Annotated in this window: 59 protein-coding genes, 1 tRNA gene, 1 pseudogene and 1 riboswitch (2 of these 62 cut by a window edge); of the genes and pseudogenes, 15 read left to right on the forward strand and 46 right to left on the reverse strand. The window is 42.0% G+C overall.

The features are described from left to right. The 8 genes from PGRAN_RS08875 to PGRAN_RS08910 form a co-directional block, all read right to left on the reverse strand. Positions 1-43: the beginning of a glycoside hydrolase family 65 protein gene (locus PGRAN_RS08875; RefSeq protein ID WP_036066652.1), read on the reverse strand. The gene continues 2141 nt to the left of window position 1, outside the view; 43 of the gene's 2184 nt are visible here — the first part of the coding sequence; its start codon is at positions 41-43; its stop codon lies off the left edge, out of view. Positions 44-48: 5 nt separating this feature from the next. Then, positions 49-1083: a Gfo/Idh/MocA family protein gene (locus tag PGRAN_RS08880; protein WP_036066557.1), complete on the reverse strand. Its 1035-nt coding sequence runs from the start codon at positions 1081-1083 to the stop codon at positions 49-51. A 107-nt stretch (positions 1084-1190) separates the two neighbouring features. After that, on the reverse strand, positions 1191-1982 hold the full coding sequence (locus PGRAN_RS08885; RefSeq protein WP_036066558.1) for a sugar phosphate isomerase/epimerase family protein: 792 nt from the start codon (positions 1980-1982) through the stop codon (positions 1191-1193). 18 nt (positions 1983-2000) lie between these two features. Then, positions 2001-3053 (reverse strand): zinc-dependent alcohol dehydrogenase, encoded by a 1053-nt coding sequence (locus PGRAN_RS08890; RefSeq protein WP_036066559.1) that lies wholly within the window; start codon positions 3051-3053, stop codon positions 2001-2003. 244 nt (positions 3054-3297) lie between these two features. After that, the gene (locus PGRAN_RS08895) at positions 3298-4149 is read right to left on the reverse strand and encodes a carbohydrate ABC transporter permease (protein WP_036066560.1); all 852 of its coding nucleotides are present in this window, start codon (positions 4147-4149) and stop codon (positions 3298-3300) included. After that, positions 4136-5017, reverse strand: a complete 882-nt coding sequence (locus tag PGRAN_RS08900; protein ID WP_036066561.1) for a carbohydrate ABC transporter permease — start codon at positions 5015-5017, stop codon at positions 4136-4138. The genes PGRAN_RS08895 and PGRAN_RS08900 overlap by 14 nt, the downstream gene beginning before the upstream one ends. A 15-nt stretch (positions 5018-5032) precedes the next feature. After that, positions 5033-6289, reverse strand: coding sequence for an ABC transporter substrate-binding protein (locus PGRAN_RS08905; RefSeq protein WP_051998542.1), 1257 nt, complete (start codon positions 6287-6289; stop codon positions 5033-5035). Positions 6290-6344: 55 nt separating this feature from the next. Then, entirely contained in the window at positions 6345-8024 is a 1680-nt protein-coding gene (locus tag PGRAN_RS08910) for an alpha-amylase family glycosyl hydrolase (RefSeq protein WP_036066563.1), read from the reverse strand. 205 nt (positions 8025-8229) lie between these two features. Between PGRAN_RS08910 and PGRAN_RS08915 the strand changes: the two genes are divergently transcribed. After that, complete coding sequence (locus tag PGRAN_RS08915) at positions 8230-9255, forward strand: LacI family DNA-binding transcriptional regulator (protein WP_036066564.1); 1026 nt, start codon at positions 8230-8232, stop codon at positions 9253-9255. 81 nt (positions 9256-9336) lie between these two features. Here PGRAN_RS08915 and PGRAN_RS17785 read toward each other — a convergent pair whose 3' ends face one another. The 5 genes from PGRAN_RS17785 to PGRAN_RS08935 form a co-directional block, all read right to left on the reverse strand. Continuing rightward, the gene (locus tag PGRAN_RS17785; RefSeq protein WP_077914647.1) at positions 9337-9654 is read right to left on the reverse strand and encodes a type II toxin-antitoxin system RelE/ParE family toxin; all 318 of its coding nucleotides are present in this window, start codon (positions 9652-9654) and stop codon (positions 9337-9339) included. A 6-nt stretch (positions 9655-9660) separates the two neighbouring features. Beyond that, a complete protein-coding gene (locus tag PGRAN_RS08920) occupies positions 9661-9858 on the reverse strand; it encodes a hypothetical protein (protein ID WP_036066565.1) in 198 nt (65 codons plus the stop codon). Positions 9859-10025: 167 nt separating this feature from the next. Further along, a complete protein-coding gene (locus tag PGRAN_RS08925) occupies positions 10026-10532 on the reverse strand; it encodes a GNAT family N-acetyltransferase (RefSeq protein WP_376701057.1) in 507 nt (168 codons plus the stop codon). Positions 10533-10552: 20 nt separating this feature from the next. After that, positions 10553-10732 carry a type II toxin-antitoxin system Phd/YefM family antitoxin gene (locus PGRAN_RS08930; RefSeq protein ID WP_077913905.1) on the reverse strand — a complete coding sequence of 60 codons (180 nt, stop codon included), beginning with the start codon at positions 10730-10732 and terminating at the stop codon, positions 10553-10555. Positions 10733-10854: 122 nt separating this feature from the next. Next, positions 10855-11220, reverse strand: coding sequence for a VOC family protein (locus PGRAN_RS08935; RefSeq protein WP_036066568.1), 366 nt, complete (start codon positions 11218-11220; stop codon positions 10855-10857). Positions 11221-11376: 156 nt separating this feature from the next. On the opposite strand from PGRAN_RS08935, the pseudogene PGRAN_RS08940 reads away from it, so the two are divergent. After that, positions 11377-11935 (forward strand): annotated as a pseudogene (locus tag PGRAN_RS08940) (DUF1269 domain-containing protein). A 38-nt stretch (positions 11936-11973) separates the two neighbouring features. Here PGRAN_RS08940 and PGRAN_RS08945 read toward each other — a convergent pair. Further along, entirely contained in the window at positions 11974-12948 is a 975-nt protein-coding gene (locus PGRAN_RS08945; protein ID WP_206537361.1) for a DNA polymerase beta superfamily protein, read from the reverse strand. Positions 12949-13127: 179 nt separating this feature from the next. Between PGRAN_RS08945 and PGRAN_RS08950 the strand changes: the two genes are divergently transcribed. The 3 genes from PGRAN_RS08950 (at position 13128) to PGRAN_RS08960 (ending at position 16684) form a co-directional block, all read left to right on the forward strand. Beyond that, the gene (locus PGRAN_RS08950) at positions 13128-14690 is read left to right on the forward strand and encodes an ABC transporter substrate-binding protein (RefSeq protein ID WP_036066569.1); all 1563 of its coding nucleotides are present in this window, start codon (positions 13128-13130) and stop codon (positions 14688-14690) included. 135 nt (positions 14691-14825) lie between these two features. Continuing rightward, entirely contained in the window at positions 14826-15776 is a 951-nt protein-coding gene (locus PGRAN_RS08955; RefSeq protein WP_036066570.1) for an ABC transporter permease, read from the forward strand. Between the two features lie 5 nt (positions 15777-15781). Then, positions 15782-16684, forward strand: coding sequence for an ABC transporter permease (locus PGRAN_RS08960; RefSeq protein WP_036066655.1), 903 nt, complete (start codon positions 15782-15784; stop codon positions 16682-16684). Positions 16685-16737: 53 nt separating this feature from the next. Here PGRAN_RS08960 and PGRAN_RS08965 read toward each other — a convergent pair whose 3' ends face one another. Then, positions 16738-16992 carry a BhlA/UviB family holin-like peptide gene (locus PGRAN_RS08965; RefSeq protein WP_051998544.1) on the reverse strand — a complete coding sequence of 85 codons (255 nt, stop codon included), beginning with the start codon at positions 16990-16992 and terminating at the stop codon, positions 16738-16740. A gap of 42 nt (positions 16993-17034) precedes the next feature. After that, positions 17035-17403: an ArpU family phage packaging/lysis transcriptional regulator gene (locus PGRAN_RS08970; RefSeq protein WP_036066572.1), complete on the reverse strand. Its 369-nt coding sequence runs from the start codon at positions 17401-17403 to the stop codon at positions 17035-17037. 544 nt (positions 17404-17947) lie between these two features. On the opposite strand from PGRAN_RS08970, the gene PGRAN_RS08980 reads away from it, so the two are divergent. Beyond that, positions 17948-18649, forward strand: a complete 702-nt coding sequence (locus tag PGRAN_RS08980) for an ABC transporter ATP-binding protein (protein ID WP_036066576.1) — start codon at positions 17948-17950, stop codon at positions 18647-18649. A gap of 10 nt (positions 18650-18659) precedes the next feature. Continuing rightward, positions 18660-22043, forward strand: coding sequence for an ABC transporter permease (locus tag PGRAN_RS08985; protein WP_036066578.1), 3384 nt, complete (start codon positions 18660-18662; stop codon positions 22041-22043). 47 nt (positions 22044-22090) lie between these two features. Here PGRAN_RS08985 and PGRAN_RS08990 read toward each other — a convergent pair whose 3' ends face one another. From PGRAN_RS08990 to tenA, 8 genes are all read right to left on the reverse strand, one after another. Next, positions 22091-22771: a Crp/Fnr family transcriptional regulator gene (locus PGRAN_RS08990; protein ID WP_036066579.1), complete on the reverse strand. Its 681-nt coding sequence runs from the start codon at positions 22769-22771 to the stop codon at positions 22091-22093. Positions 22772-22889: 118 nt separating this feature from the next. Next, positions 22890-23456 (reverse strand): cyclic nucleotide-binding domain-containing protein, encoded by a 567-nt coding sequence (locus PGRAN_RS08995; protein ID WP_036066580.1) that lies wholly within the window; start codon positions 23454-23456, stop codon positions 22890-22892. 169 nt (positions 23457-23625) lie between these two features. Further along, on the reverse strand, positions 23626-25071 hold the full coding sequence (locus PGRAN_RS09000; protein ID WP_036066582.1) for an AcpB/EbpR/MafR family transcriptional regulator: 1446 nt from the start codon (positions 25069-25071) through the stop codon (positions 23626-23628). 189 nt (positions 25072-25260) lie between these two features. Continuing rightward, a complete protein-coding gene (locus tag PGRAN_RS09005; RefSeq protein WP_036066583.1) occupies positions 25261-28206 on the reverse strand; it encodes an immunoglobulin-like domain-containing protein in 2946 nt (981 codons plus the stop codon). 167 nt (positions 28207-28373) lie between these two features. Next, the gene (gene thiE / locus PGRAN_RS09010; RefSeq protein ID WP_036066584.1) at positions 28374-29003 is read right to left on the reverse strand and encodes a thiamine phosphate synthase; all 630 of its coding nucleotides are present in this window, start codon (positions 29001-29003) and stop codon (positions 28374-28376) included. After that, on the reverse strand, positions 29000-29803 hold the full coding sequence (gene thiD, locus PGRAN_RS09015; protein WP_036066585.1) for a bifunctional hydroxymethylpyrimidine kinase/phosphomethylpyrimidine kinase: 804 nt from the start codon (positions 29801-29803) through the stop codon (positions 29000-29002). The genes thiE and thiD overlap by 4 nt, the downstream gene beginning before the upstream one ends. Beyond that, on the reverse strand, positions 29804-30607 hold the full coding sequence (gene thiM, locus PGRAN_RS09020; protein ID WP_036066587.1) for a hydroxyethylthiazole kinase: 804 nt from the start codon (positions 30605-30607) through the stop codon (positions 29804-29806). Beyond that, positions 30585-31283, reverse strand: coding sequence for a thiaminase II (gene tenA / locus PGRAN_RS09025; protein ID WP_036066588.1), 699 nt, complete (start codon positions 31281-31283; stop codon positions 30585-30587). Before tenA ends, thiM begins: the two co-directional genes overlap by 23 nt. An 85-nt stretch (positions 31284-31368) precedes the next feature. Then, positions 31369-31475, reverse strand: a riboswitch (TPP riboswitch). Positions 31476-31635: 160 nt separating this feature from the next. Here tenA and PGRAN_RS09030 point away from each other — a divergent pair. Both PGRAN_RS09030 and PGRAN_RS09035 read left to right on the forward strand, forming a co-directional pair. Further along, positions 31636-32100, forward strand: coding sequence for a universal stress protein (locus PGRAN_RS09030; protein ID WP_036066589.1), 465 nt, complete (start codon positions 31636-31638; stop codon positions 32098-32100). Positions 32101-32197: 97 nt separating this feature from the next. Then, positions 32198-33142, forward strand: a complete 945-nt coding sequence (locus PGRAN_RS09035) for a DMT family transporter (RefSeq protein WP_036066590.1) — start codon at positions 32198-32200, stop codon at positions 33140-33142. Between the two features lie 25 nt (positions 33143-33167). Here the strand turns inward: PGRAN_RS09035 and PGRAN_RS09040 are convergent, their stop codons facing one another. The 6 genes from PGRAN_RS09040 to PGRAN_RS17790 form a co-directional block, all read right to left on the reverse strand. Then, positions 33168-34136, reverse strand: a complete 969-nt coding sequence (locus PGRAN_RS09040; protein ID WP_036066591.1) for a glycosyltransferase family 2 protein — start codon at positions 34134-34136, stop codon at positions 33168-33170. Positions 34137-34147: 11 nt separating this feature from the next. Beyond that, complete coding sequence (locus PGRAN_RS09045; RefSeq protein ID WP_241433327.1) at positions 34148-35830, reverse strand: DUF6044 family protein; 1683 nt, start codon at positions 35828-35830, stop codon at positions 34148-34150. 123 nt (positions 35831-35953) lie between these two features. Next, a complete protein-coding gene (locus PGRAN_RS09050) occupies positions 35954-36535 on the reverse strand; it encodes a PBECR4 domain-containing protein (RefSeq protein WP_051998545.1) in 582 nt (193 codons plus the stop codon). Positions 36536-36829: 294 nt separating this feature from the next. After that, complete coding sequence (locus PGRAN_RS09055; RefSeq protein ID WP_036066593.1) at positions 36830-37600, reverse strand: hypothetical protein; 771 nt, start codon at positions 37598-37600, stop codon at positions 36830-36832. Continuing rightward, the gene (locus PGRAN_RS09060) at positions 37563-38681 is read right to left on the reverse strand and encodes a hypothetical protein (protein ID WP_036066594.1); all 1119 of its coding nucleotides are present in this window, start codon (positions 38679-38681) and stop codon (positions 37563-37565) included. The genes PGRAN_RS09055 and PGRAN_RS09060 overlap by 38 nt, the downstream gene beginning before the upstream one ends. A gap of 495 nt (positions 38682-39176) precedes the next feature. Then, positions 39177-39383: a transposase gene (locus PGRAN_RS17790; protein WP_376699098.1), complete on the reverse strand. Its 207-nt coding sequence runs from the start codon at positions 39381-39383 to the stop codon at positions 39177-39179. A 193-nt stretch (positions 39384-39576) separates the two neighbouring features. On the opposite strand from PGRAN_RS17790, the gene PGRAN_RS09070 reads away from it, so the two are divergent. From PGRAN_RS09070 to PGRAN_RS09080, 3 genes are all read left to right on the forward strand, one after another. Further along, a complete protein-coding gene (locus PGRAN_RS09070) occupies positions 39577-40245 on the forward strand; it encodes a transmembrane-type terpene cyclase (protein WP_036066595.1) in 669 nt (222 codons plus the stop codon). A gap of 290 nt (positions 40246-40535) precedes the next feature. Next, on the forward strand, positions 40536-41267 hold the full coding sequence (locus tag PGRAN_RS09075) for a glucosamine-6-phosphate deaminase (RefSeq protein ID WP_036066596.1): 732 nt from the start codon (positions 40536-40538) through the stop codon (positions 41265-41267). 24 nt (positions 41268-41291) lie between these two features. Next, positions 41292-41792, forward strand: coding sequence for a GNAT family N-acetyltransferase (locus PGRAN_RS09080; RefSeq protein ID WP_036066598.1), 501 nt, complete (start codon positions 41292-41294; stop codon positions 41790-41792). Positions 41793-41906: 114 nt separating this feature from the next. Here PGRAN_RS09080 and PGRAN_RS09085 read toward each other — a convergent pair whose 3' ends face one another. The 5 genes from PGRAN_RS09085 to PGRAN_RS09100 form a co-directional block, all read right to left on the reverse strand. Then, complete coding sequence (locus PGRAN_RS09085; RefSeq protein ID WP_036066600.1) at positions 41907-42911, reverse strand: inorganic phosphate transporter; 1005 nt, start codon at positions 42909-42911, stop codon at positions 41907-41909. A 134-nt stretch (positions 42912-43045) separates the two neighbouring features. Then, positions 43046-44017: an amidase family protein gene (locus PGRAN_RS16035; protein WP_277619715.1), complete on the reverse strand. Its 972-nt coding sequence runs from the start codon at positions 44015-44017 to the stop codon at positions 43046-43048. A 13-nt stretch (positions 44018-44030) separates the two neighbouring features. Next, a complete protein-coding gene (locus tag PGRAN_RS17495) occupies positions 44031-44600 on the reverse strand; it encodes an amidase family protein (RefSeq protein ID WP_051998548.1) in 570 nt (189 codons plus the stop codon). A gap of 150 nt (positions 44601-44750) precedes the next feature. Then, positions 44751-46133: an amino acid permease gene (locus PGRAN_RS09095; protein ID WP_036066602.1), complete on the reverse strand. Its 1383-nt coding sequence runs from the start codon at positions 46131-46133 to the stop codon at positions 44751-44753. 477 nt (positions 46134-46610) lie between these two features. Further along, positions 46611-47096: a GNAT family N-acetyltransferase gene (locus PGRAN_RS09100; RefSeq protein ID WP_051998549.1), complete on the reverse strand. Its 486-nt coding sequence runs from the start codon at positions 47094-47096 to the stop codon at positions 46611-46613. 127 nt (positions 47097-47223) lie between these two features. On the opposite strand from PGRAN_RS09100, the gene PGRAN_RS09105 reads away from it, so the two are divergent. Continuing rightward, on the forward strand, positions 47224-47820 hold the full coding sequence (locus tag PGRAN_RS09105) for a class I SAM-dependent methyltransferase (protein WP_036066604.1): 597 nt from the start codon (positions 47224-47226) through the stop codon (positions 47818-47820). Between the two features lie 52 nt (positions 47821-47872). Here the strand turns inward: PGRAN_RS09105 and PGRAN_RS09110 are convergent, their stop codons facing one another. From PGRAN_RS09110 to PGRAN_RS17025, 8 genes are all read right to left on the reverse strand, one after another. Next, a complete protein-coding gene (locus tag PGRAN_RS09110) occupies positions 47873-48226 on the reverse strand; it encodes a DUF2200 domain-containing protein (RefSeq protein ID WP_036066605.1) in 354 nt (117 codons plus the stop codon). A gap of 109 nt (positions 48227-48335) precedes the next feature. After that, positions 48336-48920: a GNAT family N-acetyltransferase gene (locus PGRAN_RS09115; protein ID WP_036066607.1), complete on the reverse strand. Its 585-nt coding sequence runs from the start codon at positions 48918-48920 to the stop codon at positions 48336-48338. Between the two features lie 18 nt (positions 48921-48938). Then, positions 48939-49103, reverse strand: a complete 165-nt coding sequence (locus PGRAN_RS16795) for a hypothetical protein (RefSeq protein WP_159101130.1) — start codon at positions 49101-49103, stop codon at positions 48939-48941. Between the two features lie 144 nt (positions 49104-49247). Then, complete coding sequence (locus tag PGRAN_RS09120; RefSeq protein WP_036066609.1) at positions 49248-49634, reverse strand: DUF956 family protein; 387 nt, start codon at positions 49632-49634, stop codon at positions 49248-49250. A gap of 105 nt (positions 49635-49739) precedes the next feature. Beyond that, complete coding sequence (locus PGRAN_RS09125) at positions 49740-50639, reverse strand: PTS system mannose/fructose/sorbose family transporter subunit IID (protein WP_036066612.1); 900 nt, start codon at positions 50637-50639, stop codon at positions 49740-49742. 42 nt (positions 50640-50681) lie between these two features. Next, positions 50682-51488, reverse strand: coding sequence for a PTS mannose/fructose/sorbose transporter subunit IIC (locus tag PGRAN_RS09130; protein WP_036066613.1), 807 nt, complete (start codon positions 51486-51488; stop codon positions 50682-50684). 25 nt (positions 51489-51513) lie between these two features. Continuing rightward, positions 51514-52497 (reverse strand): mannose/fructose/sorbose PTS transporter subunit IIA, encoded by a 984-nt coding sequence (locus tag PGRAN_RS09135; RefSeq protein ID WP_036066614.1) that lies wholly within the window; start codon positions 52495-52497, stop codon positions 51514-51516. Between the two features lie 355 nt (positions 52498-52852). Further along, positions 52853-53053 carry a hypothetical protein gene (locus PGRAN_RS17025; protein WP_036066617.1) on the reverse strand — a complete coding sequence of 67 codons (201 nt, stop codon included), beginning with the start codon at positions 53051-53053 and terminating at the stop codon, positions 52853-52855. Between the two features lie 410 nt (positions 53054-53463). Between PGRAN_RS17025 and PGRAN_RS16800 the strand changes: the two genes are divergently transcribed. Next, a complete protein-coding gene (locus PGRAN_RS16800) occupies positions 53464-53634 on the forward strand; it encodes a hypothetical protein (protein WP_159101131.1) in 171 nt (56 codons plus the stop codon). Positions 53635-53669: 35 nt separating this feature from the next. Continuing rightward, positions 53670-54569 (forward strand): MalY/PatB family protein, encoded by a 900-nt coding sequence (locus PGRAN_RS09145; RefSeq protein WP_338151711.1) that lies wholly within the window; start codon positions 53670-53672, stop codon positions 54567-54569. Between the two features lie 234 nt (positions 54570-54803). On the opposite strand, the gene PGRAN_RS09150 is transcribed toward PGRAN_RS09145, so the two are convergent. The 3 genes from PGRAN_RS09150 to PGRAN_RS09160 form a co-directional block, all read right to left on the reverse strand. Continuing rightward, positions 54804-54876 (reverse strand) — tRNA-Lys (locus PGRAN_RS09150). A gap of 115 nt (positions 54877-54991) precedes the next feature. Further along, entirely contained in the window at positions 54992-56791 is a 1800-nt protein-coding gene (locus tag PGRAN_RS09155; protein WP_036066619.1) for a glycoside hydrolase family 2 protein, read from the reverse strand. Positions 56792-57123: 332 nt separating this feature from the next. Next, positions 57124-57671, reverse strand: the end of a protein-coding gene (locus PGRAN_RS09160; RefSeq protein WP_036066622.1) for an adenylosuccinate synthase. The gene runs 742 nt beyond the window's last position; the window shows 548 of its 1290 coding nt (coding positions 743-1290); the start codon falls outside the window, past its right edge — the gene reads right to left on this strand; it ends in the stop codon at positions 57124-57126.

Below are 57671 nucleotides of genomic sequence, written 5' to 3' on the forward strand. Positions count from 1 at the left end.
CGAAATAATGCGGATCTATTCTACTCTCCCGTAACACACTGATTCTACTCATAAATATACACTCTCACCTTTTTCTGCTGATTCGTAAATCGCCTCAATCAAACGCTGAACCTGATAACCCTGCTCCGCGTCCGCCACCATCACATCCGCACCAAGCACCCGATCCACAAACGCCTGCATACTTTTTGCATGTCGCTCCTCGTCCGCCGTTTCCTTCTTCAAAATCGTGACCAATTCGCCAGCCCGATCCGTGTAAATCTCCGCTGGAAACAACGTCGCACCAGCCTCATCTCCGAAAAATTCCACATTCAAAACCGAACTTTCCTTCATCTGCAATACAAAAGAAGTCTCCAACTGCAACAAGCCACCATTTTCAAACTCAATAAACGCAAAAACCGCGTCCTCCACATCATATTTCGTAGGGTCCCACGTTCCAAACGTACCTTCCGACTTCTTTGTCCCAATTTTTTGAAACATTTTGGCAGTGACCTTCTTGACCTGTGGAAAATCTAGCACGTACATCGCCGCGTCTAACATGTGAATCCCAATATCGATTAGCGGGCCGCCACCTTGCAACGCCTTATTCGTGAACGAGCCCCAACCAGGAACTCCCGAACGGCGTAGCGCCTTAGCCTTTGTCATGTAAACTTCGCCTAGTACACCATCCTTATAAGCCTTCTTCACCTCGCGCATATCCGTCGCAAACCGATGATGAAAATCGTACGCCAAAACCAGATGCTGTTTCGCCGCCAAATCACGCATCTGCTGCGCCTCATTCGCCGTCATCGCAGGCGGTTTCTCACACATAACCGCAGCACCATGCGATAGCGCCAACATCACATTATCAAAATGAAACCGATTCGGCGTACAAATACTCACCATATCCGGTTTCTCCGTCTCAAACATCTCCGCCGCATCCACGTAACTACGCGCAAAACCATTCTGTTCCGCAAAATCCCGCGCACGCCCCGCGTCTGGATCAATCACCGCGACCAGCTCCAACTCCTGCGTCCGCGTCTTGTAATACGCCGCATGCACCTTCTCGGCAACCTGCCCCGCACCAATAATCGCTACTTTTTTCACGTCTTACTTCCCCCTTGAAATACTGCCTCCAAAATCGGATTTTAGAGGCAGTATCGTATTTCTGAAAATAGAAAAACTACAATGTATGATTTACCGCCACGCTGAGTTTATCTACAGTTTTTCAAATGTTCCAATGCATCCCGATACGCTTTCTCAGGATCCTCCGCGCGAACTCGGCATTCAAACGTCAAGAAACCGTCATAGCCATCCGCTTTCAACTGATCGAAATGCTTTTTAAAATCAAGCGATCCACTGCCAGGCTGATAGCGATGATTATCCGCCACATGCACATGCCGTACCAAATCACGATTCGCGTGAAGCGCCTCCGAAATCCCGTCCTCTTCAATATTCATATGATAAAAGTCCGCGATAATTTTCACATGTTTCAAGTCATTCTGCTCAATATAGCGACGCGCATCGCCCAGCAAATTGATCATGTGATCCTGATAACGATTCAGCGGTTCCAGAAAAATCGTCGTCCCAGTCTCCGCCGCAATCCCGTCCAAATAAACGAGCGACTCACTCACCGCTTTGAAATCACCAGCTTCTGAACGCGGCGAAACCATTGGTGGCAAGCGATACGTGAACATGCCCCAAGCCGCAGGAACTACGATTCCCGTCCCGCCAACCTCTTGCAACGCCTCCAAAATTACCTTGATTTCCTGTAATCCGCGCAAACGACGCTCCTCGATAAAATCACCGATCCAGCCATCATAACCACCACATGCCGTCGAAACCGGAATCCCCGTCGCCGCAATCGCCGCTTTGACCTCCGCCACATTTTCAACCAACAGTTTCCCGTCAATTTCAAAACCTTCAAAACCCATTTCCTTCACATATTCGAACTTCTCCATAATACTCTCTGGAAAAAATGCCTGATTCTGCGTTCCAATTTTCATAACTGTTACCGTCTCCTTCTAAAGTTCGATTCCCATCTTAATACTCAAATCTGGATTCTGATCCACATATTTCATATAAGCTTGCGCACTCTCATCCAAGCTCACAATCGGATCGATCAAATCCTCACAATCCAGGTACCCGTTCATCAAAAGTTCCCAGCACGTCTCCTCAATCCGCTTCCTATTCCAACGCGGATAATCCGGATTCGGCTCACTCGAAGCCCGCGCAAACACGATTTTAGCATTATTAAAATGTGCCTCACGTCCTAAATTAAACCCATCCGGAAACTGCTTCGCAAACGCGACATACGAAATAATCCCGCCATACGCAATCCCGCGTAGCGCCGCCTCAAGCGCCTGCGAATTCCCACTCGTCTCAATAATCGAATCCGCGCCCAGTTTGCCCGTCAATTTCTTGACCTCAAACCCAACATCCGTCCCAATCGGATTAAAACAAGCATCCGCACCATGACGCATCGCAATCTCACGACGATGTTCTAGCGGATCAACACCAATCACGATACTCGCACCAGCCTTTTTCGCCAGTTGAATCGCAATTTGGCCAATCGCGCCGAGCCCAACAACCACGACATAGTCGCCCGCACGCACATGCGCCTCACGAACACCACTCATCGCAAATTGCGCCGGATCATAACAAACCGCGTTTTTCCAGCTAGAACCCGCTGGCATTTTCCGCAATTTATAATTATCGACCGCCTTCACGATCACCGTCTCCATAATCGGCCCATACGAACAAACCATATCGCCAATCGCGTACTCCGTCACATCCGCGCCGATCTCGACAATCTCGCCGACAACCATGTTCCCGAGCTGAAACTCACCGAACACAATCCCGCGCGCCGCACCTTCCGCACGAGGCATAAACATATTCCATTCCTCGTTAAACTCCTCATCAATAAAAGGACTAACCCCGCGAAAATCCACGACCTCCGTTCCATGCTTCGGCGACGCAAACCTCACCTGAATCCGCGCCTCATCCTTAGCCAACTCCCGATCCACATACTCCACCAAATCCGCAACCCGCGGCTCCGTAGCAATCAACTTCCTCATCATCCAAACTTCCTTTCTGATATACCAAATCTATTTCTTATCAAGGCTCTTCGTCCCTTTCTCATTCGCCAAAATTCCCGTTCCACCCCCGAAACAACTCCGTGTCGCAGAATCAGCCGTCAGAGCGACGAGAAGCTTTTAGCTTCTAGGCAAAAGTGAGTACCAGGTGCGGAGCGTACCTACGTACGTGAGCACTGGAACGGAACTTTTAACGACGAAGATGAATGCTTCTCGACGCTCTGACCTAGCCTTTGACGCCGCCGTCGGTAAGATTTCCTTTGATAAAGCGTTCCGACAAAGCGTACATAATAACAACAGGCAGTGCCGTTATGAGAGATGCCGCCATCATTCGGCCCCAAATATAATCTGGTGTACTAAACAGCGTATTCAAGCCAATCGGTAGTGTAAACAACTCCGAATCTGACAAGAAAATCGATGCAAACAGATAATCATTCCAAGCAACCATAAAGCAATAAACGAATACCGAAACAATACCCGAAATCGCCAATGGCACGATAATACGTAAAATAATCTGCATCCGATTCAAGCCATCCATCATCGCGGCTTCCTCAATATCCACAGGAATCGTATCAAAATAACTAATCAACATGAAAATCGCGGTCGGCAATGTCTGCACAACCATCGTAATAATAAGCGCCGTTCTCGTATCATACAGCCCAACACTCGAAATAATTTTAAACAACGGCACAATTAACAAAATCCCTGAAAACATATAAACCGTATAAAAACTCGCATTAATCGTTGTCCTCGCTCTGAAACGCAATTTTGACAACGCATAAGCGCCTAAAATCCCTAAAACAACCGCAATTCCCGCTGCAACCAGTGCGATGATAAAACTGTTTTTAAAATACGTCAAAAACGGGAAAATATCTGGGTTGAAGATGTCTAAATAATGCTGAAACGTCCAATCCTTCGGGAAAAACGTTGGCGTTGTTGAAATCGCCTCTTTCGGACTCTTAAACGACGTCATCATCATAATCAAGAATGGAAACAGCGTAAACAACAGAAATAACACCAAACTCACATAAAAGACAATTTTCTTCGTCCGTTTTGTTTTTTTACTACTTACCGCCATTTAAATTCACTCGCTTTCTTGTAACCATGATGACCACGAAGATGATGATAAACAGAATCACCGAAATCGCCGATGCTTTGCCTAAATCGTTGAATGCAAAGGCTGTTTGATACAAGTAAACCCCAAGAATATTCACCTTGTTCGTCAACAAGTATACATCCGTAAACATGTAGAACATCCAAATCGCACGCAACGTCACAACCGTCGCCAACACTGGCATGATCGCAGGCAACGTTACAATTTTGAATTTATCCCAAACGCTTGCCCCGTCCATTTCCGCTGCTTCATAAAGCGATTTATCTACCGTTTGTAAAATCGCTAAAAACGAAATGAAAGCGTACGGGAAATAGCGCCAAATCGCGAATAACACGACTAAAATAAAACTCGAAACGGGGTTATCAAACCAAAGTGGTGCATCCTTCCAAAGATGCAAAATATCACCACCAACAAAATTGATAACACCATAGCTATTGTTAAACATGTATTTCCAAGCAAAAATCAACGAAATCGACGGCGTTACGTATGACAAAATAATGAGCGAACGCGCCGTTTTCCGGAATCTGAACTCCCGATTGAAGAAAATCGCAACCAGAAGTCCCATCCCTGTACTACCAACAACTACTAGAATTGTATAGCCAAACGTTAAAGCCAGTGACTTATAAAATTCCGCATCCGTTAAAATATCAATATAGTTTTGCAAACCGATGAACGTTGAATCCAAATTCGGATTGAGCGGTAACTCTAAAAAGCTAATTTGAATGTTTGAAATCATCGGGTACGCCACTAACACAAGTAATAAGAGGATACTAGGCGACAGCAGAGCCAGCGCCATTTTTGCATCCGAGCGTTTATATGCTTTTGTTTTCATAGTGCCTCCTTATTCTTAGTCATTAGATTCAGCCGTTTTCTGCGCTTTTTTAAGCTCCGATTCGACATTTTTGTCACCAACTGTTACATTATTCACCATTTTCGCAATAACTCCTGAGCTTGTGATATCGCCCATCTTGGTAAAGTTTTTGCCGTCAACTAAACCGAAAATCTGAATGTCATTAAACGAATTCGCGATTTCTTCAGACAGAGCGCCAAACGATTTCACGACTTCATTATTTTTGTATGCTGCGTTTTCGATAACGCCTTTATTTACGGGTTGCGCCCCACCTGGAGACATTAATACCCAGTTTGTTTGATTCTCAGGTTTTGATAGGAACTCCACGAATTTTTTCCCAGCATCTTTTTGTGCTTTATCCAAACCATCCGAAAGTGCCAGCGCCGAAACCGTTCCGTACACCGCTTTTTCTTTTTCTTCTGGAATGATAAATCCAATATTGCTTGGGTCCCCGTCTGTGAACACCGCTGGCAAAAGATACGTCGAATACATCGCCATCGGAGCTGTACCATTCATAAACGCGTCCTTGATTTCCGTTACATCATTCGATCCAGGCATTGTATATTTCGACAATTCTTTATAAAATGTCAACGCCTGTTTCATTTCCTTCGTATCAATCGTAATGTTGCCCTTCGCATCTAACACGTTCGCCTCATTGGAAAGTGCAAACTGAGAAAATGCTTGCTCCGCCATCGCGCCTTCTGCTGTAGGAATTGCAATACCATATTTCTTATCCGCTTTATTCGTAAAATGCTTCGCGATTGTCAAAATATCATTCCAATTCTCCGGCTCTTTGAAATTGGCCGCAGCCAGTGCTTTCTTGTCATACCAAATACCTTGCACCCAGCCTGTAAGCGGGACGCCGATATAACTTTTCCCATTCTCAGAACGAACTAGGTTCAGCGCGCCTTCATAATAGCTATCCTCGCCAACCTTTTGGATAACATCTTTGACCGCCGCTTGATCGATCAATTTATCTTTATCCATTACTTTCGCAAAATCTTGACTTACTTCCAAAACTTCCGGCAACACACCAGCTCGAGCCAACGTCACAACTTTTGTATTGAACGCATCTTCTTCTACTGGCACTTGTTTCACTTTAATATTTGGATTTTCCTTTTCAAATTTCGATACCAATTTCTTGATAACATCCAAACGTTCCTTTTCCACCGAGGAGTGCATAAATTCAATCGTTACTGCTTTATCATCCCCGTTTCCCGATGAACCGCCACACGCCGCCAAAATAACACTCATCAGTAATACAACGGCAAGTACAATCGACCCTCTTCTTTTTCACCTTAAAACCCTCCTAGTTTTTGTTTGTTAGCCAACAGAATTCGTAAGGAGCAAGTACGATTGGAGCGCTCCCAGAAATCGGCTGATCTTTTAAAATATCCCAGTTTGCAGCGACATCACACGATATCGGCTGATCAGACAAGTTATGCAACACCAGAATACTTTCCCCTGAAGCATCCACACGCCTAATCGCAAAAATTTCTTTCCCTAAATCCACAACTTCCATCGGCACATTAGGATGGAACAAAGCTTGCGTTTTACGAACTTGAATCATTTCTTTAATTCCCTCAAAAGTGCGGTGCATCAATGTTTTCTCGTCCGCAAGTCCTGCTTCAATCTCCGAAATCGGGTATTTTTTACGGTTGATGGAGCGATTATGCCCCGTTTCCGCGACACCATCCAGATCATTTCGCGCGCCTAAAATACTTTGCACGTAAACCGCCGGAACACCAGGAATCGTCAGCAATATCGAATGCGCCAACAAGAACCGTTGTAACCGCGTGTCATCATTGTCTGCCAAGCGATTCAATGCATCCATGTACGTCACATTAATCTCATACGGACTCTGCGTTCCATCCGGATTCTGCTTATACGAAACAAGCGCACCCTCCGCTTCCAAATCCGCCACCAAAGCCAAAATTTCCTTTTCCGGCAAAATTCCACGAATCGGATTTAAACCAATACCATCATGCGACGCGAGAAAATTAAAGAACGTAGCATCCGTTCCAGGCAACTCCAAATCACGCGCCCAGCCTGACAATGCTTGACCATCACCAGTATGTATCGCCTGCAAAACAAGCGGCGGCAACGGGAACTGATACACCATATGCGCCTCATCTTGGCCATTTCCGAAATAAGTAATATTGTCCTTATGCGGCACATTCGTCTCCGTAATCATCACCGTTCCTGGTGCAATCTCGTCCAAAACATCACGGAATAGCTTCACAATTTCATGCGTCTTTTCCAAATGAATACACGACGTTCCCGGCTCTTTCCACATAAATCCGACCGCATCCAGCCTTACGTACTCTGCCCCTTCTTCCAAATAAAATGCCAACACATCAATCATTTTCAGCAACACTTTTGGATTACTAAAATTCAAATCAATCTGATCCTCACTAAACGTAGTCCAAATATGCTTTTTCTGTCCATTTGATAATTTAAATTCCGTCAAAACAGGCGTCGCACGCGGCCTAGTAACTGTCGACAAATCCGTTTCTGGCGCCATCGCCACGAAAAAATCAGCGTACTCCGGATCATTATTCAAATACCCCTGAAACCACTCACTTTTCGCCGAAATATGGTTACAAACATAATCAAACATTAGCCGGACTGAATTCGATAGCGCATTCACATCTTCCCAATTACCGAGCTTCGGATCCACCATTTTATAATCGATCACAGAAAAACCATCATCCGACGAATATGGATAAAACGGCAAAATATGCACTACCTCAAACATTTCTTTCAAGTAGGCATCATACATTTCCCTCAATGTCCTCAGTGTCGGCTCCTGCTCTTTAAAAAACTGATCGCCGTATGTAATCATAACTACATCGCGCTGATCCCAGCCTTGCTTCCGTTTCCTCACATTCGCTTTCGCTCTAGATACACGTTCACGTATCTCTTTTTCAATAGATACAACGCTTTCACTTTCATATATACTTTCTAAACGCTTTAAAAGAATATCCATTTTAGCCTCCTTTTATGGTACCGCTCCCACAAAAATGAGTATATTACAGAAAGCGCTTTCTGTCAATAGTATTTTTTCTGATACGACTACTAGCTCTTGTAGAAAGCGAATTATGTCATATTGGACATCTTTACCACAATTGAGTAGAATAGAGTTTATAAAGATGGGAACGGTCTCATCAAGATATATACAAGGAGGACAACGAATGGGAGCCACCATTTACGACATCGCCCGCCACGCAGGCGTTTCAAAATCTACCGTTTCGCGAGTATTGAACAACCAAGCAAATATATCGAAAGACTCGAAAAAGCGTGTTTTAGATGCCATCGAAGCATTGCAATATAGACCCAGCAAACTGGCACGAGCACTTACTAGCTCAGGCTTTGATGCTATTATGGTCATTTCCAACCGGCCAACAAAGACCACAGCAGGAAACCCGTTTTTCTCAGAAATCATTCATTCCATCTCCGCGATTGCCGAAGATGAAAATTTCGATCTCATCCTACAAACATCTCGCAATACAGACGACGAGCTCGATAAATGCATCACTAAAATTAAAGAAAAAATGATTAAAGGTATTATTATGCTCAGCTCCCCTGCTGACGAATCTTTCTTCGAGAAACTAGATCCATACAATATCCCCATCGTCGTAACTGGAAAGATTGATGGTAATTATACCAACGTCTACTCTGTGGATACCGATAACTTCAAAGACTCCTATGAACTTACAAACTTACTTATCCAGCACGGGCATACAAATATAGCTTGTTTGCATGCACCGCTGAACTATCACGTCTCCATTGATAGACTAGCCGGTTATCGTAGCTGCCTATTCGATCATAATTTAGATATACGCCGTGACTGGATTTTAGACAGTGGCTACACCGCCGAAGATGCATATAATGCCGCAAACCAGCTACTTTCTCATCCAGATCGACCGACTGCTATTTTTGCCACCGACGATTTAAAAGTACTCAGTATATATAAAGTCGCTGCCGATCACGAGTTATCCATTCCCCAAGACCTGTCCATCGTCGGCTATAACGATCGTGTTGTCTCAACATTCCTATCACCACCACTGACCGCGATTGATATCCCAACAAAACGCCTGGGACAAACGGCAACCGAATTACTTTTCCAGCTAATCCAACAAACAGGTGCACAAAACAAAAATACCATTATCGACACGAAGCTCATTAGCGGCGCGTCCATTATTCGATTGAATGCCTGAAGAAACGCTGGATAAGATGTAGCCACTCACTAGGTTACATCTTATCCAGCGCTTTATATTTCATACATTTCTCCTATATCTTTAATCAAAATCGAGTGATCCGCCACTCCCGATAGAATTCGATAAACCTCTATCAATTGTCGATCTTCGTGATAAAGATAAAAAAACAGTATATCGATCAAAACTGGCTCTGCGATATGGCTTGGAAATAAGCTTCCCATTGTCATATAGCTTCCCAAGCATTGGAAAACTCGCTAAGTTTAACAGTAGCAACTCTATACCTTCGCTGAACTTCTGCGCTGCTTGAAATTGGCATAAGTCCTCCACTAAATAAAGGGATATTCGATCATAATCAAGGCTAGCATGCTTAGAAAATCTTATCTTCACAGTTTCAGTCATACGCTATTACCAATCTGTTGCAGGCTTCATTCTCACTCTTCTCTTCACTTCTTCCCAAGAGAATGTATCCCCACTTGCAAAATCGTTTTCTGCTTCTTGAATCTTCTCATTAACTATCTCATCCGTCAGGGCTATCCAGCTATGTTCATAGGCAAATTTGGTAGCTGTTTCATTGATAATGCTATCTTCCATGCTTGATGTCATATCATTTGCACCTCCATTTTTGTTATCACCATCGTAACACATTTCACAGCACTTTAAAAGCATTTCATTCATTTTGTGTCAAATTCGTTTTTTCAACTAGTTCCTTCGCTTTTCTACCCCTTACAAAAAAACGACACCCTAAAAATCAGAATGCCGTCTTCCAGTACTTATATTTTTTGAGTCATTACGTGAACAACATGCTCTTTATTCCCGTAAGTTCGCTGCTTCTCTTCTTCCTTCTCAAATCCAAGATGCGACCAGAATCCAATCGCCTCTGCATTCTCATCTAAAACACCGATGCGCAAGGAGTCTGCTCCTCCGTCTGTCGCCCAATCTTTAATCACTTTATAAAGAACTTTCCCAAAACCACTTTCTCGTTCTTCTGGAATAAGCATTAATAAGCCAATAATCCATTGTCCCTTTCTCGGGAAATCTGCTACAACATCAATAAGCCCAATTGGTTTATCCGCTTCATCAAGTACAGCCATAACAAATTTGTCATGCTTTGTTTTTCCCTCTGGAATCTCCGTAATAATGGTATGCGCATTTTCTCTCGTTGCGCCCGATCCTTGCTCCATTAAAAAGTAATCCTCACATTTTGCGCAAACAGCCTCCGCTAGTGCCACATCATTCTCCGTCAAAAACTTCACATGGTAATTTCGTTTTTTCTCCAAATCTCTCACCATTCCCCAATTTATTTCGTCACAGCACGCGTTTCATACTGACACATTTCCTCATAAGTCTCGATACTCATCACTACCATATCTCCATGCCCATTCTTCGTCAAAAAAATGGGTTCACTACGTTCGTGGACAATCTTGGAAATATCAGTAAAATTATTTCTTAAATCAGAAACCGGTCTAATTTCAGGCATTTCCTTGCCCTCCTTATCATAATATTATCATTATTATATCATAATTATGATATAATAGCTAGTGAAATATACAAAAAAAACAGCTGATAATCTTCCATCAGCTGTTTCCGTATTCCTCCAATTCAATAAGCACCCTCTAATATCAAAACACTGTTTCCTTCTGGATCAGCACACCGAAGTTCCTTGCCGCCCCAATCCGCTAAAAACGGTGGTTGAATATCCACACCATTAAATTTCAGCATTTCATAGGTTTTATCTAGATCCTCAGATCGAAAAACAAATTCCGTAGGGCCTTGCGTCGCTACGTCATCGTTCTCCTTACTCCAAACGATAACACCCGGTGCTTCCCGTGAAAAAGCCAATTTTGCCCCATTGTAAGCACCATGCCCTTCAAAAACAAGTGGCACACCCAATTGTTCACTATAGAAGCGCACAAACTGTTCCGGATTACTCACTGCAATATTAATACCTTCCAAACCTTTAATCATATTATCTCCTCCAACTAACTTTATTATCATTCATTTCCCTAAACATTCGAGCCAAAACTAAAACAGTTAACATTTTGTTTTAGCGCACAGAACGAGTATACTGGAACTGAGGCACAAATTGCCGATATTTCATAGAAAACTAGGAGGCTATTCGACATGAGCAAGCAAACAAATAAAACAGTTCTCATCATGAACTTCGAAACAGAAAGCAAGTCCTATCAAGCATTCTCAGAAATTAAAACACTCCATACAGAAAGAAAAATTCGCGGGGAACAAATGGCAGTCGTAGAGCACGATCATAACCATAAAATAAACGCGAAAGACTTCCTTGACTTCACAGGTGGCGACAAAAACATGAAAGGTAGTCTAATCGGCATGCTTGTTGGTATCTTGGGCGGCCCACTAGGCGTTCTCCTTGGTTGGATGACCGGTGCTATCATCGGCTCAACACAAGATGCTAAAGAAATTCGCGATGCGATGAACGTCTTCGAGAAGACATTAGAAACGATCCCCGAAGATCAAACCGGTGTTATCCTCATCGCCGAAGAAGAACATAACGAATACATTAATGATCTAGTAAATAATAAACTAGGCGGCCGCGTCATCCGCATGGACGAAGCGCTGGTATCTCACGAAATCAACGAAGCAAAACAAGCTGAAAAAGGAAGCACAAACAAGCGCTAAAAAACGTTGGTTTAACAAAAAAGAAGATTAAAAACTTGGCCCAGCATGCTACTTTTATGCTGGGTTTTCCTATGCTCGTTTATATAAAGAAATCAGCAAATCCTCTACACTTTGCATATCAACCTGCTCCGGAAGGTTCGTCTCTCTGGCTGCCTGTTCAAATTCCACCTGCAATACCGCTACCCGATCAAAAATTTCTGCAAAAGATAGCTCCCCTTTTCGAATGGCGATTAACAAATCATGCTCTGCTACCCGCTTCGTTATAATTCCTTTCCCCGCTAAAATATCCCTGCCAGTCACAAGCATTCTAACCAAATGCATCGCGTGCTTATACAAGCGCGGTAAATCCTTAGGCTGGTCCGCTTTTCCCAATTTTTCATATGTCCGCATCGTCCCCTGCAGCTCTCCATATATCCCTATAAAATCTCGCAGCGGATACCCAGATAGCTCAGCATCCATGACAATCTCGGTATTTTCCATTCGCAGTTTCAACCCATCAGGCCCCATGATTGCATATTTCGATTCTATATTGCTCATTTGTTTCTGCAACGTTTCTAATATATGCTGTTCCCGAACCGCATGTGATTCTTCATTCCGAACTAACGCATTTTGTAGTCTCTTCAATTGCGCATTCGCGTAGTTTCCAAATGTTTGCTCAATCCGCTTAGATAAAAATAATTCTGCATGACTTCGCACCATTTTCCCCGCCTCCGTGCAAATCACAATTTCAGCTTCCTCCACACCAAGCAATTCCAAGACATTCGGATTTCCTTGAGCACATAACCTGATAAATTTCTGCGCGCCAAAAATAACGGTGTCTGTCTCCTTCTCTTCAAACTGTTCAAAAGTATGCAGTCCCAACAAATAACGCTCATCTTCTATTAAAAAACCTCGAAGATCTAAATCACTTGTCGCAACATTCGTACCATAGCCATGCGAACCGCTAGCAACCAAATAAGCAATGCCCTGCAAATCTCCATTCTCTCGCAAAAAATCATATGCCGATGTCTTCACCATTGCGTGATACCCCACCAAATCAACCACTCCTTTCCGCCTATTATTCTCTATACCTAAATTATAACAAAAAAACCATACCTAAAAATAGTTTTTATCCCAGTAAAAATATCTTGACTTTGAAAGCTAATCAGGGTATTTTAAGTATAACCAATTCCTACTTATCAAGTAAGAATTACAAGAAGATCTATGAGAAAAGGGGAGAAAGTATGAAAAAAAGCATCTTATTCATTTTTACATTGGCCTTAATGTTGGTACTAGCAGCTTGTGGCGGTTCTGGAAGTTCTTCGGATAGCGCAAGCGGCTCTAAAAATAATAACGCTATTATTATTGGTGTCCCTGGTGACCCCGAAGTTGTTAACCCTCTCTATTCCAGTGACCGAGTGTCTCTAACTATTCAACAAGCCCTCTACGCACCACTATTTTGGGAGTATGATGGTAAGCCCGCTTTAGCCGATAAACTAGATATTTCTCCTGACAGTTTAACGTATACAGTAACACTAAAAGACGGTCTAACTTGGCATGATGGTAAACCATTAACTGCTGACGACGTTGTTTTCAGTGTTAATTCGATGATTGATGAAAAACAAAACAGCCCATTCCGCGGAAACTGGGTCTTTAATAACAAGCCAGTCAAAGTGGCAGCTGAAAATGCAACTACCGTAAAATTCACGTTACCACAAGTAGCACCAGCATTTGAAAATACACTAAAAACTTTCTATCCAATTCCAAAACATATTTTTGATGGCGTTGCTGATATTGGAAAGAGCGATAAAAATAACGCTCCAGTCGGCTCCGGTCCATATAAATTTGTCAATTATAAATCAGGTGAGTACTACTCATTAGAGAAGTTCGATAATTACTTCGATGGCAAACCAAAACTTGATAAAGTAACATATCGTATTACTAAAGATCAAAATGCTGCCAACCTCGCTTTGCAAAATGGTGAAATCAACCTCAAAGCAATCCAACCTGCCGAGCGTAATAAAGTAGAGAAAGCAAGTGATGTCAACATCATCACATACCCAGAAAATCGACTTAGCTATATTGCTTTCAACCAAAATGTGAAGGCTCTGAAATCGAAAGACTTACGCCAAGCTATTTCCCTGACACTGGATCGCAAAGACTTGATCGATGCTGCTTACGGTTCCCAAGAATACGCAAAACCAGCTAGCTCTTTCTTAACAGAGAACACGAAATTCTTTACCGACAAAGTCGAAACATACAATCAAGACTTAACAAAAGCTAAGGAACTGTTAGCTAAGAGTGGTTATAAATCTTCTGATAAACTAAACATCATCTACCTAAATAACAGCAAAGCCCAAGAAAGTATCGCGCTTTATGTTCAAGAACAATTAAAATCCATTGGTGTTTCTTTGGAACTAAAACCGACAGATCCAACCGCAATGAATAATATCACACTCGATCGCAAAAGTGACGCCTACTCCTTGATGCTCGGTGGTTATATCATGGGTAATGATCCTGATCCATATAAAACATTATATATGACTGGTGAACCGTACAACTACATGAACTACAGCAATCCGGCACTGGACAAACTATGGAACGAAGGCGCCGTTACCGCTGATGAGGCAAAACGTCAAACTATCTATGAACAAATTCAAACAACCATTGCTGATGACGCTGTTATTTACCCAATCTCTTATGACAACGCAGTCCTAGCAATCGGCAAGCAATATCAAGGCACAAAAGAAGCAACACCTCAACCTGTAACCATGTTCCGCGATTTGTCCAAGCTTTATATTAAGTAAAACTGGTCTCTCGCATGCTATAATAGCCTAATGTGTATAAATGAAAGCCCCAAACTGGTAGGAAAGCTTATTTTTTCCTACCGGTGAGGGCTTTACGTTGTTTTAACTATACTTTCTTGTTAGGGGCTTGTCTTCATGATACAAACAATATTCAAACGTGTGTTACAAACCATACCGATGCTCTTCATCATTTCGCTTGTGTCATTCGCATTGGTTCAATTGGCGCCTGGAGATCCTATCTCTTCTTTTGTTACGCCAAACATGAATCCCGATGACGTGGAACGAATACGTCAAAGCCTTGGACTCGATCAGCCCATTTATGTGCAATATTTTAAATGGCTAGGAAATGTGCTACAAGGTAATTTCGGGTACTCCTTAATTAATAACCAGCCCGTTCTTGGACAAATTATAGAACGACTCCCTGCGACCATTGGATTAATGGGCACCGCGCTATTTTTCACGCTATTATTTTCTATTCCACTCGGATTGATTGCCGCAGCCTATGAAAATACAAAACTAGATCGTGTTCTAAATGCAATATCTTACGTTGGTATTTCCATCCCGATTTTTTGGTTTGCCATGATTTTGATTGATGTCTTTGCGATCAAATTGCAATGGTTGCCAAGCCTTGGAATGCGTACAATCGGTGTAGAATCTTTCTGGGATGTAGCAAAACACGCTATACTTCCAGTGACCGCGCTCACTTTTCAAGGTTGCGCCTCCTATTACCGCTATGTTCGCTCCAACACCATTAATCAGCTTAAAGAAGAATACGTCTTGTTCGGCTATGCCAAAGGGCTTTCCAAAGCGCAAATTATGCAGCACCATGTCTTGAAAAATTCGTTGCTTCCCGTTATCACTTTACTCGGTATGTATTTACCTCAAATCATTACTGGCGCGTTCATAACCGAGAGTGTCTTCTCTTGGCCAGGTATGGGATCGCTTGGTATAAACGCTATTTTTCAATTAGATTATCCGATGATTATGGCTATTACCATGTTCTCCGCCCTGTTACTCATTATCGGTAACTTGCTTGCCGATGTCGCCTACACGATTATCGATCCGCGTATAAGGGAGGTTAGCTAATCATGATGAAAGCCGATTTTTCTAAATTCACTAAACCAAAAAATGTTCAGCCTCCTGAAAAGGCACAATTACCACGTGAACGTACATTCTGGCATTTCCTATTGAGCGAAAAGCGTGGACTCTTTGCTATTGGTCTATTAGTCCTGCTAGCCTTAGCTTGTGGCCTGGCTTTCCTGTCTCCGTATGACCCGAATGCGCTATCGATTCAAGATAAACTGTTGCCACCTAGTTCATCGCACTGGTTCGGTACCGATGATCATGGGCGCGATTATTTTACACGTGTCCTTTACGGAGGCCGAGTATCATTAACTGTTGGTTTCCTCGCTATGTTAATTGCCCTTGTTGTGGGAACGGTCGCGGGAACAATCAGTGGTTATTTCGGTGGTATTGTAGATAGTTTACTAATGCGCTTCTTAGATATCTTTATGTCAATTCCAGCATTTTTCTTGTTGATGATCTTAAATGCTTATTTAACTCCTGGTATTGGAAATATCATCTTGATTATTGGTCTTTTATCTTGGATGGATGTCGCCCGGATTGTACGCGCGGAGACACTATCATTAAAAGAGCGAGAATTCATCCTGTACTCTAAGTCCAGTGGTGCAGGTGTTTGGCACATCATCATTCGACATATCATCCCAAACGCGATGCCTTCTATCGTTGTTGCTGCCTCGTTAAATATTGCAGCTGCTATTCTAACCGAATCTGCCCTTAGTTTCTTGGGACTTGGTGTACAACAACCTAATTCGTCTTGGGGTAGTATGCTAAACAACGCGCAGAGTTATATCGGAGATGCTACTTATTTAGCACTCTTTCCTGGCGCCTTGATTCTACTTACGATTCTGTCGTTTAACATTCTTGGCGATGTGTTCCGAAAAGGCTTGGAACCTCGAGATATTCATAAATAATGATTATGTACAGCCGGAAAGCGTGGTTTTCGCCACATCTTCCGGCTGTTTCTTTATTTTACTTTCAATTCGATAACATCTGCTCTCATTTCGTTAACGGCATGTTCAATAATTTTAATTTCACTGGCGAGTTCGCTCAAATTATCAATTGTTTTTTGGTAACGCTCTTCCCGCTCGTCATTCTTCCGCATCATCCAGACAAGCAATGCTACAAATAAGATGCCAAAGGTGATCTCGGTTGCGTTAGCCACTAAATTCTCTAATCCCGTAATAATCACTTCCAAACTGTAATAGTTTTTCTTCTCCATCTCCATCATACCCCCATTTTAGTATGATATTCCTTACTTTTGTTAGCGAACTAACGTTGCTTGATTCTGTACTTTCTCCGCAAGATACGCTTCTAATAAATCTTCTAACGCGCTTTTCTTAAGTCTGTAAAAATGCGATTCACTCCACCCGATACTCATATATACCTCAATATTGGTCTGCTTCTTTCGTGACATATACTTTGTTATAATGACCTCCCGTTGATCACTATTTAACTTATTTATCGCATCTGTCACTCGTCTAATTTCGGCATATGAAGGTGTTTCTGCGATTTTTTTGGTTAGCCTCAAGCCATTTTCTTTCGTGCGTCTTGGCATGCTTCGCTTTGGTAGGCTTAATAATAATGTGTGGTACTTGAATAATAAACGCTCGGCTTCTTTGCATTTGCTCATTCATTATGCTCCCCCTAGGACTGCTTTATTTTGGTTAGAATCATTTCATAGAGTTCATTTCGCTCCTGTGCATTCCATGATGCTAATTGTTGTTTAGAGTATGTCGAGTAATAGCTGATTAAAGATAATTGTGTGCGCATAGTACTCGCTTCCTCATCATTATTTTCTAGTTTTACTTGTTCTTTTCTCAGATTTTTGATTTTATGACATATGAAGCATTTGCGATTGCATTTATGAAAGGTAACCGCTTGTTCATTGTGAAAATCAACTAGCCGCGAGAATAGAATGTTGATTTCTCTCTGTCTTTTTTTATTCATATTCCTCTCTCCCTTGCCCCATTTTTAAGGAGTAACCTTACTATAAACTCCTCTGAAACCGAAGTCAAGGAAAAAACGAACACTTGTTCTGTATCGTTTTTTTAGTTGGCTGTATAGCTAGGTTAAAGCGGTTTATTTTTTTATAATTTGGGAGTTTTTTTTGAATATTTTATGCTATAATAAAAACATTAATGTTCGAAAACTAACAGATGGATGGAGATGCTTGCATGGCTTTTGTCGAAATGGATCGGATCTATAAACGCTACCAGTTAGGCGAGAAAATAGTGACGGCAAATGATGGGATTACATTTCAAATAGAACAGGGCGAATTTGTTATTATTGTCGGGCCTTCTGGTGCTGGAAAATCGACAGTACTCAATATTTTGGGTGGCATGGATATGAGCGATGAGGGGCATATTTACATTGATGGGACTGATATTGCGGCATTTACCGCGAAGCAATTGACGGGATATCGGAGACAAGATGTTGGTTTTGTATTCCAGTTTTATAATCTGGTGCCTAGTTTGACGGCGAAAGAGAATGTGGAACTGGCAACGCAAATATCGCCGAAAGCGCTGGATGCTGAGTTGGTTTTGAAGCAGGTAGGACTCGAAGAACGGATGGATAACTTTCCGGCGCAACTTTCTGGTGGGGAACAGCAACGTGTCGCCATTGCGCGTGCGCTTGCGAAACAGCCGAAGTTACTGCTATGCGATGAGCCTACGGGAGCACTTGATTATAACACCGGGAAATCGGTTCTAAAATTGTTGCAGGATACGTGCCGGAATACTGGTACGACAGTGATTGTCATTACGCATAATACAGCGATCACACCAATTGCTGACCGGATCATTGAGATTAATAATGCTAAAGTTCGCGATATAAAAATCCAAAAAAATCCAGTTTCGATCGACAGCATTGAATGGTAAGGAGAATCAGATGAAAAAAGCATTATGGAAAGACATATGGCGAGAAATCGCAAAATCTAAAGGACGATTCATCTCGATTTTCTTACTGATCGCGCTAGGTGTAGCCTTTTTTGTAGGCTTGAAGGCAACTGGACCCGACATGATCCATACAACCGATAAATACTACGATTCGCAAAATTTGATGGACTTACAGGTGCAATCGACATACGGTTTGAATAAAGAGGATATCGCCATTTTAAATGACGTTCCTGGTGTGAGAGATGTGCAACCAGGCTATACGGCAGATGTGATGTTTCGGGATTCGTTACTGATTACGAAGGTTTTTTCTTTATCGCCAAACAATTTAGTCAATAAATATACGGTTGAGCGAGGACACCTACCACAGAAAAGTGGCGAAATCGCGCTCGATTCGGTCAATAAAGCAACAAGCCGTTATAAAATCGGTGACAAGCTTACGTTTGTGAACAGCGATGGAAGTGCTATAAAGGGGAAATTCCACACCGCGACTTTTACTGTAGTTGGAACGGTTTCTTCGGCTTCATACATTGAGAAAGGAACTCGTGGAACATCCACGATTGGGAATGGGCGTGCGGATATTTTTGCGGTGATTCCAGAAAGCGATTTTGACGCGAAGTATTATTCGACGGCACTTTTGACGTTTGATAATACGGCTGACTCGGAGGCTTACAGCGATGAGTATGATTCGGCAATGGAGCGCAACACGGCGCTTGTGAAGAACGCCTTGAAGGAGCAGCCAAAAGCAAGGCTCAGTGCAATTCAGGCCGATGGGCAAGCAAAGATTGAGGATGGAAAACGGGAGATTGCAGATGGTTTGGCTAAGCTTGATCGAAATCAGCAGAAACTAGATGCTGCGCGCGCGAAGCTTGATCAAGGCTGGACGGAATATGAGGACGGAAAACGCGAACTGGAAACGAAGTTGGCGCAAGGTCAGGCCGAGATTAACAGAAATGAAGCCAAGCTTGCGAAAGCGAAGAAAGATATCGCTGTCGCAGAACGCAAAATAAGAGATGGGCAAGCCCAAATTAGCGATGCGCAAACACAGTTAGCAGAGGCGCATCAGGAGCTCGAAGACGCGCAAATGACGCTTGATGATAGCAAAACACAACTTGCGATGGTACAGCGCTTTTATGATGCTGTGAAGGACTACACGCTGGGTGATATTCCAACTGTAGACTTAGATCCAGAAACGCAGCAAGAAATTATCGACAATGCGGATATGTTTAACCCTGAACTCGGTGACTATGTGCAAGACTATTTTGATGGGACACTTTCTGAAGCACAGTTAAACCGCTTGAAAACAGAAGCATCGCGACAATTAACGCGTGCCAATAAAGAAGTTGCAGATGCACAACTTGAAATTAACCGAAATCGCCAACTACTCGCGAACAAAGAGCGTCAGTTAGCTGAAAAGAAACGCGAATTAGATCAAGCAAAAGTGAAGCTTGCGCAAGGCAAAAAAGATTATGCAAGCGGAATGGCTCAACTAAAGAAAGGAAAGCAACAACTAGCCGACGCCAAAACTGCAGGCTATGCCAAGCTTGACGATGCCAGAGCTCAATTGGACAATGCTGAATCAGCATACGCCGCCAATTTAGCAACTTTTGAAAAAGAAAAGAAGAAAGCTCTTGCAGAAATTGCAAAAGCAAAGAAAGATCTCCAAATGGCGCAAGAAAAGTTAGACGCTCTCGAATTACCTAAGTATTTTATTAGTGATCGAACGGACAATCCTGGTTATACAGAATATAAAGACAATGCGGATCGGATTGCCTCACTTTCTACCGCTTTCCCGGTGTTTTTCTTTTTAATTGCAGCGCTTGTTTGTTTAACGACAATGACGCGGATGATTGAGGAACAGAGAACACAGACTGGGACGCTAAAAGCACTCGGTTATAGCAATATCGATATTATCGCTAAATTCCTTGTATACGGCTCGCTCGCAAGCTTAGCCGGGACAGTAATTGGGCTCGCAATTGGTTTTCAAGTCTTCCCGCAGATTATTTTTGTTGCTTATGGCTCCCTTTATAATTTGCCAGCGCTTGATATTTCATTTTATTGGAGCTATAGCTTGATTTCGCTTGCCGTTGCACTGTTTTGTACCACTTTGACAGCTTTTGTGTCGTGTCGCGCGGAATTGCGAGAAAACGCTGCTTCCCTGATGCGCCCGAAAGCTCCAAAAAACGGGAAACGAATCTTGTTGGAACGCGTGCCTTTTATCTGGAAGCGAATGAATTTCACAAGTAAAGTGACAGCGCGCAATATCTTCCGTTATAAACAGCGAATGTTGATGACTATCCTTGGTGTGGCAGGCTGTACGGCGCTTCTACTCACCGGCTTTGGTCTCAAGAATTCAATTGGTGATATCGTGCCATTACAATATGACCAAATTATGAAGTATGATGCTGTGGTCGTTTTGGACAGCAATGCCACCAAAACACCGCTCAAAGACTACAACGATATCATCGATAATACGCCAAATGTTAAAAGCGCCCTCGATGTTGGTCAAAAAAATATGACGGCAGTCGAAAAAGGTGTCGCAAATCAAGCTCTCACTCTGATTACACCGAAGTCGATGGAGAATTTCAGCAACTACGTCACATTGCGCGACCGTAAAACCCACGCTCCCGTACCACTTACGGATAACGGCGCGGTACTCTCGGAAAAGCTGGCGAAACTTTACGGCGTAAAACCTGGCGATTCTTTAACGATCAAAGACGGCGACAACCATCGCTACAAAATCAAGGTCACTGGCATCACAGAAACCTACGCGATGCACTATATTTACACGACGCCAACCTACTACCAGCAAGTTTTCCAAGACAAACCAGAATACAACACACAACTGCTACAACTTAAAAATACGGATCAAAAATGGCAAGATAATTTTGCGGAAAAATTACTCATAAATCCAGCTGTGCTCGCCGTCACTTACACAAATAAAGCAAGCAACGCATTCGGCAGCACGATGGACAGTCTAGATATCGTCATCATCGTCCTGATTATCTCAGCTGCGGCGCTCGCCTTCATCGTTTTATACAACTTGACGAACATCAACGTTTCCGAGCGAATTCGCGAATTATCCACCATCAAAGTACTCGGATTCTATCCAAAAGAAGTCACGATGTATGTTTACCGCGAAAACCTGATTCTAAGTTTGATGGGGATCGTAGTCGGTTTCGTGCTTGGTACCTTCTTGCATCGCTTCGTCACATCAACAGCCGAAGTTGATATTTTGATGTTCAGCCCGACGATCCATGCGATGAGTTATGTATACGCAGCGCTTCTAACACTGCTGTTCTCAACGCTCGTCATGATCGTCATGCATCTCAAACTAAAACGCGTAGATATGATCGAAGCTCTTAAATCAGTTGAATAAATACGCGATTTCCTCTGCAAATTTTGTAGGGGAAATCTTTTTCATTCCTATCCTTCCAATATTTCTCTTAGCTTATATGTGTCCACAAGAAACTGACGTCTCATCGGAAAGATGGCTTCCATACTCTGCAACTGTTGCAATGTTTCCGTTAATTTATAATGTTGGATATTCAAAAACTTAGCTATATTGGCACGACTAATCGCCTTCGGAAAACGTACCAAGTCATCACCTTTTTCCGTTATTCCAAATTTTAATGCTAAGTCTAGTAAAGCCTGCGCTGTCCGCTTTTCGACACTCATTAGTAGCAAAACTTCCTTGTTTATTAGCCATCTTAATCGTCTCTGTACATAACCATAGTAATAAAAAAAGCTGCCTTCTATTGTGCTTAATTTTTCTAAAACATGCGCTTGTTGATATTTTTCTGTCATTAACTCCTTAGAAAGAACCGTGAACGTGTAAGCCGCGCGAGTTTTCACTACGAAATCAGGTAAACCAAACATGTCTCCTTCTCCCAAAAACGCTACTATTTCGCCATTTTTCGTCACCTTGACTTGCCCACTTGCGATGACATAGACAAGTCCCTCCTTGTCGCTTTCTTCGATAACGGTTCCCTTTTTAAAGACTTTCGGTACACCTTCTATCTCCTGCTTTAAAATATCTATAAAATCCGCTTGGCTAAAATCCGTTATAATCTTGTCGGGGGTTGGCATATTTTTTATGTTATTCATCTAAGCGCCTCCTTCAAAAGTTTCCTCTTACAACTATAACTCTACCAGATTTTTAAGCCCTCACTGCCCTATTTCACAAAATAGCTAGATACTATCTTTTTTATGAAACTCGGGATACTTATTTAAACTCGGAATCCTCTGCTATTCGCTCCATCCCCTTTTCCCAATTGTTCCAATTCAACAGCACCCATTCTCGGCTCTTTAAAATCCAATTCTCTTCAATCAAGATTTTTCGAATGCCAAACAAGTACTCCCTAGAGCAATTTACATGCTTAGAAAACTCAACTTGCGTCAGTACTCTTGGTATATGACAATCCTCCTCGTGCACGGTTCCGATCTGGTTCGCTAATTGAAAAAGAAATACCATAATCCGCTCTCTAGTCGGTAAAACTAATAAATCAATTCGATCCAACAACAATTGTGTAATCTCATTTTTTTGACGTTCCCGTCGTTTGCTATACAAGATTGAATCTTGCTGAATGAGCTTCCCTAATTTTGTATCTTGTTTTGATTCATAAACAACCGCTCCATTACTAAAATAGGAATCACAAATAAACATATCCCCTTGACTGATAAATTTCACTAAATGCTGTGACACATTGCACGCTAATATACCAGATAAAACAACGTACTCCCCTACTTCTGTAAAGCGATCTCCCTTTTTCAAATGGATAATTTCGTACATGCTTTCTTTGCCCTCCTTTTGTAATACTGGACAATGTACACCTCAGCGTACCATCCTTTTTTGCTAAGACTCTTCTGTATTCTTATTTTACTGCTTTTCTTTTCTTCAAAAATCTAGTTTTCCAGAAATTTCGCAAAAAAAACACCCCATAATGAGGCGTTTTTTCAACTTATTGTTCTTCCCTATATACAAAACTCCTAAATCGTAATAAATCTCGTTCCGTTGGGGGCATATGCCATACCAAAACATCGATATCATACTTTTGCTGTAACGGGAAATCACTTAAGATAAGATCGCAATCTGGTTCGTGTTCTCGAGGCTCTAAATCTTCACAAAACACAACAAGCTCCTCCGTATAATACTTGCGAATTTCTGATTTCAAATATATCTCCCAAAAATAGCCGTTTTTAGAAATCACCTTCACATGTAAGCGACTCTCTTCAATCTCATTCAACAGCACAAAACTAAATAAATCGTTTATATGATTGGCAATAATATTTTTATTATCCCGAATATAACTATAGCCCGGTTGTTTTTCAAAACTTGCTAGTACACCCAGTATATCTTCCATCATTTGATTCTCAGGTATCTTTTGTTTACTAAAATAATCAATATCTGGAATTAAATGCTTCTTCTCAACAAATGTAAAACGCGTTAAATAATCGAGCACTGTAGCTAGTAACGTATCAAAGTCTGTTACTTTATCTTTCAAGAGGGAAGCAATGGCTACCCCCACTTCATAACGCTTAGAGCGATATTTCTCATGATAAGCCATTCTGAATTCAATCCGCGAATGATCTAAATAAGAAAACGAACCTAGCGCACTTAACAGCAAAATCAAATGCCGCTCCTCTCTATCCAATGGGGCTCCAAGTTGTTTCTCCAAACTACTAAAATCAATTTTTTTGGCCTCATAGTACTCTTCTAAATCATCCATGTAATCTGCTTCGTCAAGCAACTCAACTTTGTAGCCTTGCTTAATGCGAGTGAGCGAAACACCAATAGCAATCGCATAATCCATCCTAGCCGTTAGCGAGAAAAATATCCGTAAATTGCTTTCCATACTCTTAATAAAAATATCGATCGTCTCAAAATCAAAGTCTTCTATAATCCATCCAGAATACGGATAACATTTACTGAACAAGTAAAAGAAATGAAACCGAATATTCATCTCATGCCCTAAAATTTGTAACGGCGAGTTATTTAATATCAGCCTACTCTCTGCAAGGTACGTATCCATTTCCTTCAGCTTGGCATAGTAACTCGTAAGTCCGACATATTTCTTCGTTGCCCACTCATGAGGTAATAGTTTTTCATCATTAAACATCGATAGACTAAGTTCAAATAAGTCACTTGTTGTAATCTTATAAGCAACTAGATAGTCGAAATTAATATCTGGTGGTACATGTAAAAATAATTTTTTGTCCACTTCTACAACTTGCGCCAAATCTTCTGCAAAAAGATCATTTATGGCTATTATATCTTGATTCAGGGTATTTAATCCACACGTTGCTACTTCTGTTAAGATTTTTTTGCTGACTGGCTTCTCTGAGCTAAACAACACATCTAAAATAACTAACCTACGATACGATGTGGCCGAAACAATACTTTTCATTGCGTTTATCCCCTCTCCCAATCTCACAATACGGAACCCTTATTCATCCAATGATTGAACTACTTATGCACGACCATTCTATATCATCTCAAAGAACAAAAGCAATCGTTAACCCTTTTCATAACTCGAAAAAACGCAAAAAAACACCTCTCCTACACGCTAGGAAGAGGCATTTTTAGCTTCATATCATTATTTTGCTCTTGGCTGTAATTGTACCGTCTTAGTATCTAGAATTTTGCCGTTTGCATCTAGGGCCTCGATAATAACATGGCTGTCTGGAGATTGAATTTTATCGAATGCGTAGAATTTGAAATCGCCATCGATTAATGTGCCGCCTTTATATGGCTGTCCATCCACTGTGACTCTGACTGATTTCACATCGCCTTGATACGTCCCTGTAATATATTTTGCATCGTGGACAACCATCATGTTGGGCTGAATTGCGCCTGTCGTTGTCACCGTATCAATGAACTGTAACGTTTGTGTATCTAGCAATTCTCCAGCCGCATCATAGGCATGAATCACGACTGTATCGGTGTTTGCTTTGATTTTGTCTTTAGAGTAGAACTTGAATGTACCGTTCGCAACAGTACCACCTTTGTAGAGAACATCGTTGACTGTGACTGTTATTTTGCTGACATCTCCTGCATAGGTGCCTGTGATATTGTTATCATTCGTGACGTGAAGCATAGCTGGGGTTAGTTTGCCTTCCGTTGCCACATTCGCGAATTTTACTTGCTCTCTATGAAGTTCATTTCCATCCCTATCATAAGCGACAACAAAAACGCTATCTGCTTTCTTAATGCCTTTATCCACTGCATAAAAAGTAAAGGTTCCATCTGATTTTACGGTTGCACCTTTGTGCTCTACTTCATTAACAACTAACGAAATTTTAGCCACGTCACCAGCATGGGCACCTGTAATATATTTATCACTTCCTATCAAAAAGTCTGTCGGTGTTAGATGACCCGTTGTCATGGGCTTTTCATCCAGTAGTTCTTGGGCACGATCTAGATCCTTTTGAAGTTCCGCTTTCACGATTTCGTCAGTTACAGCATCCACTTGTTTTTGGGCATTATCAATACTTTCTTGCGTTGTTTCTGCTTTGAGTGCATCTGTTGCTGGTTTGTCATCTTGAAAAAGTTCTTGCACTGCTTTCTCGGCTGCTGCTTGGCGATCTTGTTCCGCTTGAACAAGTGCTTTTTCCTCATCTAATAATGCTTGAGCACGGTCTAAGTCTTTTTGCACTGCTGCTTTTGCAATTTCATCCGTAATCGTATCAATTATTTTTTGAGCGTTATCAATATTGTCTTGTGTTGTTTCCTCTTTTAATTTGTCTGTGCTGACTTGATCGTCTACAAATAATTCCTTAACCGCTAATTCTGCGGCTTGTTGTTGCTCTGCTTGAACCTTCGCATTCAGCAATGCTTGAGCACGATCAATGTTGTCTTGCGCGAGGGGCTGTAAGGGGTCCGCTAATATTTCAGACATATTGTCTACGAGCGCTTGTGCCGCATCAATCGCCGCTTGGTCGGTCGTTTCTTTTAACACGTTTGTCGTCGGTTGTTCTTTATCAAAAAGGCCTAGCGTTGCTTGAAATGCCGCTACATCATCGAGAATCATTTGCGCTCTGTCAAGTTTTATCTGAATTTCTGCTTTCTCGATTTGGTCCTCTTCGTCTGTAATAAGATCAATCAATGCTTGTGCCGCATCGATGCCTGCTTGATTCGCTACAATCCCAGCGGACGCTGGATTATTATTGATAAATAAAGCGTTGACTGCCTCATCTGCCGCCCCAACACTGTTGATCATTTTGATATGCTTTACGTTCACAATCGCAAGCTTTGATTGGATATCGCCAGTATCAGAAATCGCACCAGCTTGCACCGTTCCCGCCTGACCAGATGCTTGTACAATGCTAAACGTTGTGTCATTCCACGCTTGATCCGCCGTTGTTGTATTGTTAGTGTTATTAAAAATAGATACTTTTCCGACATTGGAAGCATTAATCGTTGTTTTCCCGGCTGCGGAAAAAATTCTACCTGCTCCGGTACCGTTTGTATTCAGATCAACTAGGCGTGGATTATCGAAGTCTATCGTAGCATTTGCAACTGTTGTCCTGATCACATGGCTCGTACTCCCAGTAGTTTGATTGACAACAAAGCTAGCTTTTGGATTGACTTTCAGCGCGTTCGCCACTTGGATTGTAGCCGTAGAACTGTTACTTGCACGCGTGATATTCGTTTTTGAACTGTTATCTAGCGTGATCGAATTGGCGGCATATAGGAAAACCTCACGCAATGTTTTTAAGTTAAATGTAGCATTTTTACCAACTGTAAAATCAAGTACATTGGCTGGAGCGTATATGAACTGACCACCGTTTGCTTGAAAATCCACGTTAGCGCCATCCATAATTTTAAAGTATGGCTTGCCACCGCTACCATTATACATCGTGAGCGCATAGGCAGCCGTTGTGTTATGCGTCGCTGTAAACGTACCCGAAATCGTGATGCCCGTGACTTCTCCAATCTCTTGCACCGTTCCTAAACCATTCACACCTTGACCACTCACAATTTTATTTATCCCGGTAAAATTAGCATAGCCATTCAAATTGTAGATAAACTGCGGTCCTTCATAGTCGATATTTTCGAAATTTTGCGTTACACCTGATCTACCGTTAAAAATCGTAAACGGACTGTAATAATGGGTTCCTTTTATAACCATATTTTTGATGTTCATCGTCATGATCGTAGACGAATCACCTGCATAAATAGTTACTAAATTCCCATTAATATTCGTCGTGCTTTCCGTTAATGTATGACCATTTCCATCAATCGTGAGCTCTTGCTTCTTGTTGTTTATCATAATGCCACCGGTCATGACGATATCTGCGCCTAAAACAATATCTGTAATCCCGTTATCTGCTTCAATCGCTTGCTTTAATGCCGCAAAATTGGTGACTTCTGTCGCATTAGGGCTCGGCGTGGATGTTACTTCATCAGCTTCTGCCGCAAAACTAGCCATCGGATATACCGTTATCATTTGAGATAGAACTGTCATTGTTGCTAGTGTAGTAAAGAACGCTTTCTTTACCTTATTAGTCGGCTGGACGTTGATTGGTGTGATCTTCTTCATTTTTACCACTTCTCCTTTATAAAGATAGTTTGTGCCTATCTCTACTTTATCAGCCAGCCTTGTCAAAATAGCAATATTTCAGCTAATAAATATTTTTTTGCGATTATGTAAAATCTCAAGCCACCATCCTCGCAACCTTGTGAGCCTTGAAACGGTAGCTTGAAAAATTATGTCAAGTCCATGCGACGCATCGCACGGATGGTCTGATTTCTGTTCGATGATTTTACTAGAGCTGAAATAACCGCCACACCTTGTGCTCCGGCTTTTCGAATAGCGGGTACGCGCTCTGTTGTAATTCCTCCAATGGCTACGATTGGCAAATCAATGCTGGCCACTCGAATAGCAGACAGTAAGTCTAAGCCTGTCGTTTCTTTCGCATCTACTTTAGAACTCGTCTCGAAAATAGGCCCCACGCCAATGTAAGCGAGTTGTTCGTAGACCATTGCCTCCACAGCCTGTTGAAAAGTGTTGATGGAAAGCCCTATTTGCATTTTCCCGGCGCATTTCGCAATCACATCACTAATGGCCATATCCTCTTGCCCCACGTGAATACCGTCTGCTTGGATTTCAAGCGCCAAGTCCACGTCATCATTGATAAAAAAGGGGACGTGGTATTCTCGGCACATTTGATGGCAAGACCTTGCAAGTTTTTCTATTTCAACTGGGTTTGATAGCTTTTTTTCACGAAACTGATAGCAGGTAATGCCTGATTGGAGGGCATCTTCTAGTATCGGAAGTAGCTCTCCGTGCGGAACATCTTGCGTGCCCGCTATAAAATAAACTTCTAGCATGCTCATTGTTGAAACTCCTTCCTGTGCGCCCAGTGGTTAGTTGGTCCGTGGCCGTGGCCGATGCCAAGCGGATGAGAAATAGCGCTTGTTATGAAGGTTTTAGCTGTACGAATGGCGTATTCTGTGGATGCTCCTTTCGCAAGTTCAGCCGTGATACAGGCCGAAAAAGTGCAACCCGTGCCGTGTGTTTGCTTCGTATCGATGCGCTTCGTAGTCAGCCAGAACGAGGTCTCCCCATCTAAAACATAGTCTCGTGATTCCTGCTTATCCTCGCTATGATCCCCTTTCATAATGACGGTTTTAACGCCTAGTTTCTGGATTTTCTTCGCGGCCTTTTCCATGTGAGTGGCGGATTCGATCGGCATTTCTGCTAGGACCTCTGCTTCTGGGATGTTTGGTGTAACGATTGACGCCAGTGGCAGTAAGGCTTGACGGATTGTCGTGATGGCACCTTCACTTACAAGTGGCGCCCCTCCTTTAGCAATCATGACGGGATCGACGATAAGCGGTCCCCAGTCAAAATACTTTAATTTGGAAACAACTGTGGCGATATGCGCTTCATCGACGAGCATGCCGGTTTTAACTGCTTTAATGGCGAAATCAGTATTTAGTGCGTCCAACTGTGCTGCTAAAATATCGATGGGGACAGGATGGATTGCTTCGACGGCTTGCGTATTTTGCGCGGTAATCGCTGTGATGGCAGACATACCGAACACGCGGCGTTCTTGAAAAGTTTTAATATCAGCTTGGATGCCAGCTCCACCGCCACTATCCGAACCCGCGATTGTCACTGCTTGCGGAAACATTCACCGTACCTCCTTTATGTTCGCCAATTTTGCTTGATCGTGTGTTTGCCATGATGCTAATTCATCGATGAATGCAACGCGGAAAGAGGCTGGTAAAGGTTCATCCAGTTTCCTAGCGGCGTATTCTGAGGCAAGCGCATAGCTCGCTGATGCTGTGACAGTCGCTTCAAAATAGTCCTCTGTGATGCCAACAAAAGCGCCAATCACGCAGCTAAGCAGGCATCCCGAACCTGTAATCTGTGGCAAAAGCGGATCGCCGTTTTGGATGGTGACAACGCGCTCACCATCTGAAATCGTATCCACTGCACCACTGATCGCAACTACCGCTCGGTGTTTTCGCGCCACTTTTAGCGCAATATCAGCAGCACGTTCGGCGTCACCAAAACCTGCGTCCACACCTCGCGATTGCCACTGGACATCCGCGATACTCGCCAGCTCGCCAATGTTCCCGCGGATAACGGCAAACTGAATCTCCGCCAGTAAACGTCGCACAGTTTCCCGTCTAAACGTTGTCGCACCAACACCGACAGGATCTAGTATCACCGGTTTTCCAGCAGCGTTCGCCGCCTTGCCAACAAGCAACATCGCCGCTACCAAATCGGCATTTAGCGTCCCAATATTAATCACAACCGCGTCAGCCATCTCACCTAGTTCCGTCATTTCCTCCACAGCCGCCGCCATAATCGGAGATGCCCCAATCGCAAGCAAGCCATTCGCCGAATCGTTCGCGACTACAATATTCGTAATCGTGTGCACCAGCGGATTTCGCGTCCGCACATCCTCAATAAGTTGCCAATTCGTCATCCAAATCACTCCTTTCGCCCCACGTTTCCTGACGCAGCCCCATCTCCCAAAATGCTAACTCCGCGTAACTACTAATCCGAAAATCATCCTGCATCGCCGCCAACTCGCTGTCCGGCAGATTTTTTGCAATCCGATCCAGCAAATCCACTTGGCGTTGCAACCCTTTCGCATACTCTGCATCCTGATAAATAGCCAACCACGCCTGATATAGCGGATCCGGACTCACCTGCCCCGCGTACTGCTCCCCAATTTCCCGGTACAACCAATAACACGGCAAAATTCCCGCCAAAATCCGGCCTAGCGACTGCGATCCCGCGACCCGATACATATGAGATGTATAATGATAAGCCGCCGGACTCGGCACAATCCCTTCCAAATCCGCCATCTCAATCCCCACCACTGGATAAAATGTTTCCCGCATCCGAAGTTCCGAATTCTCCAAAGAAGCCAGCGACCGACTAAGCTCTATCATCGCCCCATAATCATCCGCATACGCAATACCTAGCGCGATTACCTTCACATAATGCGTCAAATAATAATGATCCTGCAACAAATAATACCGAAATGCCCCCCGCTCCAAACTCCCATCCGCCAATCGCTTCACAAACAAATGGTCCTTACTCTTTTGCCAAATTTCCCGATTCTCCACATGTAATTTTTCCGCAAAACCTACCATTTCCAATTCCTCCTTTTTCCATACAAAAAAAACGCCCTTCCTCGCGCCAGCCATAGCGTAAGAAAAGGCGTCATGATATGTAACATCAAGTTTCCCAATACTTCCCTACGCGAGTGCTAACTCAACAGGTTCAAAGGGTCCATGAATTATATTCATATCTCGGTCTTAAGTAAGACTCCCCCAGTATAAAATTCGGAACACAACACGCATTCCAAATCCAATTATTCGTTTTTCCAACCCAAGTGTACCACAAATAAATCGCATTCTCCAAAAAATACGCGTTATTCACTGAAAAAATGGGTATGGTGTTACTAAGGGGAAACCGACATAGACCAGAGAGGAAGGGAAGTCAATGACAATCTATCATCGGATTTTAGTAGGTGTGGACGGCTCCAATGAAGCAGAAGAAGCTCTAAAACGAGGTATCCAGATCGCCAAAAAAGATGGAGCAACACTCGGTATCGGCTTTGTCGCGGATGTTCGCCGAATCGCGCCATTGATCGACTATGAGCAAACATACGCCAAAAAAGCCAAAGAATACGGCAAAGGTCTCGTCGAAATTTATAAGAATGAAGCAGAACAACTCGGCATCGAAAACGTAGAAACGTTCGTCAAATTCGGAACACCAAAAACAACTTTTGTGAAGAAAATGATCGGGAAATTCGATCCCGATTTAGTGCTCGTCGGTTCCACTGGGCTAACTCCAACCGAGCAATTTATCTTGGGGAGTGTCTCAGAGTATGTGGCCTCTCACGCGCCCTGCGACGTTATCGTTGTTCGCGGAAAGAACTGGCGTGATCGCAAATCAACCGAATAAAGCAGCAAAACCAAGTGGGCAATAGGCATACCGCTTGGTTTTATTTATGCTATACTACAACTATGAATACCTCTACATAGAAAGAAGGAACACACACATGCAAAAAGGAAAAACTCCGGCTTCGCTTTACTTATTATTAGTTCTCGTTATGGCGAGTTGGGGATTGAACGTAACGGCAACAAAAGTTTTAGTCGCGCATTTCCCACCGATCACCATGACGTCTTTTCGAATTTTCACGGCCGCCGTTGCCGTTTTTATCTTCTTAATCGCGATTGGCAAATTTAGATTCCCGACAAAGCGGGAACTTGGGTTTATTGCAGCGGGAAGCCTATTTAATATCGTACTTCACCATTATTTTTTAGCGTCTGGCCTCACGATGACAACTGGCACAAACGGCGGACTCATTTTAGGGATTGGACCTATTTTGACGGCGGTTTTGGCGGCGATTTTCTTGCGGGAGATCATCTCTGGCGTGCAACTGATTGGCTTGATTTCAGGACTTCTTGGCGTGTCGCTCATTGTACTCACTGGCGGACAGGGACTTTCCGGCGCCTCACTCGGAGACATCTATGTATTTATCGCAATTTTGTCGCAATGCTTTAGCTTCATTATTATTAAACGTGTGGCTAGAACGCTTGATACACGCCTCATGACGGCTTACATGCTACTCATCGGTTCCGTTTTTCTTTTTGGTACGAGCCTCGTCGAAGAACCGAATGGCCTCGCGCAGATGGGTGGACATTCTGGGATGATGTGGCTACTCTTCCTCGCTTCCGCCATCTTTGCAACCGCATTTGGAAACCTAATTTATAATTATGCAGTCGGACAGATTGGCCCATCCAAAACAGCGATTTTTATGAACCTGAATCCATTTTTCTCATTGATTGGCGCTTCTCTTTTCCTCAATGAACAGATCAGCTGGATGCAAGTGCTCGGTTTTCTGCTCATTATCGTTGGTGTCATTCTTGGTTCCGGTGCCCTGCCAGAATTAATTCGCGCCAGGAAAAGAATACGCACACCGCGAAAAGTCATGGACGAGTAGACCGCTCATCCATGACTTCTTTCTTTTATTTTTCTCCATCTTTAAGATACGAATTTTGTTCGACGATAAATCTTGGGCGTTGCTTCACTTCCGAATAAATCCGCCCAATATATTCACCGACAACGCCTAGACTCATCATTTGCACCCCGCCGATCACCCAAATAGAGAGCATCAGCGACGACCAGCCAGCTTCAGCAGTGCCATTCAAATGCTGAATAAACGTATAAATACCAATCACAATCGCCACGACAAACATCAGCGCACCTAGTCCTGTCACAAGCCGAATTGGAGCCACACTAAACGACGTCAAGCCATCCGCGGCAAAAGCCAGCATCTTCTTCAAAGGATATTTCGACTCACCAGCAAAACGCTCTTTTCGATGGTAGTAGACTTTTTCCGATTTAAAACCGATCAGCGGCACGATCCCCCGTAAGAAAATATTATTCTCTGGAAACAGATTCATCTCTTGTAACGCCAAGCTTCCCAGCAAACGATAATCCGCATGATCTGGAATCAAATGAATGCCGAATTTCCCCATCATACTATAGAATAGATGCGCCGATCCACGCTTAAATCGCGTATCCGTCTTACGCTCATCGCGAATTCCATAAACGACCTCATAACCCGCGCGATATTTCTCAATAAAATCTGGAATCACGCCCACATCATCTTGTAAATCCGAGTCAATCGAAATAATACAATCTGCGCGCCCTTCCGCTGCCTGCATTCCCGCAAGTAATGCATTTTGGTGTCCGAAGTTACGGCTCAATTTGACACCACTGACAAAATCATGCCTACTCATCGCATCCGCAATAATTTCCCAAGTGCGATCACGACTTCCATCATCTACAAACAACAAATCACTCGCCTCGGCGATTACCAGTTTATCCTTCATATCCCGCAAAATCGTTCCCAATTGCTTCATCGTCTCATGCAAGACCTCTTCTTCATTATAACAAGGAACGATAATCGTTAACAATGGCCTATCTCTCATCCAAGTCACCCCTACTCTACTTTATATAAATATATCTTCCACGCAGACTGATTATTATTAAAAACTTTTTCCAAATGCAACTTATTCTCGCTCGCATTATCAATCGGAACCGCTGAGAAAATATATTCGCCGCCCATCTCTTTAAACGCAGCTGTATTTAATTCCAGATTTTTCACGTGTTGCTTTGAATGCTTATCGAACAAATAATGCTTCCCAAGTTCAGCAACAAAAATATACACACGGTTACCCCAACCATCATAATAATCCTCGAGTAACGGGCTCTTATCCAGTTCCTTCGCAATAATCTCGCGGAACTGCTTCTTGTAACTAAGCGGATACGAGTTCACATAACCGTCCAACGTATAAAAACCATTTTCCTGTGAAATCGATGGATGGATTCCAATACTTGCCACCCGATAATCTTCTTGCGGCTTCCCAATATACGCTTTTATCTCTTGAAATTGATTTTTTGCGTAAAATTGATTGATCGAAGGCGTTCCGGCAGATCGATATAGAATCTCCGAATTATTCATAAAAGTCACGCCGAGTTGTAACACAAGGCCAAGAATCGCGAGCTTTTTCCACCAGCCACCCTTACTTGCAAAATAAACGAGCGCGAGGGCAAACAATCCATAAAAAATAAATGGCTGCAAAAAATGAAACCGCGAAAAATTAAACGACCGCATAATTGAAATTTGTTCTTTGATTGGATTCCAAGCACCCCACCACCAAAAAGCGTACCAAATCGACAGTGAAAAATTCAGCGCTAATAGCCATAAAAAGATCTTTTGTCCGCACCATTCTTTCTTCACAATGATCACGACTAGCGCTAGTAAAATCATTGGTAGAATCACATAAGTCGCAAGGGGCTGATCATGCGTATGCCCAATTGTAAAGTTTTTAAAAGTTAAGCGAATCGAGCCTAAAAAACTATTATTCGGTAGCGCAAACGCACTTCGCGAGTCCGGTTCGTTGTCCTGCAAGAACATCTGTGAAATAAAGCGATAGTTAACGACGCAATACAGCACCGACATGTAAGCCATACTGCCAAAAAAGCGCCAATTCCAGCCACGTTTTTTCACAATATCGTATACCCAAATGCAGGCAACGAGGAATAACAAGAAGCAAAAGCCAAGAATCAGGCTTGAATAAAACGGCAACAGCGTTAAAATCAACCAATTCCAGATGCTCTTTTTCCCTTTACGAATATTTAGAAAGGCCCATAATGCGAGCGGCATTCCAAGCGTACTGAGCATTCCTGATGGCCAAAACGGCGTCAGCGCAAACGCTACAGCTACAAATAATGTTATGTATTTTTTTGATGGATCTTTGATAACATAATCACGCAACCATAATCGCATCCCAATAAACGCAAAAATTCGCGTAATCAGTTGGCTAAATGCAAAGGCAAGTGGCGTCGGAAAAATCGCGTACAACCACACGATACCAACAAACTGCGAATCAAAGGCATCCCGTGGCGCTACACCATCTAACATTTGCGGAATATTGCTCCCCGTCTTCGCTAAATAGTTCCCGCTATTAAGTAATACGCGATACCACGTCATATTGGAATCCAAATTATCATGAATCCGAATATGACTATTTCCTCCTAAAATAAATAATGGCGCCGTAAAAATAAGTATCAGCGCTATGGCAATCAACTCTTGCTTTCTCTCTACTATCCAATTTTTCAATTCTTTCACCTCTAAAAGCTATTTGTATACGTCCTCCATTATAGCAATAGAAGCCCAACATCGCAAAAAAACACGTTATAACATCGGCATCCTATTCTCATACCAACTTATCATAACGCGCCCCTAAGCAAATACCTTATCGTCATTTAAAAATGGCTCCATTTCACTTCGATGCTTCTCCTCGTACAGTAAATACACTCTCTCTTTTGTCGCCAAACACTCTCGAATAATGCAAATAACCGGAAAACTCGGGGTTAGCGTATCATATTTGCCATTCCGTAAATTCAGTAGCGACGTTGGTACATACTTATCTGTTGATGCATACTTTAATGTGATCGCTAAAATGCTCTTGTTAGAGCGAATTGCCTTATCATACGTGAGGCGTAAATAATGACCTTGCGAGCAAACCTTAACATGCTTATTTACGAGCTCATGAAGAAGTGGCAACACTTGAAGTTTCTGCGTCGTTGTTCCGTCGCTTTTCGCCTCAATATCATCGATACGCAATGTTTTATTCTGAATATCATGATAGAAAGATCCGGCACCACCACGATATTTCACTCCACACAAATGCATAAAATTCGTCTTTACCATATAGATGGAAAACTGCTTAATCTCGTGTTTTTCCTTATAGAAATAAATAACCCGCTTGTTGACAAAATGCTCTTTAAAAAATGCATGTCCTGCTGTTAGTTGTTGTAACATAGGTCTTTTCTCCTTATACGTATATATAGAAAAGAAGGATAACTATCGCTACCCTTCTTTCCATGACAGGTTTTTCCGTTGCTCGCCAACAGCCAGCACTTACGTCTGACATTTATATCGAGTTTTTCCGTTGCTCGCCAACAGTCAGTACTTATGCCTGACATTCATATCGAGTTGACCATGTGCCTGCCCACATTCAGATAACCTAAGCATCTGTTCTTCTCTTAGATTGTATCACGCTACGCAACTATCTGCAAGCACATTTATACCCCTTACTGCTAGCATTTCCACCCCTTATTCCGTTATTTTCACCTGCATTTCGGAATCATATGTTTCGACACCATTGACCCGATAGCGCAATACAACTTTAGAATGCGAGGTTATATTATTCCCTTTCACATTGATTAAAAAGCTACCATCACTATTCATTGTTGTGTTTTTAATTCCGATGCCATCGATAAATAGTCCTACAATCTGATAATGTCCGGTATTATTGTCTACCCTCCCTTTTATATTCGCATCTCCCACTGTATATATTGCAGAACCGGTGTAAAAGCTCCCAATAAACGGTATCGTTGGACTCGGAAGCGGCTCCGTTGCCACTTTTAAAGTAGATGGCATGACAGGATTTAGACCTCGCGTCACATCCGTTTTTTTACTTCCACTATTCCCCCACAAAATGAGTTGATTCACCGCGTTAAAAGTACCCGTATCCGCAACTGTCACCCAACCATTGATCTGTTTATCCCATATCGCTTGATTGTCCGTCACCGTCAGCAGCTCCACCGGGTTGCGAACTTCTATCATTACCTTATAATAATTGTCCACCAGACCATCGATGTTAAATCGGTTATTTTCAATACTTATCCCACGCGACTTATTGACTGCTCCACTCAAAATTCGTATCGGGTAACGCATCCTGCCACTCGCATTAAAATCATTGTTTTTAATAATGATATTTTTGGGTGTCGTCTTCACACCTTGGCGATCACGTTCATATAGAGCCATAAACGCAAAATTATCATAACTATCTAGTTGCACAAAATTGTTCGTGACTCGCTGCATTTTCAGCACCAGAAAGGCGAATCGCTGTATACCCCGTCATGTTTTTCTGCAAGTCGGCATCGATACTACCCGCGATAATCTTTCCATCCTTATCCTGCTCCACCTGATGTTGCAATGGTAGCTCCAGCGCCATCTGGTCTTTCTTTTTCCGCTCAATATTGTTGATTTCGATATTGCTCGGATTATAGCGATCGCTTCCCTCTCCGCTAATCAGCGTGTTGCTGTCAATCACAATGTTATTATTTCCAGCACCATAACTATCGATACCGCCGTCTACCATCGATTTACGATCCTCAGGAGAATACTCCATATTCGCCGGCGCATAAAAATGTTGCTTGCCATATCGCTGCATCCAATCTCTAATCTGATTTCTCATGATACTAATCTGTTTCGTACCACTTCCACCGTTTCCGCGATACATCACAATACCCGTTCGCCCCATATTTTCAATCACATTAGCCTCAATTTGCATCGTTTGGCAATACTCCATCGCAATCCCACTTTGAAGATTCGAGTTACGGATTTGCGAACGCTTCACCGATCCCGACTTCACACCACCCAAATAAATAATCGAGTTCGCCTGTTCGTTACCATCCGCGATAATGTTATCAATCTGAATATTATCCAGCCGCTCATAAGGCTCCGCCAGCGATGTGCTATCATCTTTATAATCCCCCGCCAAATTAATCAACGAAAACGCGTACTGATGGCCACTCATAATGACTGGATCGATGTCATAACGAATGCTCATATTCCGAATCGTCACATTCCTTATGTATTTCGGATTCGCCACATTCGCAGCCTCCGTCGTAATCCCTTGTTTTGGCGCTATAAAAACCAACTGACTCTGCGTCGGATCCGCCGTTTCCCCCTCTATCGTCACATTTGACGGCACCTTGAGCGTATTATCCATATAATACTTCCCAGCAGAAAATTGAATCGTCACATTCTCCCCACTCTCGTTAACCGCTTCCAAAATACGCCCCCAACCAGTAGCGTTCGCCGTCGCCGCTGACCTATCTTCTTTTTTCAAAAATAAATCTGCCTGAATAACCTCTGCCGCGTCACCTTTTAACACCACCCCACGCTAATCCAACAAAAAACACCAACACAAAAATAATATTCTTCCTTCTCATCAAAATATGTTCCCCCAGTATACCTATATTCTCAAAAAGAGCTTAATTTTAAATAAAAACTCAATTTGAATACAAAAAGTATATCTCGGTCATATCCAGAAAACAATCCAATTTCGCCATCAAATCAGCAATATCATCGAAAATCAGCTGTTTTTTCAAAAACTAACAAAAACTCACTTTCAAACAATCTCCACTCAAATTCTAAATAGTCCTCATCACTATTATTCCGGTATACTTAAATCATTTCCTTCATAAATCCACTATTTACCTCTAAATTCCCCAATTACTAAGATACGACGTTTCCATGACAAAAAGCCCCCAGAAGCCATACTAAGGACTTTTTTACTCTAATTCGCTATTTTTTTACTCCGAAAAAACGATAGCAGCTCAGAATTTCGTTTTTCCTGCCATCCTTTCTTCTAACGGATACATTTCAATCATCATCTTTTGAAATACTGTTCGTATTCTGAGATCCATCGATATAGCTTATCTGTATGAATATTTAATTCATTACAAACTTCTTTCACAGAAAAATTTTCTTTCAAAACAAGTGTTACTTTAACATCGTATTCTACCATACACATCGCTTCAGTAGTACTTACAATTTTGTAATCGTTATTGAAACAGTTTTGTTGAAAGATATGCATTGTTGGTGTGATTGGACTCACGATTGCTAAGAGGGAGATGCAGTAAACCCCTTACAAAATTGTAAGACCCTTAAAAACCATGAGTATGCTACGGTTAACACTCAGGAGATTAAGATGCATATATTATTTAAGTTAAATATGTATGGAAATCTTGCTTGAATCGCGGAAATTTGTAAGAAATAGGAGGTCTTGTATGTTTGAATTATCTTTAAAGCTTTTAAGCGGTATCGCCTGGTCCATTGTTTATATCATGGTTATCAGAATTGGTGTAAAAGAAAAAACATACGGAATGCCCTTAGTGGCTTTAGGTTTAAATGTAGCATGGGAATCCATTTATACTTATGCAGATGTTGTATTGCAGATTCATGGGAGTATAGGTATCCAAACCATTATAAATATCATTTGGGTCGCTTTGGACTGTATCATTTTAGGTACTTTTTTCAAATATGGTTTAAAAGATTCTTATTTCCCAAAAAACAAATCAAAATTCGTATGGGGAAGCATTCTCATCCTAGGAACATGCTTTGCTATACAATTAGCTTTTGTTGCCGAATTTGGTTGGATGGGCTCATCTGATTTCCTCAGTGCTGCTAGGTATTCTGCATTTGTACAAAATCTAGCGATGTCTCTATTATTTATTAATTTTTTCTTCATGAGACAAGGAGCGCGGGGACAGAGTATTACCATTGCTGTTGCTAAATGGATTGGCACATTAGCCCCCACGATACTAATGGGATGGATTCAATCTTTTAATCCTTTTATTCTTATTTTTGGACTTCTGTGCTCTGTCTTTGATATTATCTATATCTTATTATTGATAAATCATAAAAAAAAGAGACCACTCTCGTTTTATGGGAAGTAAAACGTACACATTCAAGAAAATCGGACATTGCACCATATTATGGTAAATCATCAAAAGAGGCAGCTGAAACGGTTGATTTTAATCAACGCATGTTTCAGCTTCCTTTTTATTTAATCTGCCACATAATAATTCCAGAACTAAATGCCTTTCCAATGGAAAAGCACAACTATTTTGTTCAATAACCCACCAATTAATCTATGTCCATTCTAGTTCACTCTAAAGCAAGTCAGAACGTTGCAAAATTGCCTAAAACACGGTATTCTGGAATTAATCGACAAGGAGGAGAACCAATGAAAATTATCCGTACAAAAACATATGATGAAATGTCCGAAAAAGCGTATGATGTCGTGAAGGCAGTCATCGATTCCAAAGAAAACCCCGTTATCAATACAACGACCGGCGCAAGTTATGACGGTATGTTCGAAAAACTCGTAGAAGGCATCAATAATGATGAAATTGACATCGAAAAAGTATTTATGATGAACCTCGATGAATTTATCGCTCCACGCGAACAATCCCTTACAGTCTTCAACTACATGCACCAAAAATTCTACGACCAAATCAAGAAACAGCCACGTGAAATCGGTTTACTCGATGGAAGTTTGCCGAGTTTTGACGAAGAAATTGCGCGCTACAATAAGATTTTGGCAGCAAACAAACGTGATTTACAAATTCTTGGCCTTGGTGTGAACGCTCACTTAGGTGCGAACGAGCCTGGGACGCCATTTGACTCTCGCTTATTCCTAGCAGATAGCGATGATTCGACGATTAATAGCACGATGCTTTATTACAAAGTAACACGCGAAGAAGCGCCAGAACAAATGTTGACGCTTGGTCTTGCAGATATGATGGAGGCCGAGCAAATCCTTGTAACCGCCTCTGGTACAAGAAAAGCAGAAGCCGTGAAAGCAACACTTGAAGGGCCAATTACAGAAGACTGCCCGGCATCGATTTTACAAAAACACCCGAACGTCGTGTTTATTATTGATGAAGCAGCAGGCTCATTACTGACAAAGTATTAAAAACTCAGAACCAGGGGTGAAAATATGGAAATCAGGCTATTAACCACAGCCGATGTCGACCAATACGTCCACATCCGGCTTCAAGCATTACAAGAAAGCCCAGCAGCTTTTGCGACGAGTTTTGAAGAGGAAAAATACACCGCTCTGCAAAAATACGAAGTTCGGTTTCAGTCACCATATTCCCTTACTTTCGGCGCTTTTTTAGCAGGCAAGCTAGTTGGTGTCGTGACATTAATTCAAGAAGAGCGCATCAAAACAAGGCACCGAGCGAATATCGTCGCCATGTATGTCACACCTGAAACCCGTGGTAGCGGTGTTGGTAAAGCGCTTATTGGAACCGCAATCGAGCAAGCCCAGCGCTTAGAAGGCGTCGAGCAAGTGTATTTATCCGTTGTGACCTCCAATAGTCCTGCAAGAAATCTATATAGTTCACTTGGATTTAAAGTATTCAGCCTAGAAAAACACGCGCTCAAGATAAATAATGTTTATTTTGACGAAGAACATATGGTTTTATTTTTGAAGTAAGATCTGCTATTAAAGAAAGAGGGACTGATGTAGTTACTATCACAATGGAGATGGTAGTTACATTGGCCCCTCTTTCTTTATTAGTGAAGTGTGCTGACATCCTAGCATTTCCAATTACAAAAATATTGCTGCGCTAACCCAATAAACAATAGCCGCCAAAATTCCTGCACAGGGCAATGTAATCATCCACGTCACCAGCATATTCTTCCCAGTTCGCCAGTTGACTTCTTTCTTATGGTTTGCTGTCCCCACGCCCATCAGCGAGCTGTCAATTACTTGCGTCGAACTAATCGGCAAATGGATCAGTGTCGCGCTCATAATGACCGAAAGCGACCCTAAATCTGCGGCCACACCAGTTACCGGTTCAATTTTCATAATCTTTGTACCTACCGTTTTAATAATTCGATAACCGCCAATCGAGGAACCGAGCGCCATCGCGGCAGCACAGCTTACTTGCACCCAAAACGGGATCGTCGAATCTTTCTGCAAACCACTCGCAATCAAAGCCAGCGTAATAATCCCCATCGTTTTTTGCGCATCATTCGTACCGTGAGCGTAAGCCTGCATCGCAGTTGTCCCAATCTGGGCAATCCGAAAACGGCGATTCGTCTGCACCAACTTCTTATTTCGAAATAGAAATTTAAATAGCGAATAAATCCCGTAACCCACCGAAAAACCGATAACTGGCGAGATAATCAGCGCAATAATAATCGTGGTGAAGCCGCTCCAATTGAGGATACCAAAACTCCCCGCAGACGCCACTGACGCCCCAGCAATCGACCCGATCAACGCATGCGATGAACTACTCGGCATCTTCGCAACCCAAGTCATCAGATTCCAGATTACCGCCGAAATCAACGCACATAAAACAACAAATTCCCCATTCTTCAAAGCAAATGGATCGACAATACTCGATGTCAGAGCCACTGCCACACCTGTAAACGAAATCGCACCGAAGAAGTTCATTACGGCCGCAATCCCAATCGCAACGCGCGGTTTCAGTGCTCGTGTCGAAATACTCGTCGCCACCGCATTCGCAATATCATGAAACCCATTTATAAAATCGAAGGTCAAGCCCACAATCACAATAATAATCGTAATTAAAATCACCGAATCCATCTAATATTCCCCTAATCTGCACGCTTTTATTTTTATATACCCTATTTTGCGCTTGAGAAAGAGTTATTTCAAGTTTTACAACCTAAAAAGCAACGCTAAATCCGCTACCTTCCGAATTTAGCGTTGCTTCATTTTTATTTTGAATTGTCTGCTGATATTACGGGGCTTTTGCGATTTTTGGAAATTTGCTCATAGGCATATCCCATCTCAAAGATTGATTCATCTGCTTTATTCGGCCCAACAAACGTCATACCGACCGGCTGACCATCTTTTTCATAACCAGCTGGGATGGTCAATTCAGGATTTCCTGCGATCGGCACTAAAAATAAACTATCGGCATTTAGATCAACCAGCGCATCTAATTTATTCGAGGTTAACAGCGATTCGATACGCTTATTCGCCTTTTTAATTAAATCATCGGCACGCTGATCGACACTCGCTACTGTGGCCTCATTTTTCTCCGATTCCTCCAAGTTTCCTTGGCCATACTTCATGTTCCTCGCCTCATCTAATTTATTAAACGCAATAATTGCTGCCAAATCCTTCATAGGCGCCTGATTCTTCTCCAAAAATTGATTCAAATCCGTTTTAAAATCGGCTTTTAAGATGTCATCAAATGTGGTGAAATCTTGCTGGTTTTCTTCTAGTTTCATTCCTTTTACAACCGTAGCACCTGCTACCTCTAGGTCTGATATGATTTTTTTAGAAATGGCGCTGTCTGCATCAAATAATATGCCAATCCGCTTCCCTTTCAGCCCTTCTTTAGATAGCTCGGCTTTTATCGGCTGATTGATAAAGGCACTTGTCGTCAAATAGGCGTCTTTTACAGTTCTCGTTATCGGGCCTGGCGTATCGAAATGTCTGGATAACGGAATCACTAACTCGCCACTAACCGTGCCATGACTGGGCTTAAACCCTACTACCGATTGAGCTATCGCTGGTGAGATGATGGAACCATTCGTCTCTGTCCCAATTGTCACAGCGGCAAAATCGCTTGTCACAGCTGTTGCTGAACCTGCACTCGATCCCGATGGTGTTGCATCAAGATACGGATTTTTGTCCTGTCCTGTCTTTCCAGAGTAACCACTTGGCATTCTAGGATCCATATAATTCGCCCATTCAGACATGTTTGTTTTGCCGAGAATTAGCGCGCCACTCGCCTTTTAAATTTTTTACTATTGTGGCATCTTTTCCGATCACCCAGTCCTTCAATGCTACAGCACCAGCGCTTGTTGGCATTTTTTTCGTACCGATATTATCTTTTAGTAAGACCGGTATTCCGTGTAAAGATGCTTTGTTTGCACTTGCGTGTTGATCGAGCTTCCTCGCCTCATCTAAGACGTTAGGATTTATTTCTGTAATAGCATTTAGCTTTGGTCCATTTTGATCATATTTCTTAATACGATTTAAGTAGGTGCCCACCAGTTCCTCGTAATTCAACTTATTTGTCGCAATGAGTCGCTGTATTTGATTGACATCAGCACCAATAACTAGCTTTTCTTTCGCTTCTAGTTTACTGATATCAAGCGTCTTTAATTGTTTATTCACTGGATCTAAAACACGTTTTTGCTCATACATCATGTTCTTCCCAGTTTTTGTAGTGTCGCTCTTGGTCAGCAACCAATAGGCCCCCCCTACCGCCAAAATTAACACTGTCATTGCGCTCCCGATAATGATACCTTTTCTCATGTTGTCGCCTCCATTGTTTTTTCCTAAGTATACACCTTAGCAAGCACTGAATCCCTCGATGTATGTGACAGAACAAAACAAATTTGTAAGCAAGGCAAACAAAAAACTGAAACCCACAAGCAGGCTCCAGTTTTTCTGAGTGAAGTCTTATTAATCTAAATCTGTCGCGTTCTGTTCTTGCTTCTGTGTTCTCGCTTTACGAATGAAATAAATCCCGACTAGAAGTACGAACCAAACCGGCGTTACGAACAGCGCTACACGTGTGTCTTCCGCTAGTGCTAGCACAACAAGTATGAAAGCTAGGAACACAAGAATCACGTAGTTAGCAACTGGATATAGCGGCATTTTGAATTTATTTTTTGCTGCAAGTTCTGGACGTGTTTTACGATATTTCAAGTGACAGATAACCGTGATTCCCCAAATATACAAGAAACATACTGTCGAAATACTTGTGATGAGCGTGAACACACCTTCTGGCATCACGTAGTTTAGAATAACCGCAATCAAGATAACAATCGTCGAGAAGAATAATGCATTGGCGGGAACTTTATGTGATGTTAATTTTGTCATCGGGTATGGTGCGTTCTTTTCTTTGGCAAGCGAGTAGACCATCCGGCTTGTACTGAAAACCGCACTGTTACACGCTGATGCCGCCGAAGTTAAAACGACAAAGTTAACGATAGCTGCTGCTGCCGCGATTCCTAAAGCCGCGAAAACCTGTACAAACGGACTTTGTGCTGGATTAATGTCATTCCATGGATAAATACTCATAATCACAATTAACGCACCTATATAGAAGATAATAATCCGAATCGGGATATTGTTGATCGCTTTTGGAATTACTTTCTCGGGGTCTTTCGTCTCCCCAGCCATCAAGCCGACAAGCTCAATCCCGACAAAAGCGAATACAACCATCTGGAACGATAGAATAAAGCCGCTTGCACCGTTCGGGAACCAACCGCCGTGACTCCATAAATTAGTAAAGCTAGACGCGCCTGCATCTGTTGAAAATCCTTTTATAATCATGAATGTACCAACAACAATCAATGCCAATATCGCGATTACCTTAATAAGCGCGAACCAGAATTCCATTTCACCGAACAATTTCACGGTTGCAAGATTCATCACGAGCAAAATAACTAACGCGATCAGACCCGGCACCCATTGCGCCACATTCGGAAACCAGAATTGCGTATATAGACCGACCGCAGTCAAATCGGCCATCGCAATGGAGATCCAGCAGAACCAATAGGTCCAACCAGTTACGAAAGCCGCGCCATTGCCTAAGTAATCAAAAACAAAGTCAACGAACGAGTGGTAATTCAGATTCGATAAGAGTAATTCTCCTAGCGCACGCATGATCAAGAAACAAATAATTCCAGTAATCGTATAAGCAAACAGTATCGACGGTCCTGCTAAATGAATCGATTTCCCTGAGCCAAGAAACAAACCAGTTCCGATTGCGCCTCCAATCGCTATCAACTGCACATGGCGATTTTTTAAGCCTCTCTCTAATTGTCGTTCTTCTGACATATGTATTTCCTCCTTATTATTGTTGAGATCCGCACCTAACCAATCCAGCAAAATCTCAATCTTGTGTGAAACAATGTCTTCAAGTTTTATTCTTCTATCATACCGTAAAATGAACCTGAACACCATAATTTTTTCATTCACAATGTAACCGCTATCATTTATATCATTGTATCACATGCACAAGAATTTGCACAATGAAGAGCGCTTATAATTTTTATTTTTCTTTAAACCCATTGATGAACAATACATATAACAAGTTCGGATTTTTAATTTGTAATTCACAGATTTATTGATTATATTTTCTCATGAGAGCTTCCAATCGATAAGTTTGTGAAAAATTGAATTTCATTGTGTATTTCGTTTAACATATTTTCAATTTCAATCATACTTTAGTTATAAATAATATGTAATTTTTTAGGATAGACCAATTTTTTAAAACTCGCTTCATTATCTCGTATTTGGTATGCCAATAAGGTTTTAATCCAAATAATACGCAAACTGATAGTCATCCACCCATTCACCATCTATCCAAAATTCACGCTTGAAATACGCCTCTTGCTCAAAACCTAAATGCTTATAAAATGCGATAGCGCTCGTGTTTGTAGCCATGACCCGCATAGCGATTTTGCCGATGCCATTTTCCTTTCCGAGCTCGAATAAACTTGAAATTAGCTTCTTCCCTACGCCTTTTCCTTGTGCAGCTTTTGATACAGAAATTCCGAAAAGCCACTGCCGTTTGCGCGTGACGGAGCTGCCAGGATAGTGGTATATCAAAGAGCCTAGCACGACGCCGTCCTCATCTTTTGCTACCAACATTTGTTGCGCCATAATATCCTGTTTAAATTGCTCGTACTCGTTTTCCTTCACGATATGTGGTGTCGTCCCTTTTATCATGACGGTTTTTTCTATTTCCCACAACGCTGGAATATCCGCCTCTGTTTGGCTAGTAATCCTAATTGCCATATGTATCACTCCTCACCTAGTTTGTCATTCCCCACCAAAAGCGTGCAACCACCATGCGATTCATTGCTAAAAACACCGGATTCTACTATACTGATACTCTATCATGCAATAAAGGACGTGCTAAAAAATGGAAGATAATATTTTCGAAAATATAGCAAAAAAATACGATAATCCCCAACGAATCGAACTTGCGAATATCATTGCTAATAGAGTCAAAGAAGAATTGGCGGACGCGGGTGATAAGACGCTCATCGATTATGGGAGCGGGACGGGACTCGTTGGCTTGCAACTGGCTGGCCTTGTCGAATCCGCTACTCTAATCGATGCAGCAGAAAATATGGTGGCGATTATAAATGAAAAACTAGCATCTCATCCGCTCCAAAACGTTAGCGCTTTAGTCTCTGATTTCACAGCAGATACCATCCCTGTAAAAGCAGATATTATTCTCGTATCACTAGTCCTGCTACATATTCCAGATACGAAAATCATTCTAGAGCAACTCTACAAGACGTTAAATGAGAACGGTAAATTGATCATTGTCGATTTCGATAAAAACCCTCAAATAAGCCATCCAAAAGTCCATAATGGATTTGTCGCTGCCGAACTAGAGGAACTACTAGCACAGACAGGTTTTAAAAACGCAACTATCGAAGTATTCCATCACGGTAACAACCTATTTATGAATCAAGATGCCTCCCTTTTTATAGCTACTAGTAGTAAATAAATAGAAGACAGGAACATCCGCTAATTTTTCGAATGTTCCTGTCTTTTTGCGTCTATGCTTTTCTAAGAATTTTGTCCATTGCTTTTCCTTTAGCCAGTTCATCGATCAACTTATCCAAATAACGAATTTGTTGCATCAATTTGTCCTCGATATCCTCGACACGATAGCCACAAATCACGCCTGTAATCAAGCCGACATTAGAATTCATTTCCGGCGCCTGCTCGAAAAAGGTTTCAAAATCTACTTTCTGCTCCAACACGTTTTGCAAAGCTTTCTGATCATAGCCAGTTAACCAGAAAATGATCTCATCAACCTCCGCTTTTGTTCTTCCTTTCCTTTCAACTTTCTGTATGTACAACGGATATACACTTGCAAATGACATTGCAAAAATTCTTGGCTTTTTCATTTTGATTCTCCTCCTCGTTACTAGTTTTGCGCTTCTTAATCGTGCCTTCTACTTCAAAGATATCATCTTTTAAAGAAAATGCAAAGAAACCCTAGTAGAGGGGCTTAATTTAGACTATATCACTGTCGCTCATTTCTTTAATGATAATTTCCTGAACTTCTCTAGTTGCAATGCCCATTAAATGTTGTCCTACACCAGAAAATTGTTCAATATCAGAAAAACCCATAGACTTGTAAAACTCGGTGGACTTAGTATTCAAAGAATCGACCACTAAAACTGGAAACTTAACGTATGGAGCAATATTTACACTAAATATCCTAAAAAGAGTATTCATAAGGGTTAATCCATAACCTTGCCTTTGATACTTTGATTTTATCGCAAAATGGGTAATCTTAAAGGCTGGATAAATTTTCAATTGATTAGTAAAATATTTTGTTTTAGATTTTTTGAATTTCTTCGCTAAAGTTACCTCCCCCGCACATATGGTAAAATAGCCAATCAATTCGTTACCTTTCATCATAACCGTTGTAGAATTAAGCATTTCTGTATCTTGTTTGATAGCCTCCGTGCAGATAAAATCATCCAATAACGCAATCCCGCATTCAAAGGGGCCTACAACTTCATCATGAAACACTAATGAATTTAGAGAAAATACATCGATCTCATCACTTGTTTGTCGTCCATCATCACTCATCTTAGCTCAATCTCCTAATTAATGAATCTTTATATTTACTTTTTTCGCGCTCTTCATCTTTAGCGCAACTGAATTAACTTTATTTAAATCAATAGTGGGGCTTTCAAATAATTTAACAGCTTTGTTGAAATCTTTATCACGCAAAGCAATAACGTTATTATTTTTTTGTATGCTTGTTGCCATACAGATACCCTCCTGTCATTTATTTATAGATAGTTCTAGTATAACTGATAGAAGTTACTTTGTAAATAAATATGGTTAATTTTGTAAAATATAAAAAATCACATAACTTCATTGTATCAGAGCTAATTCCAGAAGACTAATGGCTCACTTCTTCTTTTTTTTCTTCGTGAACATGGATTTAAAGGCATTTTTGATGACATCAAAGAAGCTCAGAGAACTCACCATATTAGCTGGATCTACATAAACCCTTATTGCTCGGAGTACATCTTTTGGCCTCTTAGAAGCAAACGTAAACGTGCCATTGCGCTTGGTTTTGATGGCGTAGCGAGGAATCCATTTACCTTTTAGCATGACTGAAACGATGACTTGATCCACTTCTTCCCACGGGATTTGGATAAACTTGCGTACATCGCGTGAGTTGTAAAATTCGAAGCCTTTATCCCCAATCAAAATTTCACCATAATCTGTCAGTCCGGTAAAAGCGGTGGCATCTATTTTCATGTCTACTTGTGTATTAATCGATTCAACCAACTACATTCGCTCCATTTCTTTTCACTCGTTTTAATCATTATACCTTAAACTAATAAAAAGAGGCTAGCCATTAATTGCACCAGCCTCTTTTTTATCGGCTTAATTTTACAGAAGTCCGATTACGTGACCAACTACACCAACTACGAATAGTCCTAGAATGATGACAATTGGACTGATTTTTTTCTTAAGCAACCACATACATAGGAATGTTAGTAGTAATGCTGCAAGTCCTGGAATTAAGCTATCCAAGTTATTTTGCAAAGTTGTTACTTTTACTTGAGAAAGTGATAATCCTTGCGTGTATTGTTCGAATGCTGTTTTAACACCGTCAACACCACTTGGAAGTGAATTCCAATCAATATAGGCACCATTATCTAGCTTAACTTCAGAAATGACTGGTTTGAAGACAATGGATACCCACCTCTGCACCAGGGCGGCGAGCACGAACATCCCGAGTATGGAAGCACCTTTTGTGATATCTTGTAAAAGGCCACCGGAAAGATCGTCTGTGATTTTAGAACCAGCTTTGTAACCAAACTCTTGTGTATACCACATGAAGCTCCAACGAATAATGTTCCAAGCTACGAAGAAAATGATTGGGCCAAGGATGTTTCCGCTGATTGCAAGAGAAGCTCCTAATGCACCTAACATTGGACGAACTGTAAACCAGAATACTGGATCTCCAATACCGGCTAGAGGTCCCATCATCCCGACTTTTACCCCTTGGATTGCTACGTCATCAACTGGTGCACCATTGGCACGTTCTTCTTCCAGTGCAAGTGTTACTCCAAGAATTGGTGATGCTACATATGGATGTGTATTAAAGAATTCCAAGTGACGTTTCATCGCCGCTGAACGGTCTTCTTTTGATTTATATAATTTTTTGATTGCTGGAATCATTGAGAATGCCCAACCACCATTTTGCATACGCTCATAGTTCCAAGAACCTTGAATAAACGTAGAACGCCAAGCTACACTCAAGCGGTCTTTTTTCGATAAGACAATTTTTTTCTGTTTCTGCCATTCTTTTCTCCTCCTTTTTTAGGTTTAATAGTCGTTTAGGATGTCGCCGAGCGGATCTTTGGAATTACCGCCTCCGCCACCGTTTGAATTACCGCCACCCATTTTAGAAAGGTTAAGGTAAATAAGAGCTAACGCAACACCTAGAGCACCAATTGCGATAAGTGTTAATTGAGTAATTGCTGCTACGACAAAACCGATGATGAAAAATGGCCATACTTCTTTTGTTGCCATCATGTTAATAACAAGCGCATAACCTACTGCTACTACCATTCCCCCACCAATTGCCATACCTTCTGTTAACCATGCTGGCATTGATTCTAGGAAAGATTGTACGCTGTCTGCTGGAATGAATAAAAGTGCTGCTGCTGGAATCGCGATACGAACACCTTGCATACAGATGGCACCGATATGCAACCATTCCACTTCTCTGAAACTTCCTTTTGCTGCGGCTCTATCCATTAAATGTACGATAGGAACTGCCAAAGTACGAACGATCATTGTTAAGAAAAGACCTGCTACTGCAAGTGGAATCGCGATGGCAATCGCTGAAGGAATACCTGCTACGCCTTGTCCACCTAATACTAAAATAATTGCTGATGCTACTGACGCAAGTGCGGCATCCGGCGCTACTGCTGCTCCAATGTTTGCCCAACCAAGCGCAATCATTTGAAGTGTCCCACCAAGGATAATACATGCCGTTAAGTTACCTGTTACTAGACCGATTAATGTACATGCTACTAGTGGCTGATGGAATTGGAATTCGTCTAAGATTCCTTCCATACCAGCTAGAAAGGCAATTAAAATTACTAAAATTATTGCTATTACAGACATAAATATACCTCCTATTTTGAATTTATTACTGCGCTTTTAGTTCAGCTTTTGCTTTCTTGATGATGTCGTCCATGTTTGCGCTCGAATCGTTAGGAACTTTCCGAACATCAAACTTAATCCCTTTTGCTTTCAATTTTTCGAAAGCTTCTACATCCTCTTGTCCCATTGCAAGTACTTTACTTACAACTGCCTTACCAACTGAATGGGCCATAGAACCAACGTTTACTTGCTCGATTTCCACGCCGCCTTCTACAGCACGGAGAACATCTTGCGGGTTTTCGAATAAAAGAAGTGCTTTTGTATTCCCAAAACGAGGATCTTTTGAAATCTCAATCATTTTGTCTACTGGAATAACATTGGCTTTAACGCCAGGTGGTGCCGCTTGTTCGATTAATTTTTTACGAAGATCGTCTTTTGCAACCGCGTCAGAAACGACGATGATGCGCGTTGGATTTGTTGATTTTGTCCATGCAGTAGCAACTTGACCGTGTAATAAACGAGAGTCAACGCGTGCTAAGACAAATTTAATTTTGCCGTCACCAACAACTGTTCCTGGAGCAAGGTCCGATTTTGGTTGTTCAGCAACTGCTGCTTCTTGTGGTTGCGGTTGTAATTCTTCTGGTTTGACACGCACGCCTTCTTGACCTGGTGTCAAAATAGCTTTAGCGATTTCTTGCGCAGAGTTCATTGAAAAACGTGATGCAAAAGATTCAATCAACATTGGCAAGTTAAGACCAGCGACAATTGCCCACTTATCTTTATGTTCTTCATACAAACCGTTTGCTTGGTTGAACGGGGTGCCTCCCCAAAGATCAACTAAGAATAGTACTTCATCTTGGCTATCAAATGACGCGATTGCTGCTTCCATCTTGGCTTTGATATCTTCTGGGCCTTCGCTTGGCATCAATGTGATTGCTTTAACGTTTTCTTGTTCCCCGAAAATCATTGTTCCGGACTGCAAGATACCTTCAGCAAATTCGCCATGAGTTGCAAGGATAATTCCTACCATCTTTTTCCCTCCTACATAATTAAATTTTATTTTTCTACCCAATTAATATAAAGCAATTTTCGTGCCAACTTTAGTGTATTGACGATTAAGCCTTATATGACAGGGATTGATACATATTAATTGAGATTAAAATAACTAGTGTATTATTCGGCGATACGGATGTTTTGCGTTTTCCGGATAGTGTATTGCGTTGGTATACAAGACACATGCTGTTTTTGGTCGAAGTTAATATATCGTTCCCTTTAGTGCAGTCGGGTAAACTATTTTTTGTGAATTTGAGTTAGGGATCGCCATTACGTCCACAACACAAATAAAAAACGACCACCAAACTTCGCACATTGGTAGTCGTTTTTAATCAGTTTGTACCTCGTTTCTTGATCATCTTAACTAGTAGAATAATTATTACTATTGGAATAAGAACTATTAAGGTCTGAGCAACTCCCAATATCAAAGCTCCCACTATTGTCGAGGTATTCACATCATTGAGTAGCATAATATCCATAAAACTAAGCAACACAAAGAGCGATATTCCTATAGTCAATATAGTTTTTTTCATGTCAGTCCTCCTAAATTATCTTATCACCGATGATTTGGAAACTTTACTCAAGTGATTGCGCTCTACAGTCACTCGAACTTAATAATCGCATACCCTTACACGTTAGACTCGACAGCGACCCATCTTATAAATTACTCAGAAGTTAAAAACTTGCTATCTTAAACACCCAACAACCTACACAAGTAATCATCCGCAAAAAATCTCCACATGTGCAACACTAACTCCATATCTCACTTAAATGTCAACATCATTATGATGCTCCAAAACTTCAATCTACATATTAGCTATTAGATGTTAACCGCTCCATTCTCTTGGAAGTTATGAAAATAGCTAGCATACTTAATGTGAAGAGAATACCCACAATCATTATACTATATCCTCCAAATACATAACTTGAATAGGGCAACGTCATGGCTCCTAAAGGTATCAATTTGGGTGACATTATTCCTATGTGGATTGCTGACATGGATTTTAAGGCCCCGCCAAATGTGATTAAAGCACTTCAAGAAAAAATAGATAGCCAAATGTACACCAATCAACTATCTGATTATGCTGTAAAAAAAACATATCCAATTGGTTAGACACTAGGCATGATTTCACCGTAAATGAATCTTCAATATTTTTCAAAGAATCTGTATTATCTTCTATTTCAATGGTTATTCATTGTCTAACTAAAAAGAATGATTTTATATTAATGCATACACCTATCTATCATCCCTTTTTTTTAATAACGAGGAGAATGGGGCGCAATGATATTTCCTCACCATTAGTTTATAAAAATAAAAGCTACTCGATAGACTGGTTAAACTTTGAAGAAAAAGTTGCAAAAGCGAAACTTTTTATCCTTTGTAACCCACAAAACCCTGGTTGTCGATGTTGGAATTTGGAAGAATTGACTACTATGGTTGAAATATGTAAAAAATATAATGTACCTATTATCTCCGACGAAGTTCATGCAGATTTAACAATGCCTGGTTATAAGCATATACCTCTGGCTAAGGCATGCCCTAAATATGAAAAACAAATTATTACTTTAATGGCTCCAACAAAAACATTTAATCTAGCTGGAATTAAAGCTTCGTTTTATATAACAACTAATATTGAATTTCTAAGAAAATTCCACACATATACAAATGAACATTCAGACTTCCCTTTGAACACACTCGGTAAAATCGCGTTAAATGCAGCATACAGTGGTAGCGCTGACTGGGTAGATAATCTTAATGATTACATCATTTCAAATTACAATTATGTGAAATCGGAAGTAGCACGGCACTGTCCTTCGATAATTGTGACAAACTTAGAGGCAACTTATTTAATGTGGCTGAATTGTAGAGCTCTAAATGTAGAAGATGAGGCACTTTACGAAGCTTTGCTTGAAAATAAAGTGGATGTTCAAATAGGTTCAGACTTTGGAGAAGAGGGAATCGGATTTATTAGAATTAATATTGCATGTCCTAAGAAAATTTTAAAAATCGGTTTATCTCGTATTATTGCAGGAATCAGAGCTCTATAAAATTAAAGGTTCTGGAATAGTCAAATTCGACCCAGATTTTGAAACCTATACGCTTGGGGGCGCTTGAGAATTTTTACATTTTAAAAAGATGAGCACCAACTTGCTGGATCACGAAGTTTTCGAAGCTAAATTTGAAAGTATTTTTATTGCTGATTATCGAACTACCCGTGATGAGACGGGTAGTTCAAAGCAAAATAAAAACCCCAACAGCCATAAACTGTTGAGGCTCTAAGATGGGTTGTGAGGGGATCGAACCCACGACCCGCTGATTAAGAGTCAGCTGCTCTACCAACTGAGCTAACAACCCGTGCGATAAATGTTTTTACCGACAAGACTTATTCTAGCACTTTCGCTCTGGCTTGGCAAACATTTCACACATTGTTGGAAGGACCTCATTTTCTGGGGCCCTTCTTATTTGTCATCTATTCTACAATCTGATTGAAATACTGGTCATTTATCTCTCGTATCCGCTTTAATTCACATTTTGGCTCGCGGTCGTATGTTAGTAGCCCGTTGATTTCGGCTTCCACGTCGGTCAGTTGGGTGTAGCAGTAGCCATGTAGGGCTTTGGAACTGTAAACGGCTTGCATGACGCGGCTGTAATCGGCGACGAATTCTTCGGCGTTTTTCACGGTTGTGTAGCCCCAGCCTGTCTGGTCACCTGTTTGAAAACCTATTCCACCGAATTCTGTTAGCAAAATTGGCGCGCCTTGGTGCTCAAATCCTGCGGCATAGACCGCGCGTAATGTGGGTTGGGATTTCAAAATGGCTTCTTTGTCGTGGATCATCGCGCTAAAATCGGCATACTTCTGGGGTTCGTCTTCTCGGCCGTGTGAATAATTATGCACCGCACAAATATCGGTTTCGGTCATTTCCCAGCCATCATTGGAGATTACCGGACGGGTTTTGTCGAGTGAATGAATGAGATGATACATCGCCTGGGTGTGATGTTGTTGTTCACGGTTGTTGTGAATCCCTGGTACGCCCCAGCTTTCGTTGATCGGCACCCACGTCACAATGCTCGGATGATTGTAATCGCGTTCGATAATTTCTAACCATTCGCGAGTCAGTCTGGTCGCGGCGTCTTCTGTGTAAACTGGCGCCGCCGCGCATTCGCCCCAAACGAGGTATCCCAGCGTATCTGCCCAATATAGGAAACGCGGATCTTCTACTTTCTGATGTTTGCGGCAACCATTGAATCCCATTTCCTTGGCAAGCTCGATATCGTAACGCAACGCCGCGTCGGACGGCGCAGTCAACAAACCTTCGCGCCAGTAACCCTGATCTAGCACCAATTTTTGGTAGTAAGGGCGGTTGTTCAAATAAATCATGCCGGCCTCCGTGTGCACCTTGCGCATTCCGAAATACGACGAAACTTCATCATACACCGCCGAATCATCCTCTAGGCAAAATGCAATATGGAAAAGGTTCGGGTTTTCTGGCGTCCAATTCCAGCCATCATTATGGTTCGGCGAGCGAAAAATCTGTTTTTGATAAATCGCCACGTCGCGTTGCATATGGTTTTGCGTCAACGTCACCGCATCTTCAGCAACCAACGTCTCCCCGAAACGAATCGCATATCGTAAGCGCTTACCAACAACGCCACCCGCAAAAATCAAATCGAGTTCCACCATACCCGTGTCCACATTCGGCGTCATGTGCAGCTTTTCAATATGTAGCGCGTCCACGATTTCCAGCCAAACCGTCTGCCAAATTCCCGTCGTGTTCGTATACCAAATCGAATCCGGTTCCGGCGTCCAACTCTGCTTCCCACGCGGAATCGTCTCATCTTTTTGCGGATCAAATACCCGCACAACTAGCGTCACAGCCTCATCACTAGCCACAAATGGCGTAATATCTAACGTAAACGAAGTATGCCCGCCGTCATGCTCACCGACCTTCTGCCCATTCACAAAAACGCTCGCCGAATAATCCACCGCACCAAAATGCAGCTTCACTTCCTTGCCACCGTCCAAATCCCCATCCAACTCAAACTCCCGCTTATACCAAACAATCTCATGATGCGTCTGATCATCAACCCCACTAAGCACTGTCTGATACACAAATGGCACGACAATCCGTTTCGCAAACGTCACATCGCCACGAAACCAGCCCTCACGCAACCCAACGTCCCCGTCATCAAAAGCAAATTTCCATTCCCCATTCAAATTCATCCAGTTTTCCCTTACAAATTGCGGTCGCGGATATTCTTCTCTCAACATTTCGCATCGCTCCTTCTCATATAAAACGCTTACAGTAAACTCTAAAGTTAACTAAACTAAAAAGCCATCTTACTTGCATTATATACAATAGATAACCATCCTGTCAAATAAATAAAAATAACATTAACTATATAGTAAATCATAAAACTATGTACACATAAAAAAAGAGAAGCTAGGAATTTACACCTAACTTCTCTCCCTATTTCTGCGTCTTTGAAATCTAGCTTTAAGAGCCAGCCTCTCGGAATTTTCGTGGCCGCGGCAAAAAGCAAGAGCGGCTTTTTACTGCGGCCGCTCCAGTTTTTTTCGGAGCTGAACGGGCCGTTTCAGCTTTATAATCGCCATACACTCTTCACAACATGTGTCTGCGAACGATCTGGTCCTACAGAGAACATCGAAACCTGAACGCCAGTCAACTGAGCAATACGTTCCATATAATGACGCGCATTCGCCGGTAAATCATCCAACGACTTCACATTCGTTATGTCCTCTTCCCAACCGCCTAACTCTTCGTATACCGGCTTACAACGAGCTAATTCTTTCAAACTCGCTGGGAACTCTTCAATAACCTTGCCATCCAACTCATACGCGACACAGACTTGCAATTTCTTAATGCCTGTCAACACGTCCAAAAGCGTCAAGGAAAGATCCGTCAAACCACTCACACGGCGGGCGTGGCGGACAACAACACTGTCAAACCAACCAACACGGCGCGGACGGCCAGTCGTCGTTCCGTATTCACGGCCAACTTCACGAATTCTATCCCCGATTTCATTATCAAGCTCCGTCGGAAACGGACCATCACCAACACGCGTCGTATACGCTTTGGCAACGCCGACAACGTGGTTAATTTTAGATGGGCCAACGCCGCTACCAATTG

Source organism: Listeria grandensis FSL F6-0971 (genome assembly GCF_000525835.1).
In the GTDB taxonomy this organism is placed as follows: domain Bacteria; phylum Bacillota; class Bacilli; order Lactobacillales; family Listeriaceae; genus Listeria_A; species Listeria_A grandensis.

Bases quoted from the DNA above. Each gene is read 5' to 3' on its own strand.
- PGRAN_RS08885 (WP_036066558.1), bottom strand. From the start codon at position 1,982: ATGAAAATTGGAACGCAGAATCAGGCATTTTTTCCAGAGAGTATTATG.
- PGRAN_RS08890 (WP_036066559.1), bottom strand. From the start codon at position 3,053: ATGAGGAAGTTGATTGCTACGGAGCCGCGGGTTGCGGATTTGGTGGAG.
- PGRAN_RS08895 (WP_036066560.1), bottom strand. From the start codon at position 4,149: ATGGCGGTAAGTAGTAAAAAAACAAAACGGACGAAGAAAATTGTCTTT.
- PGRAN_RS08900 (WP_036066561.1), bottom strand. From the start codon at position 5,017: ATGAAAACAAAAGCATATAAACGCTCGGATGCAAAAATGGCGCTGGCT.
- PGRAN_RS08905 (WP_051998542.1), bottom strand. From the start codon at position 6,289: ATGAGTGTTATTTTGGCGGCGTGTGGCGGTTCATCGGGAAACGGGGAT.
- PGRAN_RS08910 (WP_036066563.1), bottom strand. From the start codon at position 8,024: ATGGATATTCTTTTAAAGCGTTTAGAAAGTATATATGAAAGTGAAAGC.
- PGRAN_RS08915 (WP_036066564.1), top strand. From the start codon at position 8,230: ATGGGAGCCACCATTTACGACATCGCCCGCCACGCAGGCGTTTCAAAA.
- PGRAN_RS17785 (WP_077914647.1), bottom strand. From the start codon at position 9,654: ATGACTGAAACTGTGAAGATAAGATTTTCTAAGCATGCTAGCCTTGAT.
- PGRAN_RS08920 (WP_036066565.1), bottom strand. From the start codon at position 9,858: ATGACATCAAGCATGGAAGATAGCATTATCAATGAAACAGCTACCAAA.
- PGRAN_RS08930 (WP_077913905.1), bottom strand. From the start codon at position 10,732: ATGCCTGAAATTAGACCGGTTTCTGATTTAAGAAATAATTTTACTGAT.
- PGRAN_RS08935 (WP_036066568.1), bottom strand. From the start codon at position 11,220: ATGATTAAAGGTTTGGAAGGTATTAATATTGCAGTGAGTAATCCGGAA.
- PGRAN_RS08950 (WP_036066569.1), top strand. From the start codon at position 13,128: ATGAAAAAAAGCATCTTATTCATTTTTACATTGGCCTTAATGTTGGTA.
- PGRAN_RS08955 (WP_036066570.1), top strand. From the start codon at position 14,826: ATGATACAAACAATATTCAAACGTGTGTTACAAACCATACCGATGCTC.
- PGRAN_RS08960 (WP_036066655.1), top strand. From the start codon at position 15,782: ATGAAAGCCGATTTTTCTAAATTCACTAAACCAAAAAATGTTCAGCCT.
- PGRAN_RS08965 (WP_051998544.1), bottom strand. From the start codon at position 16,992: ATGGAGAAGAAAAACTATTACAGTTTGGAAGTGATTATTACGGGATTA.
- PGRAN_RS08970 (WP_036066572.1), bottom strand. From the start codon at position 17,403: ATGAGCAAATGCAAAGAAGCCGAGCGTTTATTATTCAAGTACCACACA.
- PGRAN_RS08980 (WP_036066576.1), top strand. From the start codon at position 17,948: ATGGCTTTTGTCGAAATGGATCGGATCTATAAACGCTACCAGTTAGGC.
- PGRAN_RS08985 (WP_036066578.1), top strand. From the start codon at position 18,660: ATGAAAAAAGCATTATGGAAAGACATATGGCGAGAAATCGCAAAATCT.
- PGRAN_RS08990 (WP_036066579.1), bottom strand. From the start codon at position 22,771: ATGAATAACATAAAAAATATGCCAACCCCCGACAAGATTATAACGGAT.
- PGRAN_RS08995 (WP_036066580.1), bottom strand. From the start codon at position 23,456: ATGTACGAAATTATCCATTTGAAAAAGGGAGATCGCTTTACAGAAGTA.
- PGRAN_RS09000 (WP_036066582.1), bottom strand. From the start codon at position 25,071: ATGAAAAGTATTGTTTCGGCCACATCGTATCGTAGGTTAGTTATTTTA.
- PGRAN_RS09005 (WP_036066583.1), bottom strand. From the start codon at position 28,206: ATGAAGAAGATCACACCAATCAACGTCCAGCCGACTAATAAGGTAAAG.
- thiE (WP_036066584.1), bottom strand. From the start codon at position 29,003: ATGAGCATGCTAGAAGTTTATTTTATAGCGGGCACGCAAGATGTTCCG.
- thiD (WP_036066585.1), bottom strand. From the start codon at position 29,803: ATGTTTCCGCAAGCAGTGACAATCGCGGGTTCGGATAGTGGCGGTGGA.
- thiM (WP_036066587.1), bottom strand. From the start codon at position 30,607: ATGACGAATTGGCAACTTATTGAGGATGTGCGGACGCGAAATCCGCTG.
- tenA (WP_036066588.1), bottom strand. From the start codon at position 31,283: ATGGTAGGTTTTGCGGAAAAATTACATGTGGAGAATCGGGAAATTTGG.
- PGRAN_RS09030 (WP_036066589.1), top strand. From the start codon at position 31,636: ATGACAATCTATCATCGGATTTTAGTAGGTGTGGACGGCTCCAATGAA.
- PGRAN_RS09035 (WP_036066590.1), top strand. From the start codon at position 32,198: ATGCAAAAAGGAAAAACTCCGGCTTCGCTTTACTTATTATTAGTTCTC.
- PGRAN_RS09040 (WP_036066591.1), bottom strand. From the start codon at position 34,136: ATGAGAGATAGGCCATTGTTAACGATTATCGTTCCTTGTTATAATGAA.
- PGRAN_RS09050 (WP_051998545.1), bottom strand. From the start codon at position 36,535: ATGTTACAACAACTAACAGCAGGACATGCATTTTTTAAAGAGCATTTT.
- PGRAN_RS09055 (WP_036066593.1), bottom strand. From the start codon at position 37,600: ATGCAGCGAGTCACGAACAATTTTGTGCAACTAGATAGTTATGATAAT.
- PGRAN_RS17790 (WP_376699098.1), bottom strand. From the start codon at position 39,383: ATGCATATCTTTCAACAAAACTGTTTCAATAACGATTACAAAATTGTA.
- PGRAN_RS09070 (WP_036066595.1), top strand. From the start codon at position 39,577: ATGTTTGAATTATCTTTAAAGCTTTTAAGCGGTATCGCCTGGTCCATT.
- PGRAN_RS09075 (WP_036066596.1), top strand. From the start codon at position 40,536: ATGAAAATTATCCGTACAAAAACATATGATGAAATGTCCGAAAAAGCG.
- PGRAN_RS09080 (WP_036066598.1), top strand. From the start codon at position 41,292: ATGGAAATCAGGCTATTAACCACAGCCGATGTCGACCAATACGTCCAC.
- PGRAN_RS09085 (WP_036066600.1), bottom strand. From the start codon at position 42,911: ATGGATTCGGTGATTTTAATTACGATTATTATTGTGATTGTGGGCTTG.
- PGRAN_RS16035 (WP_277619715.1), bottom strand. From the start codon at position 44,017: ATGGATCCTAGAATGCCAAGTGGTTACTCTGGAAAGACAGGACAGGAC.
- PGRAN_RS17495 (WP_051998548.1), bottom strand. From the start codon at position 44,600: ATGAGAAAAGGTATCATTATCGGGAGCGCAATGACAGTGTTAATTTTG.
- PGRAN_RS09095 (WP_036066602.1), bottom strand. From the start codon at position 46,133: ATGTCAGAAGAACGACAATTAGAGAGAGGCTTAAAAAATCGCCATGTG.
- PGRAN_RS09100 (WP_051998549.1), bottom strand. From the start codon at position 47,096: ATGGCAATTAGGATTACTAGCCAAACAGAGGCGGATATTCCAGCGTTG.
- PGRAN_RS09105 (WP_036066604.1), top strand. From the start codon at position 47,224: ATGGAAGATAATATTTTCGAAAATATAGCAAAAAAATACGATAATCCC.
- PGRAN_RS09110 (WP_036066605.1), bottom strand. From the start codon at position 48,226: ATGAAAAAGCCAAGAATTTTTGCAATGTCATTTGCAAGTGTATATCCG.
- PGRAN_RS09115 (WP_036066607.1), bottom strand. From the start codon at position 48,920: ATGAGTGATGATGGACGACAAACAAGTGATGAGATCGATGTATTTTCT.
- PGRAN_RS16795 (WP_159101130.1), bottom strand. From the start codon at position 49,103: ATGGCAACAAGCATACAAAAAAATAATAACGTTATTGCTTTGCGTGAT.
- PGRAN_RS09130 (WP_036066613.1), bottom strand. From the start codon at position 51,488: ATGTCTGTAATAGCAATAATTTTAGTAATTTTAATTGCCTTTCTAGCT.
- PGRAN_RS09135 (WP_036066614.1), bottom strand. From the start codon at position 52,497: ATGGTAGGAATTATCCTTGCAACTCATGGCGAATTTGCTGAAGGTATC.
- PGRAN_RS17025 (WP_036066617.1), bottom strand. From the start codon at position 53,053: ATGAAAAAAACTATATTGACTATAGGAATATCGCTCTTTGTGTTGCTT.
- PGRAN_RS16800 (WP_159101131.1), top strand. From the start codon at position 53,464: ATGGCTCCTAAAGGTATCAATTTGGGTGACATTATTCCTATGTGGATT.
- PGRAN_RS09155 (WP_036066619.1), bottom strand. From the start codon at position 56,791: ATGTTGAGAGAAGAATATCCGCGACCGCAATTTGTAAGGGAAAACTGG.